This is a genomic window from Hydrogenophaga sp. GW456-12-10-14-TSB4 (genome assembly GCF_059424305.1).
On the sequence record NZ_JBWKZH010000004.1, the window covers coordinates 1 to 56,387 of the forward strand.

Consider the following 56,387-nt stretch of genomic DNA (forward strand, 5'->3'; position numbering starts at 1 on the left):
GTCTGGGACGGGTGATGCGGGTGGGTCGGGCGTGGGCCCGACAAGGTCGGTGCAGGTGGTCGGCTGCTTGCCGCTGCTCTATCGTTGCTGGCGTTGGCCGTGGGCCGCCGAGTGCCGCTCCACCATGTTATGACGGGCCTGGCGCAACACGGCCGCGCCGGACGGATCCTCTTGCTGACACAAGGCCACGCACGCCGTGGTCAGTTGGTCGAGCTGGAACTTCGGGTTGGGATGGCGGTTCGCCGGCGAGCACTGCAGATCGTGCAGCAGTTCGTACTGCGCTCGCCACAGCGATTCGCGTCGGCGCGGCGTGGTCGGTGAACGCATGACGAGCGCCGTCCCCAGGAAACCGAAGATGCGCTCGGCCGCATCATCGCGGTTGAAAACGCTGGCCACGCAGGCGCTGAGCAGGTCCGGGATGCGGAAAGTCGGCGCGACGTTGTCGCTGCTGCGCAGCAGCCCGTACAGCCAGTTGTGTTCTTCCATCCACAGCCGGGTCTCGACCACGTCGCTGGGATCGGCCGAGCCGGAGGAGGCATGCCCGGCATGGCTGGTGTTCGACATGGCAATCAGCATGGCGGTGGTCCTTGGGTCATGGTTGGCAATGACACGCTCATCAGCGCATGGACGAAGGGTAAGGGGCGGCTGCGCGGGTGTCGCGCCGCAATGCCGCTGTTCTGAGGGGGATTTCGTCATCAGCCTCGGAAGGAGCAGATCGCATTGAAAATCCGCGTGTCCACCTCTCAGTAGTCCAAGATTTCTGCCGCATCCCCGCAGGGTCAGAGATCGGCGGAATTCAACAAACGTCAGAAAACGCCGCACTTCCGGAGTTCGTCTCGCAACTGATGCACGACATCCGCCAGATTCATGGCCTCAAGCCGGTTCTTCTTCAAGAATGCCGCCCACTGCGTTTGCTTCGTCCCATCCTCAGAGAAGCCGTCGCTCAATCCGGTAGGAAGGCTGCTGGGCATCGCGAGTTTTCGGCGCTCGAAAGTCGCCGCAATGGCGCGGCGCAGTTCGGTGGGGTCCAGGGTTCCCTCGGTCATGAGTACCCAGAGATCGAAGTAGTCTTTCATCCGGGTGTTGGCCATGCCCAGCAGGCAGATCGCGTGGAACTTCTCCGCGACAACGGTGTACTTTGGGTAGCTGCGCAACTGCGGAGCGGGCAAGTCATCGAGCAGGACGGGATAGCGGATGATTTGTGCTGCTGGCGTCACCGCATCGCCAAATCCGATGTCCACCTGCAGGGCGATGCGCGCGCCGTCCAGCGTTGCTCGCAGATCGATTCGCACGCCGCCGTAGCCGGCTTCCTTGCGGATGACGGCCCCTTGCACCGACGCGACATCGAAAATGATCCCATCCTCCACAGCGATCTGGCAGATCTCTCGGAAGGCGTTCACTGCCGACTCCACATCGTCTGGGCCGAACCCTAGCAGGTCGGCGTCGCGGGTGGGCCGATGGGGCTGGTCGTACCAGAGCGAAAACAGCAGTGCACCCTTGAGCAGGTAGTTGGGGGCATGGGGTGAGGTGGACAACCGGTACAGCAGGCGCTCAAGGCCATAGTGGGTGAGCGTCAGGTTGAAGTCCTGCTTCTTGGTATCCGCATGCTGCTTCAAGCGGGCGCGGACCGAGGCTGCGATGTTGCGGCTCACGTGGTGACGCTTTCGAGGTAGGGGCGCATCACATTGGATACGCGGTCGATCATGGCGTAGTGCCAGAGAGCGTCAACCGTCACCTTGCGTTGGTCCCATCCGTCGCGCAGCGCTTCCAGCGCGACGTCCAAGCCGATCTTGTTGCGAAACTTGAAGCAATCAGCAATGGTCTTGGCTGCGTTGAAGACTGGAACGCTGACACCATCGATCTGCATGGGTTCGACGCCTTCTGACAGTGCGGAACCCGACATGCGGATGGCGCGCAGCGTGGGCTGATCGAGCCTGGGCGTTGGCGAGTTGGGTGGAATCGCGAGCCACACTTCGAACGGCGCTTGCGTGCCGATCCCATGGACGCGCAGTGCGGACAGTAGGCAGACGATGCCCTGTGGTACGCGAAGGGCTACCTCTGCCAGCGAACGGTGCTCGCTGAGTGTGCGTCCCGGCAGACTGTAGACGCCTCGGGCGACCCGCTCGAGCCTGCCTGCGGCGACCAGCCGGCTGAGCGCCATCGTCGGAAGGCCGTGCTCTGCCAGATCGCGCGCGCGCAGCAGCGGCCGCTGTCCGGCCAGCGCCAGGACGGCTTGTTCGAGTGTCGAGGCGGGGGATGCCATACCGGAGTTTGTTGCATTTATTAGTTATATGTCAATAAAGAAAGAAAAAATGCAACGCAACCGGCTTCCCTGGGCGCCGAGGGTGAGACAATTTGGGCAGGTTGAGCCGAGCGCGATCACTCGCAATTTCGCGTCTATGCGGCCTTAAATGGTCTGGTGTACCCAAAGGTGTACCCAGGAATCAGGACAACCAGGGAAAAGTGAGCGTTGGCGCGGGCTATAGAGGTTTTTCGAACCAGTCCCAGCCACCAGTTAAATCAAGCACTTAGGCCAACTCGTTGAGTTGGCCTTTTGTTTTCTAAGGGGTGTTAATGTGCTGATGGCCAAAAGTCAATAAAATCAATGACTTAGACCCGTTCTGGCAGGCCGTCTAGCAAAATTAGAGAATGTTGCGTCAACGCAACGGGTCGGGGAGCCCCCAACCCCGCGAAGCGCGGCCGCGCCTCAAGACCTCGTTCGGGCTGCTCGCCTGTCAGCTTCTCGGCAGCGCCCTTGACGGTCGTTACGCTCGGGCGGTGGGCATTGGATGCTTCAGAAAGTCGGTCGAAACCACCTCGTTCGCTAAGTGCCTGTTTGACGTAGTCACCGAGTGACATCGCACTCGGGTCGAAGCCAGTAAGAAACACGACCTTTCCGCCTTGAGTATGTGCATCTGCGACTGGCCCCTTCTTTGCGTCCAGCGTCAACACCGCGGAATGAAAGGACCGCGCCGCTAAAGCAATGTCGGCTTCTTGCTTGTACAGCTCGGTTTTGGGATTCATTTTTAGATAGCTTGGTTTTTGCAGGGCCCGCTGGGAGCCAATGAACTTCAGCTCCTCATCACTCGCAAAGCGTCCGAAGTCAAAGCCCGCCACCCGCTGCTTTCCCGAAGGTACCTGGACCAGTTGAGGCTCGGTGAAGTGGTGTCGAGGCGGAGCAAGGTGAAGCAGGCAGGACCTGCGCGTTCTCAAAGCACCTGAGTGGCGTCACCTCCTGGGTTGCTGTCGTTTAGGTGTTTTGGTGCTGCCGAGTTTTTCGATACTGTTTTCGCACGCCTAGTCCTGTCTTTTTTGCATTTTGATTGTTCGAGAGGCGATTTTGTGTAACAGTGTTCCGAATCGTTTTGGAGCTGTTGCTGGCTTCTGTTGTCGTTTTCGCACTCTAGGTATCGGTTCTACGTAACATGCATGTGGGTTTCAAGGCGCTGGAAGCGGCGCACGGTCTTCGGCTCACGCAACCCTTGCGGGTGGTGTCGAGCATCGGCACGACCCGTTTCAGCAAGCACGCGCCCGAGCTGGACCAGAACCAGTACACCCCGGGATACCGCCCGGAGGACAGCTTTGCTGGCCACTTCGGGTTCGGTCTCAAGTACGAGGAGGTGCACCTGGAGTTCTTGGCTCGGCTGTTTGCCGCCACCGGCCCCGAGCCCATTGCCGCCTGGTGCCGAAAGGAACCCACGGGCAAGTACGCCCGCCGTGCAGGGTTCTTCTACGAATGGCTGACCGGGACTCGCCTGGAGGTGCCCGACCTCACCAACGGCGCCTACATCCCCGCCGTGGATGCGACGGCCTACCTGACACGCACGGAGGCCGAGCGCGACAAGCGCTGGCGGGTCGACAACAACCTACCGGGCAACCGCAACTTCTGTCCGCTCGTGCGCAGGACGGCGGCGCTGCAAGAGGCGCTGACATTCGATCCCGCCGCGGCGCTGGCTGAACTCGACAACGAGTTTGGTGAGGACGTGCTCATGCGGGCAGCAGCCTGGTTGACGCTCAAGGAGTCAAGGGCCAGCTTTCTCATTGAAAACGAAGCAGACAAGACCGACCGCATCAAGCGTTTCGCGCACGTCATCGGGGAGCATTGCGGCAAGCTTGCAGACCCGATGTCCGACGCGAGCTTGCTGGTGCTGCAAGGGGGGATACTGGGTGAGGCGGTACTAAGCAAGGGCCTTCGCCGTTCGCCTGTCTTCGTGGGCCAGTCCAGCATCCACGGTGACATCGTCCACTACATCGCTCCCCATTTCGATGATGTGGCCGGGATGCGCGACGGACTGATCGAATTCGAGCGTGCTACCCGTGGTCAGGAGGCGCTGGCGCGTGCCGCTGCCATCGCTTTCGGTTTCGTCTACGTGCACCCCATGAGCGACGGCAATGGCCGCATCCACCGGTTCCTGATCAACGACACGCTGCAGCGCGACGGCGCGGTGCCCGAGGGCATCATCCTCCCCGTGTCGGCGGGCATCACGAACACCCGCGAGTTCGGGCACGGCTACGACCGTACGCTGGAGGTTTTTTCTCGACCATTCATGCGGCGGTATGCCGAGGCCCACTGGTTCGGCACGCTGATCACCTATGCCGACGGCGTGAAATCGAACCTTGTTTTTGACGACTATGCGGGCGCCAACCACGCGTGGCGTTACCCCGACCTGACCGAGCACGCGGTCTACACGGCCAGGCTGGTCGCGCACACGATCCGGATCGAAATGGCGGAGGAGGCGAGGATGCTGCTGATGTTCCAGCTCGCCCAGCGACGCATCAAGGATGTGATGGAGATGCCGGACCCTGATGCCGCCCGCATCATCCGTTCGATCAAGGACAACAACTGGCAGGTGTCGGGCAAGCTGGTGCGAGAGTATCCGCAGCTTGAAGACCGGCTGCTCTCATTGCGCATGGTTGAGGCCGTGCAATCGGCCTTCGAAGGACGGGAGCCTGCTCCCATCATCGGGTAAGAGCGTTCGAAGAGCTGGATTTCGGGGTGAAACCAGCAGGTACCCAACCCGAAATGGCCCCTAGAGTGGTCGACGACACCCTCGACGATCGATCATGCGCGGACTGTCTAACTTCCTTGCAAATCGCAAGACCCCAGGCCTGGAACTCGACCAGCTGAACCTGTTCGAGGACAAGCCCATACCGACGGGTCTGGCATTGCTGGTGCCTGTCGACCAGCTGGACGAAGACCCGGACAACCCGCGCAAGGAGTACCTGCTGGTGCCGCACGAGCAGGTGACCGAAGACAAGACCTTGAAGGACTTCCTCAGCTTCGCGAAGTCAGCCCGCAAGTGATGGTGCTGAGTTCTCGATGGATGGGGTCGGACTGTCCGACCCCTTTCTGTTGGGCGTCAGAAGGCAGATTGCAGGATAGGCTGACCGCGGTTGAGCTGTAGCGACCAGAGCCTTGCAGAGCATCCATCACGCGCGTCGATGGAAGTGGGTGATGGCCCGCCCCAGCAGCACAGCCACCGCGATCGGAAAACCAGCCAGTGCCATGGGGTGCATCGACACCGGCAGCACGAATGCGATCACCGTGGCGCACAGGGTGATGATGAGCAGTGAGCACCACACGGCGAACATCTCGGGATCGTGCTGCAGGAATTCCTTGGCCCGGATGACGCGCACCAGGGCGCCGTCGGTGCCCGCGACCAGCACCAGCGGCAGCAGCCACGGCAGCCATTGGAGCAGGACGGACAGCCGGTAGCTCGCGAGCATCAGCAGCGCATCGACCGAGCGGAAGTAGGCGTTGTGGAACAGCCGCTGATTGACCGAGGCCATCTCGGAGGCCACCGCGCCATGGACCCCTGATGTTCTGGGCATGTCCCGGAGTGCGGGAATGGGGCTGACCTTGGCAGCGCCGGACTGCATCTGCATGGCGCGGTCCAGCATCGCGAGGGCGGGTTCTGCGCCCCAGAATTCCAAGGCGGCCTCGTGTTCGCTTCGCAGCTGCGCCAGGAAGCGCTCGGGGGGATGGGCCGAAGGCACATAGAGCACCAGCACGAGCAGCAGAACCAGGGAGACGACCGCCACCGCCCGGATCATGCCCGCCTCTCTTCAGAACGACTCCCTTCAGGACGGCCGTCGGCATCCGGGTCGATGATCGGGAAGCGCCCTTTGACGATGCGGCCTCCGGACACCGAAGCGAAGTACTGCAGATTGGGCAGCTTGCCCAGGATGTCGGCGGGCACGACCTCCTCGAAGCTTTCGGTGAGCTGGGTGGAGTAGCTCGAAGAGAAGTCCCCCAGGTGGGCATCGGCCCCGTGACTCAGTCCCACGCGCACGGTATGGATCGCGGTCTTGCCGAAGGTCTCCACCACGAAGTCCTGCGTGGGTCGGTCCTTGGTGCGCAGGGCGATCAGGTTGTTGAGGTTGCCCAGGGCCATGCGGGCCGCGTCTTCGCTGCCAAGACGCCTCGCCAGGTCGGCGAGGGTCTGCATGGCGCAGGTCGCGAAGATGCCGCCTTCGGCCCCCTTGTTCAGGATCTCGATCAAAGGCTGATTGATGACGTTGCTGACCTCGTCCACGAACAGGGCGATGCGGCGGTAGGTGCCGAGGTTGTAGCGCATGCCCGCACGGGCGGCCTGATCGGCCAGGGCCAGCGCGCCGATGGCCGAAGCCACCGACGGGTCGGGCAGCGCATCCAGGCACATGTAGAGCACGTGGCCCCCGCGCTCGATCTTCTCGAAGTTCATGATCGGGCGCATATCGTCCGCATCGAAGGGGTCCGGCGACAGGCTGCGGCCGAGGTCGCCGGAGGTGAGCATCGAGAGGATGGGGAGCAGGTTGGCCGTGATCTTCTGGTAGTGCTCGCGGTTGTGCCTGAACACGCGGACCTGGGCGTCGAGCACCTTGTCGCGCTGGTTCTGCGCGACAAGGTGTTCGTAGTAGGCGACGAAAGCCATCAGGTCGGCACTGGCCGCCTCCGAGGGGCGTCGCATGTTGCCGCGATGAGCGTCGTGCAACAGCTTGCGCATCTCGGGCTGCTCGCGCCAGGCACTGCCCAGCAACTGCTCATAGAAGCGGCGCAACGAAGCTTCGAGCACAGGTTCGATGCCGCCTTCGATGTACTTGGTCAGCTTGATGAGGTTGGGCCGCTCCTCCAACGCGACCAGCCCTTGCACCACCACGTTGACGGCATCCCAGCCGAAAGCCGAGAAGGCACCTGCGGTGTCAGGCGGCATGATGGACTGGATGCGCGAGGCGATCTCGGTCGGCTTCTGCCAGTTGAACGTGAAGTCCAGCCTCACCCCTCGGTCCGGGAAGGCGGGATGAAACTCCATGAAGGTGTCCGCTTCCCGGTAGTCCTCGCAGGCCCGCTCGACCACGCGCTTCAGGCGCCGGCTGTTCTTGGGATCGATCACGATCACGACATCGCCGCGGCGCACCGCCTGTGTGATCAGGTTGGCCAGCGCAACGCCCTTGCCGGACTGCGTGGTGCCCACCAGCAGCGTGCCGCCCTCGAAGTTCTGCAGCGGACGGTGCAGCGGATGTTCTCGCGGTTCGACCCCGTGGATATAAGGCAGGCCGATCTCGGCATCCGGCTGTGCGGCATCGCCCTGGCCGAGCACAAGCTGGAGCCAGCGCGGGACCGTGAACTCCCGATAGTCCACCTTGGACAGTTCGTAGAGGCGCTGCGCATGCACCGGCCGCCATTCGAAGCCGAAGCCCAGGAAGACCTGGGATGGGTCGGTGCACAGGCGAGCCAGTTGGTCCGTGCCCAGGACCTGGATCCGCCGTCCCCCCAGCGACCCACGCAGGCGCAGCACACGCACCGCCTGCGCCAGCCGTCGAAGCCCCATCAGCAGGCAGGTGGCGGCGAGCACGAGGGCGGGCATGGCGGGCAGGCGGCCCGTGGCCGCGACCCCTGCGAAGTACAGCGTGGCAGCCAGCCAGACCAGGCCGGCATGGGCCTCGAAGGCGTGGCGCCACGGCATCTCATAGCGGCGCACCAGCATCTCAGCTGCTCCGAGGCGGCTTGCTGGCCGCCGCTTCGGGTGGAGCGGTTGTCGGCTCAGTTGCGCCACCGAAGGCCCGTGCATCCAGGCCTTCGACATGGGCCGGTGAGAGGACCACGCCGAGGACCACCGCGTCGCGGATCTGGCGTGCGACCGTCGGCGGCCCACTGGCCTGTTGGCGCCAGATCATCCGCGTGTCGTTGAGGGCCCGGATCGCGATGCCGGGCTGCACCCCGCGGCGCTCGAACTCGCCCAAGGGAATGAAGATGCCCTCGGCCACGGTGCAGACATCGGACGCGCGGGCGCTGTCGTGCAAGGTTGCCACGATGTCCGCGAGCACGTGGCGAACGGCGGGGTTCAAGCGCATCGGTGCCTTGAGGCCAAGGACGCTTGGTGCGGACGAACTGACGGATGCCGGAGTTTGAGCGTCTGCGGCTTTCATCGTGGATGCTTTCTTAGCGGAAGGGACTTCGGCAGGCATGTCGGGTGCAGTGTCCGTGTCGAGCAGCGACAGCTGGCCCTCCCGGGCTTCCCCTGCCGGCGCACCGAGTCCCTTCGTGGCAGCCGGGCGGGGCGTCGGGGTCGGCGCCGGAGAAGGGGCTGCGCCAGTTGCCGGCGGCGCACCGGAGGGCGGCGGCTGAGGCGCAGGCCGTGACGGGGGCGGTGCGAGCAGGCTGGCCTCAAGCACCGCGGGCGGTGGATCGAGCCCCGTCAGAAGGATCGCGGCGCTGGCGAGTTTGACGGCGTCGATCGGCGCTTTGGCGCCCGGCGGCTGGATCGCCCAGGTCTGGCTTGTGGCGTCGAGTCCCACGAACACCCCCGCCTCCAGCAGCAGGTCCAACAGGGTGTGCGGAGACTTCGGGATGCCCGCCAGCTGGTCGCTCTCCAGCAAGGCCAGGACATCCTCGGCCGCGCCGGGCCATGCGAGAAAAAGGCCCTCCGGCCCGATCCAGACCCGGCTCTTGTCCCGGTTGGCGGTCCAGGCCGAGTGGCCGGCTGCGAGCCTGCGCAGCGCGTCCACCAGGTAGCGCTCCAGATGTGAACCGTATTGGGGCTTACCATAGCGGTCGGCGCCGGCCAGCAGGTTGCGGTCGACGACGAGCGCCATCGAGCGGCGCACAAGCTCATCGAGCACGTTGTGCTCGCGGTACTGCGGGAGGCCTGCGATGCTGGCCATCAGCTGCGGAACAACGATCGCGTTGCCGCTGCCCAGCATCTGCATCACCTCGGCCGGGACGACATGGGGGAGTGCGAACAGACCCAGGCCCCGCGACTCGCGGGCATGGGTGCGCCAGCGGACAAAGTAGCGGTCAATGGTCCGTTGTTCCAACCATGGCGTGAGGCCCCCCAGAAATGATGGCCATTCCTCGCCGTCCGCCGTTGTCACGATCAGGTGGCTCAGCGTGCGGTGCAACTCGCAGCACAGGCCGCCGATGAAGGTCGCGATGCGCCAGCGTGGCTCCAGCGCGCGGCGCTCCGAGATCGTCGCGCGTCCGCCGAAGATATGTGCATCCGTACCCTGCAAACTGAAGAACGCGGTCTCGAGGCCCAGTTGCAGAAGGCCGCCTGGAGCCCGGAAATAGTTGTCCGCGGTGGCAGGAAGTAGGTGGACGAAGCGTGCATACCGATGGATCAGCGGCATGAGTTCGCGATCAAAGGTGGCCCGATCTGCACCGAAGCACAGCTTGATCCGGCCCAGCAGTCCTTGGTGGCCCGAGAGGATGGCATCCAGGGACAATGCCTCGAAACCTGGGTCCGAGGAGGCGAAGGCATGCGTGGCTGTACTGAGGGTGGGATCGGCCGAGGCCATCGATGGATCTCCGCGCCGGGTCAGACGCTTGGACGATCCATTCTTCGGAAGAGGGCCGTGCCTGGCTTGTCGAAATGGAAGCGAAGTGCCAGGGCTTTCGCCATCAGCCTCGCGACGCGCCGTCGCCGTCGGGTTTCCCGTCCTGCAGTTTGCCCACGGGATCGTGCTTGGCCGCCACGAACGCGGTCAAGCGCGGGTCCCGGCCATGCTTGTCCAGCAATTGGCAGAACGGGCAGGCGCGAACTGCCGTGCCGTGACCGCCTATGGCGTCGAGGAACTCGCTGCCGCAGCGCTGACACAGTGCGATGCGAAAACCGGGTGTCTTGGCGATCCACAGCCCCTCGGTGTGCGATGCGAGGTCAAAAGCCCTGTCGAAGCTGATCCGGCAGGGTGGGCGGTAGACCGACTGATAGTAGCGGTAGGCGGCGATGAGCGCCTCAGGGGCACCAAAGCCCATGCGATGCAGCCGCTGGAAATTGGCGACGACGATGGACGCCTCGGTGCGGTACAGCAGGTTTGCATGGTGAAACCACTCGCGCGTATCTGGAGCGCGCCCTCGCGGTGGTTGTGCACCGCCAACGAACAGAAGGTGCAGCAGTTCCTGCGGCCGCAGGCCGGTCAGGTGGTGAATGGTCCGCACGCGCGCACCGAGCAGCGCGCAATCACGCGCCAGCGCCAACGCACGCACGCGCTGGTTGACTCGGGTGCCGGGCATCACGGTTTCGCCGGGATCGCGATCGGTGTCGTGGGGTTCGGTGGGTGCGCGGCGGCGAGCGTCCCGGCCAAGGCGAGCGGCGTTTTCAGCAGCGCGACGAAGTCGGTCCGCGGCACGAAGAGCGAGATCTCGCCGATCGCGCGTACCTGAGAACACAGGTTGGCCGGATTCATGGCACGCAGCTGTTCGACTTGGGCGGCATTCATGCTGAACTTGCGGCAGGTGCCGACCTCGTCTCGCTCCGTCCCAACACGGATCACATGGAGCAGTTGCAGGTTGGTGGACTGCACATCGGATAGAAGCAGGTGGCACATGGTCGGTTCCTTGGTGTCCCCGGCGGGGGAGGGTGTTGACGATGGTTCACGACGTCCTCGAATCGGATAATGTGGCTAATGTTCTTCCAAGACAGCATATGCTGTGCGCGTTGATCGGATTCACACAAACGGCTGTGTGTTCGCGGGCTGCCTGGATTTGCCACCCGAAACGGCCGGGGATCGCGGGCGTTTCCGAAAAATCGCACATCCTGTAACAGAGCTGGGGGGTACAACACGGCCTCGCATCCGTTGAGGAGAATCGCATGCCCGTCACCAGGACTCTGTCAAACCGCACGTCCAAGCGAGACCCGGTGCGCCGCGGGTCCAAGGTACGTAACGCGCGGTACTGGGGCCGCGCCGGAACGTCGATGGCGCACCGCGAGCGTCAGACCGAGGTGGCACCGCCGGAGTTGGTCCCGGCCGTGCGCGATCGATTGCGGGCCAGACTCGCCGCCATGGGGATGGCCCACAACAAGGTGGTTTCCTTCCTGGCGGGGATGACGCGACGGGCACCCCAAAGCGTGCGGCGCTGGATCGACGCGAAGGATCCCGGGCTACCCGACCTGGAGTCCTTTGCCCGGCTGTGCGTCGGGCTTGGCTGCAGCGCCGATGCGTTGATGGGCCTGACAGGTGATGCAGCGCAAGAGCCGTATCGCTGTGCTCACCTCGTGCAGGTGGCGAACTGTGTTCATGCCATGACGGACTCGCTGACGCGAGGCGGACAGCTGGGGGTTCCGATGCGCGTGCCGGGCGATGAGATGGCTCCTCGCCTGAGGCCCGGCGACCTCGTCTTCGTGGACACGACAGTCACTCACCTCATCGGGAACGGGATCTACGCACTCCGTTGCAATGACCGCCTCATCATCCGGCGGGTTGAGCAGCGCCTGGGCAAAGGCATCGTCCTGAAGTGCGACAACAAGGCATACGCGGATCACGAATGGACAGCGGCGACATCGGGCCGGCGCCGCGGCGTGAAGGTCGTTGGCAAGGTCCATGGTGCGATCAGCGTGCACCTGTTCTAGGGACGCGCTGACGGAGCGCATTCCGCGGCCTTTTCACAGAGGAGCGGAAGAGGCGACAGCCCCTTCCGTCCACTTGCACCTACGGGCTCTTCATGCCCGCTGCGGCCAACGGCTTCCACTCGGCAGCACTGAGTTCGATCAGCTTGCCGCCCAGCGCCTCGAACTCGGTGGCCCGGTCGTAGTCCTCGACCTCCTGGCTGTAGTGGGTGACCGCATTGACCAGGCCGTAGCCCGACAGGTCCCCTCCGGCCACCAGATGGCGCAGCACGCCCGAACGCTCCATGTCGTTGAGCGTGTAGCGCTGCGCCAGCACCTCGACGCTTTGCACCGGATCGCCGATGAGCTGGATGCCCATGGTCCTCTGCATCTTCGCGGCGGCCTGTCGGAAGGTCGCCTCCGACACCGCGGCCTGCACGACGTCGCGCACCTTCAGGAAGAATGCCTTGTCGTCGGCCTGAAGGGTGTCGTCCTGGTAGACGGTCACGCCTTCGTCCTCCTGGGCCATCGAACGACCCACGTGCGTCTTGCGCAAGGCGCGGTCCGCCACGATCAGGCCGTTGCGGCACACCAGTCGGAACAGCAACGGCTGCACCGACAGCGTGCCCTGGCCGACTTCGGAGTTCGAGATCGCGATGCCAGCCTGCACGATGTCGCCAGGCGCCATCTCGTACGTCAGCTTCGACGTGACGCACTTGAGGTACATGCGCGTCTCGGTCAGTTCCACCGACTCGAACGTGAGACCGGGCAGGCCGTGCAAAATGGGCAGGACGTGGTCGGCCAAGTCGAAGTTGTCCAGTCGGCGGTAGCGGTCGGACAGCACGGCGCGCACATGGCCATCGAGCGTGCGCAGCAGCCGCCGGTCGGCCTCGCTTTGCAGCCAGGTGTTGACGTTGCGATCCAGCAATGCCGGCTGGTTCTCGCGCATGCGTTCGAAGTACGCATACGGGATGCCCAGCTTGTCGGCCAGTTGGCGACGCGCCAGCGGCGTCACGCCATAGGCCGCCGGCCCACCGGCTTCTTCGATCACGAGGCTCGTGCCGCCGCCTTCGCTGGTGCTGTGGCGCACCAGCGGGGAGGGCACGACCAGATCCTTCTTGGTGTCGAGCTGGCGTTGCAGTTCCTGCGCCAAACTCACCAGGGTACGTCCGCTTCTCATGACAATCTCCTTCGATTGAGAAAAAGCGAGGACGGCTCTCCCCACGGGGATGCGCATCCCCGCAAGGGCTGATGAAGGACCGGCTTCAGACCGGTCCCCGAGGGCGCGACCGGGGTCGCGCAGAAAGCTCCAAGGCTGCCTTCGCCACGTGCGTGGCCTGGTTTGGCAGCGACCAGGGGAGAAGCCTTTGCAGTGCAGGCTCGGTTCGCAGAACCTGCGCTGAAAAGACGGGGGCGGGCGAGATGCCCACCCCCTGCCAAAGATCACGCGGCGCGCAGCAGCACGGCTTCCTGCCGCTGGCGCCAGACGTCGGCCCAGTCCGTGCCCGCCTGCCGGGGCAGGAAGACGCGGATCGCGCGCGGGCCCCCCTGGACCTCTTCGCGCTTGAGCCGGCGGGCGGCCGCATACGCGCTCGCCTGTCCCGTGAAATCGCCGTCGGCGTCGTTGTCACCGTAGACACATACGCTGCGCACCGTGTCCGGGACCCAGAGCTTTTCCAGGTTGCCCGCACTCAGCGCGCACCACACCGGCTTGCGCGTCGCGAGAAACACCGCGATGCCGGTCTCGATGCCTTCGCACACCGCCAGTTCATCGGTCGGTTCTGCCAGCCGCACGGCGGCGCCCGAGAAGCCGCCGCTGAGCACCTTCTTCGCATCGGGTGCATCGAGCTTGCGGCCCGCCTGCAGGTAGGTGCGGTGCAGGGTGACGGCACCTTGCGCGTCTTGCACGCTGGCCAGCATCGCGGGGTACTCGGCCACCTTGCGTGCCTTGGCCACCCCTTCCTTCTGGTAGTAGCCCAGCGCCGGATGAAAGCGCAGCGATCCGGGGTAGCTGCTCAAAGCCAGGCCCCGACCCCGCAGGTAACGGTCCACCACGTCGCCGAGAGTGACCGCACGCGCTTCGTTCCAGATGCGCTGCACCAGCTTTTTCATGCGCTCGGGCGTGGCATCGTCGGGCGGCTGCGCTGGGGGCAGCATGCCCAGCACCTTCTCGACCGCGCACAGCGCCGCGTGGAAGTCCATGGCCTTGCAGGCCTGCAGCAGCTTGAAGCCGCCACCCGGGCCGCACTTGCGGCAGTGGTAGTTCCCCTCGCCGAACTTGTCGGTGTACTGGAACCGGTCCACCCCGTCCTTGCAGACAGGGCAGGGCATGGGCTTGCGCTTGAGTAGTCGTTCGTCCAGGCCCATGGCACCGAGAATCTCGGTCCATCGACCGTGGGCGCGCTGCTTGACCGCATCCACGCGGGCGGCGTATTCAGCGTTCTGCATGGCCGCCTCCGACCGGCGCCTTGAGGGCCGCGTTGCTTCCGACCAGATCCACTGTGCAGCCGGGCTTGCCGCCCACGCCAACGGTCACCTCGAACCGCCTGCCGTGCAGCAGCGGATACTTCCCGAGATGGAGTTCATCCAGCAGCGAGGTCAGCGTGTCCACCGGATTGGTGGAGCGCAGCCGGCGGATGAGGTCGGCCAGTGCTTCACGGTCCGCGTCCATCTCGTCGTCACGGTAGCGATCGCTCCCATCAATGAAGTCGGACAGCTGGCGCACCGGCTCGCCCGTGGTTTCGCCGGCGGGGACCAGGATGTCGCCGTCATGGCAGACGCCTTCGTCCACGATATCCACCTCGTGCTCGCCCACGCGGATGCGGACCGACTGGCAGACGATGACCAGGGGCCAGACCCACCGGCCTTCCAGCGTGGCGCGCGCCGTTTCCAACTGCACCTCGATCTGTGCCTCATGGTCCTCGAGGCAGTGGACATGGGGCCTGAGCCAGTGGCCCGGATCGAGCAGATGGACCTCGGCGGTCAGCCATTGTTTGTGCTTCGCGAGCATCCAGTGCCCCGTGTTATCGCCACCGGGCCAGCCCAGCGACACGATGGTCACCCGGCCTTCCTCGATGTCGCGGCGGCTGGGCGCGGTGTCGACCGGCTCGACATAGTCCCGCTGGCCGTAGGGCGCCTGGACCGGATAGCCGACGATGCGCTCGAACAGCGCCACTGGCAACACGTCCATGTCGTTGAGCAGGTCCTGGTGGCCCCACAGCTTCATCGCATCGAAATAGGTCTCGACGAACTCGCCAGCGGGGATCTGCGTCCGGGCAACTTCGAGGATCGTGCGCCAGCACAGCTTGACCTGGTGGTCTATCCGCTGGAGCTGCTGGTCGGCGTCGATCAGGATGTCGCGGTCCGGGAGCCGCGCCATGAACTGCTGAGGGTCGAGGTGAACGACGTTGACCTCGCCTGCGCTGTAGTACGTGGGCCGCTTCACGCAGAAGCCCTGGAGGAACACCAGCGTGTGACGCGAGGCCTTGCCGCTGCGGTTGCCCGTGACATGCACCGCACCGATCGGCGAGGGCATGAAGGGCAGGTGGTCCTCGGCGAACCGACGCTCAAGCTGCTTGCCGTTGAAGACCACGTCGACCGGGAAACCTTCGCAGAGTGCTTCCATGCGCTGCGCCAGGTCGGCGATGTGGACGCCGCGCAGTTCGATGACGGTGCCGCCGACCGCTTGTTCGGCGATCTCGACCTCGAAAGCCTCGCGCCGCAGCGCCGCAGCGGTGTCGATGTCCACGCGGTGCTGGCCCGAGGCGACCACGACGTGGGTCGCGGCGTACAAGCACTTGGTGAAGCCGATGCCGAAGGGGTGCTCCTGTTCAGTAGTCCCTTCGTCCCAACCGGACTCGTGGAAGCTCAGCAGTTTCTGGAAGTCCTCGATGCCATGCCCGTCGTCCTGGACGCGCAGCACACCGCCTTCGGCTTGGCGGTCGACGACGATGTGAAGCGCGCCCGCGCGGCGGGCGTTCTGCAAAAGCTCGGTGACCAGCGTGAACCGGTCGGTGAAGGCATAGCGCTGGTTGCGCAGGGCGCCCTCTTCGTTGAAGCGTACTTGGATCTTCATGGAGATCTCCTGTTGGGAGGCGGACCGCCCGCAGCGGGATGGCCCATTGAGGGTGGTGGTGATCAGGCACAGGCGCCGGTGTCGCTGGGCACCGATGCGGTGAAGAGCTGGCCGCAGGCCAGTGCGTGGGCCAGGGCGTGCTCTTTGAATTCCCAGGGCAGCAGTTGCCGGCTGTCCAGGATCTCGCCGTGGGCGCCCAGGCGCACGACCTTGAAGCCCAGCGGATGCCAATGCACCCGGTAGAGCAGCCGGTCGGCGCCGGCGATGACGAAGCCCCGCCCGGCCTGGCCGGTCAGGACCTCGCTTTCCTTCACGAGGTATTCGATGTCGCCCAGGTCCCGGACCGGAAGCAGCGCTTCCGATCGCCTGGGGTGATGTGCGGTGAGATGCATGGCTCAAGTCCTCATTCGTTGTCCGGCACGCAGGCCGGGTGAGAAACCGCTGCCGTTGCCGCAAGCCGCGGCGGCAGCGCATCGGTCGCCATAGGCAAGGCGCGCTCCGTCGGCACATCAAGGGACGCGAAGCAGGGCTGCGGCGTGTCCTCTCGCATGGTTTCTTCCATCGCGATGGCGTCCTGGTGGTCCAGGTGGCCGACGATGCCGTAGGCCATGAAGATCGCCAGCAGGCAGAGAAGGTCCTTCCAATCGGTCATGGCGGACTCCTTTCAAGGTTGAAGGGCGGGAGCGCGGCGCGCTCCCACGTTGGGGGGTGTCGGGCCGGTTGATCAGGCGAACAGGTCGCCTTCGAGGGCGACGCGCCGGACCTCTTCATTGATCCACTGGGGGTTGCGGGCCAGCCGGGTTTCGACCCAATCGGGGTGGTCCACGATGGCCTCCCGCACCCACGAGGGGTAGCGCGTCAGGGTCTGGAGCAGCCACCGGCGCACGGCACAGCGGATGAAGTCGCGGACCTCTTCGGCGTCGACCAGGCCACAGTACGGCAAGGGCGACAACGGGCTGCAGCCCACCACGCGCAAGCAGGACACGAAGCTGAAGGGCTTGTGGTCCTTGTCGCGTTCGGTGAAGACCCAGCGCAGGGTGTCGAACTTCTCTTCCAGCGGCGTCTCGGGATCCGCCAGTCGGCCGATCTCCTTGAGCAGCCGCCAGTGCAACAGCACGACGTCTTTCTCGCTCCATTCGATGGGCGATTCGTCGTCGGCCGCATCGAGCATGGCCGTGGCAGTGGCGACGGGGACGATATGTGCGTCGCCGGTTTGCAGCCGCTCAAGCAGGGCCTGAAAGACAGTCCGCTCGGCGGGCTCGTTCTCGGACACGACGCCGATTGGCGGATAGGGACGGATCTCGGGTGAGATGCTGTGGTCCAGCATGGTGGGCTCCTTGGGAGAAAGGCAGGAGCCCACGCACCGGTCTGGGGGCGGTTGGCCCCAGGGGGTGGACGGATGGACGGATCCGCGGTGCGGATCGGGGATTCCAGGGCTGGCTAGGTCACGGCGCGGTGCGTCGTGGGGCCGGTGTGCCAGCAACCGGCAGGGAGAAAGCTTTCGGCGCCAGGCAAAGGATGCCCGGCCCGGCCTCGAAAGCCGCCGGTGGAAAGGTCGGTATCAAGACGCCGATGCCGCGCAAGTGGCGCGCGGGTTCTGCGTCAGAGGAAACTCCAGGGCTTGCCAGGGAGAGCAGGGCCAGCTACTGCTTGGTTGACACAGTAGGGCCCACGGTGTTGGGTGTCAACGCCTGGAGCGGTCTGAACCATCGCCGATGCCGAAATCAGCCCGACTTCGTGCCCGTTTCGCGTGGCGAATGAAAGCAGCGCCTTCGATCATTGCGATGGAATGCGATTCCCAAGGAGCTAGCGACCATGGCCGACATCGAGTTTGTCAAGCACGACCAGGGCGGCGTCAACGCCCGCATCCTCGCGAAGGAAACCAAGGCCGACTTCCGGCGGGTCGAGGCTGCGAGCCTGAAGATCAAGGCGAGCTTCGCCAGCGCCGAAGGCAAGCGGCTGTTCATTCGTTACTTCAATACCTTCCAGTTGGCGATCCACTTCATCTCGGTGATCTCCAGAACCCGGCTCAACCACAATGACGTCGCAAAGGTCGAAGCTCTTGTGCGCGTGCAGATGGACAAGATCGCCGACGAACTCAACCATGCGATCGACGGCGCGGAGGCGCTGTTCCAGGCCAATGGCATCACGAGCACCGCTACCTATGACACCGTCCCGATGGAGCTCGATGTCGGCGTGCTCTCGTCGAGCAGCCGGCGCTACCTGGAAGTTCTTGGCAAGCTCGATCAATTGATGCCGCTGCTGCAGACCCTGGAGATTCATGAGGTCATCACCACGCAAGCCGTCGACATCGAGCGGGCCGGGCTCAAGCGCCGCGTGCGCGACGTCGCCAACGGCACCCGAAACCTGGCCGCTCGCCTGCGCCGGGAAATGAACACCCTCGATGCGCGTCGCGGCGCCGGTGATCCGCAGGCTGCGCCGGTCCCGCAGACTGAGCCGGATGAAATGGATCCAGTCGAAGACCGCTCCGATCCGCCCGTGGAGCCCTCGGCTTCTGACGCGAAGGCGCCTCCCCCGGAGGCTGCCGAGTCGACCGAGGCGGGTGAGGGCACCGCCGCGACCGCGTAGGAGCCTGCGCGGCAGTAGCGTGACGGCAGGAAGAATGCTTGATAGATGTGTATGACCGCCGCAAGTTGCCAACCTTACGAACCGCAGCAGCAAAGGCTGCTGCCTGACGCGCTGCAAGACGGGCTGCCCGAGGAGTGCGCTGGTGGTGACCACGACTACAGCTACAACGTGCAGGCCGCGGTGGACGAGGCCGAGTGGATCGTGGTGGTGGCCGAACGCTCCTGCCGCCGCCGACAGCGAGTGCCTGCCGGTGCTGCTGGCGGCGGTGAAGGCCAACCTGGGCCAGGACACCGGCCAAGTGTTGGCTGAGGCGGGGTTCCGCTCAGAGGAGTTTTCGAGCAGCTCAAGGACAGCCCGAGCGAGCTGATCGTGACGCTGGGTAGCGCGGAGGTCAGCAGGCGCTGGCGATCGATGACCAAGGGTACCCGCGCACCACGGCGATGGAGGTCAAGCTGAAGACGCCACAAGGGCAGGCGGGCTACGGCAGAGGACGTGAATGATGGAAGCGTCCAATGGGGGCCAGTGCGTGCTGGGCTTCAGGCAATCCAGCCTGCGGGGATTGGAGAAGATCGAGTCCGAGTTGAAGCTGGTGTGTCTGGCGCTCAACCTGAGTGCGATGTGCCGCTTGCGGGGCACTTGAGGGGGCGCGTAAGCCGAAGGAGGTCGCCTAGGCGGTCATCTGATCGTCCAGCGATCGCATCGTGGTCAATGCGGGCAGCCGCAGCGATCGATACGATTTTGGCCGGCAAAACTCATACCTCAAACCATCCGCTGAACGCTCTGCTGCGCAGACTCCCAACGGTGAATCGGCGGTGAGGAACCATCGTGGTCAGACATCGCCGAAAGACGAGGCAATGCGCCGCAGTTGGGCGGATTTTCGGACACGGCGGATATGACGCGATCATTCCGAGCGCCAGGCCCGCGTCAAGACAACTGGATTTCAACCACCGTGCGTCCGGGTGCGCTCTGCAGCGAGAGCACCGCGCCGATCGCGCGGGCGCGTTCCCGCATCGCCAGCAGTCCCTTGCGCCACGGCGCGGTGGCGTCGAATCCGCGGCCGTTGTCCACGATGCGCAGGCGCACGCCTTGCTCGGCCGCGACGGCTTCGATGCACAGCTCGGTCGCCTGCGCATGCTGCAGCACGTTGGACAAGGCCTCGAACACCATGAACTGCAACTGGCGCATCGCGCCGGCGTCCAGCCGCTGCAACGGTTCGATCAACTCCACCGCCCAGCGAAGCGCGATGTCGCTGGCCTGCAGGCGAGGCTCCAGGCGGTAGCGCAGGTTGGCCAGCAGCGCCGTCACGTCGCCCGGCGGCAGGTTCATGGCGTCGATCGACAGCTTGAGCTGATCCAGCGAGTCGCGCAGCGTCTGCAGCAGCTCCTGCTGGCTGGACCGGCCCGACTCGAGCTGCCGGATCGCCGAGCTGATGTGGGCTCCCACGCCGTCGTGCATGTCGCGCAGGATGCGGGTTCGCTCGGCGGTGCGCTCCTGCTCGCGGGCCAATTGCTCCACCCGCCGGTAGGTCTCGGCGAGCTCCCGCTCCTTCTCGCTCACCCGCGCGGCCAGGGTGTTCAGCAGGTCGCGCACCTGCGCCGAAACCCGCCGGAACCGCTCGATGACGATGTAGGCCAGCCCCAGGCCAAAAAACACCGAGGAATACCGCATCAGGCTGCTGTCGGCATAGGTCGGGTTGATGCGAAACACGTACAGATCGCGGAATCCCACCGCCATGTTGAGCAGCACCGCCAGCGCCACCACCCGGTGCGGCACGCTGGCGCCGCGCAGCGCCCGATCCAGGAAGGCCGCACCGAACGGCAGAAAGCTCAGGCCCAGGGCCGCGTACCAGGCCGTGAGCGCCAGCGGCTGGCCCAAGGCCAGCGCCCAGACCGCCATGGGCCCGCTGGCCAGCATCAGGGCCATCAGCCAGTTGGCCATCAGGCGGCCGGCCGGCCGGCTCTCCCAGCCCGCCACATGCAGGCAGAACAGCCCCATGCTCCAACTCCAGACCGCCAGCGCCACCACCGGCACAACGCCCCACCAGGGCCAGGCCAGCACCGGGTTCTCGATGAGCGCATCGCCGACCCGGACCGTCCAGAACAGTTCGGCCAGACCGGCATACAGGTACAGCGGGTCGCGTTGCTGGCGCACCGTGTTGGACAGGTCGGGCTGTGTCACCCACAGAGACAGTGAGATCAGCCCGACCAGGAGGCTGAAGCCGACCACGACCATCGAACCGGTCACCCGCCAGCGGTAGGCTTCGGCGTATTTCGCGCCGACCGCCTCCCGCGGCCCGATCCAGACCGTGGAGAGCCCGCCCCGGCGGCCCACGTCGGCGCGCACCCGGACCTGCAGGGTGTTGTTCAACTGCAGCAGGCCGGCCGGCAGCGGCGCCATGCGAGGCACCTGCCCGTGGTCCGCTCCGTTGGCCTGCAGCATGTCCCCCTCGTGCTGCACCAGCAGGCCGTTGAGCCAGACCTCGTAAGCGTTGCCCAGCCGGGGCAGGTAGATGCTCCAGGGCTCTTGCGGCACCTCAGGCAATGTGAATGTCAAGTCGAAGGTCGCCCGGCCGGCGCGCCCGGGATGGTGGCGGTCCCAGTGGTAGGGCAGGGTTAGCTGTCGCCGCTCGGTGTGACCGTCCACCACCACGGTGGCCTGTGCTTCGCGCAACTCCAGCGCCGGCCGATGGGGCGCTTCCTGTTCGTCGGCATGCAGCGGTCCCGACAAGCCCAGCGCCAGGCCCAGGCACAGCAGCCAGCGCCACCCCATGCCCTCAACCATGCCGAGGCAACATGCCCATGCGGGTGGCTTCAAACACCGCCTCCATCTTGGAATGCACCGCCAGCTTGCTGTACAGGCTCTTGATGTGGGTCTGTACCGTGTGCACGCTCACGCCCTGCAGGCCCGCAATTTCCTGGTACGAGAAGCCTCGAGCGATCAGGCCGAGCACCTCCTGCTCACGCCGCGACAAAGGCGGGCGATCGGCATCGGAGGGCGGGGCGGCGGCGGGCGGCGGGGCCACCGTGGCGACCTCGCTGGATGGGCGCGCGGCGTACTTGGCCAGCACACGGCGGGCGATCATGGGCGAGATCGGTGAGCCCCCGGCCTTCATCTCCAGGATGGTCTGGGCGATGTCGTCCGGCGCGGCGTCCTTGTGGATGTAACCCAGCGCGCCGGCCTCGATGCTGGCCAGCACGTTGTCCTCGTCGCCAAACATGGAGATGACCAGGGTCTCGCAGGCCGGGTGGGTCAGGCGCGCCTGCCGAATGACTTCCAGGCCGGAACCGTCGGGCAGGCCCAGATCGGTCAACAGCACGTCCACGCCCGGCCCCGGATGCGCCAGGCAGTCCTTGGCGTGCGCCACCGTGCCCACACAGCCGGCCAGCGCCAAGGCCGGCGAGCGTTCCACACAGGACTCGAAAAAACTGCGCATCTCGGGGTCGTCTTCGACGATCAGCACACGCCACATCGGGATCGGTCTCCAGCGTCCCGCAGGTTGGACAGGTTTCGCGCGGGGTGCATCGAGCATACCCAGAAAGCGGGCGCCGAACGTGCAAAGCGGCGCACCGCGCAGGCCCAGATCGCCTCGACCCCCATGTTCATGGGATGCAATTTGTCGCCGCCCGATCTCCAATACCAATGCTGGGGTCTATGGATCCCCGACGACTGTCCCACGAACACATGGAGATTGCATGCGAAACAACTACAGACGGTATGCCCTGGCGGGCTTGTTGATGCTGGCACTGGCCGGCTGCGGCGGAAGCAGCGTCAACTCCGGCGCCGGTGGCGGCGGCACCGTCGATGCCCCGGCGGGCCTCACCGTCGGCGGCGTGGCCGCCATGGGCGCGGCCTTCACGGGCGCGGTCATCACCGTGGTCGACAGCCGTGGCGTCACGGTCGGCCAGAGCCAGCCCGTCGGCACGGACGGCACCTACAGCATCACGCTGGACGCGGCGGCCGTGGCGCCTTTTGTGCTGGTGGCCAACCGTGTTGACGCCAACGGTGCCGCCCAGTCGCTGGTCAGCGTGATTGCGTCGGCCAGCGCGACCACGGCCAACATCACGCCGATCACCACGCTCATCGCCTCGCGCCTGTCGCCCTCCGGCGACCCGAGCAAGCTGGCCGGCGAACTGGCCGCGGGCAATGCGGTCATTTCGGCGCAGGCCGTGGCCGACACCGTGACCGAGGTGCAGGCCATCCTGGCCCCGCTGCTCACGGCCACCGGCTCGACCGCCTTCAACCCGCTGACGGGCACGTTCAACACCGATGGCACCGGCTACGACCGCCTGCTGGATTCGGTCAACATCACCTTCCTGCCAGCCAGCTCGACCACCACCAACATCGAGATCTCGGTCAAGCAGGAAGTGGCCGAGGGTCAGCAACCCACCAGCCTGAGCTTCAGCAGCGACACGACGACCGTCACGCCCTTGCCCGTGATCGATCCGGCCACGCTCATCGCCGACGGCACCTCGGCGAAGATCACCCAGTTCCTCCAGGCGCTGACCGCCTGCTATGCCCTGCCGGCCAACCAGCGCGCGGTGGCGCCCAGCACCGTGCTGGCGGCCGAATGCCTCGACGTGTTCCACAACAACGACCCGGCGCTCTTCAAGAACAACGGCGGCACCGTGAGCAGCACCGGCGCCTTCGCCAGCCTCTTCAACCCCAACGCGGTCGGGGCAGTGTTCAGCCAGGGCAGCTACGAGTTCACCCGCGACAACGCCGACAAAGACACCGTGATTGGCTACAAGACCACCGGCCCCGATGGCAGCGAGTCCTACGACAGCTTCGTGCTGCGCACCAGCTTGGTGGACGGCAAGCTGCGGCTGATCGGCAACCAGTACCGCTTCCCCGGCCGTGTCGCGGCCTACCAGCAGCGGCGCAACTTCCTCAGCCTGGGTCAGGACGCCTACGACTACTTCAGCACGGGCTACGTGCTGGACGTGGCCAACCGCCAGCGCCCGGGCAACCTGGGCCCGGTGTTCAACCGCGTCGTCGTCACCACGCCGACCGGTGCGGTCCTCACCCTGCAACCGAGCGGCAACTCCAGCTTCCTGGGCCTGGTCAAGCCCGGCCCGACGGTCTCCGGCACCAGCTTCGTTCGCTTGCGCAGCGAATACGTGGATGGCAGCACGTCGCGTCCCCATCCGCGCAACGTCGACCCCACGCTGTTCTTCGTGGCCGATCCGGACCGCACCGAAGCCAACCTGGCCAGCGCCAGGTCGCAGGGCAGCTGGCGCTTCGAGTACTACCTCAATTTCAACGACCCGGCCACGCCCCAGGACGACACCACGGTGCCCGAGGTGCAGTACTACAAGAACCGCGCCCGTGCCCTCACCATCGCCGAGCTGCGCACCCAGGGCCTCGCGCAGTTGACGCCGGGCCTGATCGCCGAGATCCGGTCGGGCACCGAGCCGGCCGGGGTCCCGGACGCGGGACAGATCGTGTTCGTCGACGGCGACACCGGCGACATGTCCACGGAAGGCGGCGGCAACGGTTGGAGCGTGGCCGCAGGCCAGTTGCCGCCCACGCACATCACGATGTTCGGGCGCTCACCGCGCACCGGCAGCAACGCCAACTTCACCGATTCGGTCGACGTGCGATCGACGGCGCGCCGAGCTGTCGTGGCCTGCTCGCCACAGAGCGTGACGGACGACCACTGCTTCAACGGCGGCCCGGGCTACGCCGCGGGTTCGCGCCTGAGTGGCCTGCACCTCTCGGCCCGCGACGTTGCCGGGCGCGAGTACGCCAACTTCTACGCGCTCTACCAACTCAACATCGCGCCGCCCTGAAGCACAGGGGTCTTCTTCAAAGCCCCGCCTGGTCGGGGCTTTTTCGTGGTGCGCCCAGCATGGGCGCACAGCTGTGGGTGCAAGGCCCGCCACGAGCTGGTCACAGTGAGTGAAGTGAAGCGCAACTGCGTGAGGGCGACCGAGCGTGGGATAGGCAAGCGTGGAGCGCAAATAGCGAGCCGATGAACAAGAAGTGCGATGACGGTGTGCGTTCCGACTGGGGAGATCTCGCCTTGTGGGTGAAAGCCCGACGGCTTTGCCCACGAACGTGAGCGGCTGATAGACGCCAAAGTGCATCTCGACTGTGACGATGCACGCCTGCGGCCGTGCACAAGGCGTATTCAAGCAAAGCGTTGTGTAAGCAAGCGCTTGCCCGGTCTGTCCAAATAGCCGCTGACGCCTCTTTTCCGTTGAACGGTGCGATGGTGGCTTGAATTTTCGTCGGTCAATGTCGGCCACAGCGGCGATCGAAGCAATTGTGGCTGCCACAACTCCTATCTCAAACCATCCGCTGAACGCTCTGCCGCGCAGACGCCTGGGTCCGATGCGTCGCCACTGGAGAACGGGTGCGCCTGCAGCCGCTTGCCGCTGCGGTTGGATAAGGCGCAGTGCCGCAGGGTCCCGTTGCGGTCCGCAGAGAGTACAGTGACCAACGCGGGAGTGTGATCTTCATTCCACCCTGCGGTCCCTTCCACAGCATTGGGGCGTCGCAGTCGTCACCTGCCTGGCACCAACGGTACTGCCGTTGTCGTTCGCTTCACCCCCCCGCACGCGGAGGCCGTCAGGTCCAGCGCGCGGTGTTCTATGCGATTGGAACTCCGCGCACACGTGCGCCAGATTCAGCCCCATCCCCTCTGCATGCCTGGAACGCCCGCAGAGGCGAGGAGTTCTGCGTTCCTTGGCAGCGGAAGCCGTTCAGACCATTCCCCGCTGCGACAGAGCTGGTCATGCCCTCACACCGTTGGCTATTCGCCAATGAAAGGACTGATCATGCAAATTGTCCCCGTTCCCGAATCTTCCACTCCTTATGACGCCGGTATTTCGCCACCCACCTTGCCTCGATCCGGTTTCGTGCGTCAGAGGCTGCTGTTGCAGTGCATGCCGTTCTCGAAGTCCACGCTCTGGCGCTGGGTCAAAGCTGGCCTCTTCCCAGCACCGGTCCGCCTCTCGGTGGGCATCACTGCCTGGCGAGCCGAGGACATCCATCGCTGGATCGCAGAGCGAGGCGACGCGCCGAAGTGCGTGGCTTGAGGGCCGACGGAACACGAGGGAAGTGGAGCCAGCGCTTCACCCGTGGACCGCCGCATGGTTCAACTGCGCGATCGGCGCCTGACGGCGTCCTCGTGCAGCGACTCGCTCAACGGGGCCACAACAATGGACCAGGGCGCATCCGCCTTGATCTGCTCTGCGAGGAACTGTCGCTGGCCCTCGTTCCAGTACGGGGAATCGGCAACGTTCACGTCGCCAGGCAACTGGTGCCTCCTGATGAATTCGGCGATGGCTCCCTCGCTCGCTTCGAGTCCCAACTGCAGGAGCAGGTTGGTCATCCTGACGACGGCATTGTTCATTGAGCACTCCATTGCTACTGAGATGGACCCGACGCCACCCTCTGGCGAAACTGTGTGTCCCTCATCAACCGTTGAAATGCGGGGGGTCATCATGGAAATCGCCATCCTGGGGATCGACCTTGCCAAACGTGTGTTTCAGCTTCACGGAGCAGACCGCCGAGGTCAGGCGATGCACCGATCCAAAGTATCGCGCCCTGTTCTGATGGAAACGATTCGTCAACTTCGTTCACGCACCATCGCTATGGAAGCCTGCAGTTCCGCACACGACTGGGCCAGGCAGTTCCAAGCACTGGGCATTGAGGTCCAGCTCATCAGCCCCCACTACGTCAAACCGTTCGTCAAAACGAACAAGAACGACAGGAACGATGCCGAGGCCATTGTTGAGGCTGCTTGCCGCCCAAGCATGAACTTCGTACCTGTGAAATCTGTTGAGCAACAAGACATTCAGGCAGTTCATCGTGTTCGTGAGCTGTTGGTGCACCAGCGCACAGCCCTGATCAACCAGGCAAGAGGGCTGCTCGCTGAGCGCGGGATCATCATCGCCAAGTCACCTGCGGCGTTCAAACGCTCCATTCCTGACATCCTCTCGGAGCCGGATGGGAGCTGACCACGTTCTGCCAGTCCGTGCTGACCATGCTTCTTGAGCAGTTCCGGGTGATCGAAAACCAGATAAGTAGAGCCGAGGACTGGATCACATCCTTCATGAAGAACTCGGCTTTGTGCCAACGACTCGCAACCATTCCTGGTGTGGGATCCATCACGGCAACGGCAATCGTTGCGGCGGTGGGGGACGCCAAAGCGTTCAAGAATGGACGACATCTCGCTGCGTGGATCGGGTTGGTGCCATGGCAACACTCATCAGGCGGAAAGAACCGTCTGCTCGGCATCAGCAAACGCGGTGACGGCTATCTGCGGACACTGCTTATCCACGGGGCGCGATCGGTACTGATCCGTGTTGCCTGCAAATCTGATGCGCGAAGTCGCTGGCTGCAGGAATTGATTGCCCGGCGCGGATACAACCGTGCGACGGTTGCGCTGGCAAACAAAAAAGCACGGATCATTCAGACGATGTTGAGTCACGAGACCAGCTACTGCCCCGCGATGGGTGCGGCGTAGCTGCGACCGAGTTCAAAGCCACAAAAAAGGGAGAGCACCCACACTGGTTTGCGAAACCTCTTAAACGTGATGACAGAACCGGTTAGACCAGCGTTCCGGGAGCCTGTACTTCTTGTCGGCTGAGCACTCAAGCCGAACTGCTGCTAAGGATGGAACGCGCGGATCTCATCAAGGCATGCGGGCATGCATTGGCGACTGCCCATCAGCAAGCCGTATACATGTGTGCAGACCGTTGAACATCACCAAAAGGAGCTTGCAAAAGGCGTCGGGTCCATTCATGAGAAATGAATTGCGGGTGAGCCTGGGCATGTGCACGAGACCGCTGGACCCGGACGGGTTTTCAGCAATTCGGTGCGCCCCTCTTCCAATGCACGCTGGCGCGTTCGCTCCTCGGGATCACTGATCGCCAAGTGCACATCGACATCAAGCTCCGGGTTGGCAACGGATTCGTCCGTCCCGCTCTAAGCTTGGCCCAGTAACCATGGGGTGGAGCCGGTACCGCATTGCGGCGGCAAGCTTTGGCCGAGCCGACTTCGGCAATTCCAAGCGCCGAAGCCAACTTCGGTCATGGGCAGCGACCAAACGTTTTCATACAGTTCACGGCGTTCATCGGCGTCATCCTCTCCCGTCTACTTCTCGCATTGAAACCATCCTCGGTCGAGAGCGACTTTTGGGATCAGTGGCCCGCAGCACCCATGCGCTGCTCGTAGTCCAGTCCTCCGTAGTACACGCCCAGAATCGTGACCCGATGGAGGGCTTCGTCGATCGAAAAAGCAATGATGGCGTGGCCCTTGTGATGCGTCACGCGCAGCCCGGGACAAATGCCGTCTCTCGGCACACTTCGGTGCGGGAACGGCGTCAAATCTTCGCAAGTGGCGATGATCGCGTTGGTGTACCTCTCGGCAGTGAGCACAGAGTCCTTGTCGGCGATGTGCAGAAAGAGTTCTTCCCGTTGGTCATTGGCTTCCAGAGCGAAGACGACCTCATAGTGCATTTGCACTCCTCGCCCGGGCCTTTATCGCGACTGCGGCGAGCCGCGCTTTGACGTCTTCGGCGCTCACGGCGCGCGCGGGGTCTGCCTTCATGGCGTCGAACGTGGAAGCCACGCTCCCACGCAGCCACTCTTCGACGACACAGTCACGGACCAGCAGCACACACAGGCCATCGCGGATCACTTCACTGTCGGTGGCACATTCACCAGACGCTACCTTGGCGCGCACGGCCTCGGCCATGTCGTTGGGAAGCGTGATGCTAAGTTGTTGAGTGGAACGCATCAGGCTCCTTAAGGTTGTAGGATTTAGTCCTGCTGAATATTCGTTGTTTCCGCCAGTTGAGGGGCGCTCCTGAAGCATCTTTGCCCCCGAGGAGGAGCTTGATGCCAGCCTGCTCAGCACCTAGGTCTCGATCTGGTCGTGCCACTTGCGGCGCAAATCCAGCGGTCGCCGGCGGTAGTGCTTCTCAACAATGGCGGAAGATTTTTGCCCCTGGATCTGTGCCACTACGCCGATTCGAACCTCACACCATTTGGACAAAGTGCCGAACGAGCGAAGCAGTCCGTGCAATATCACGTGAGGCCGGCCGGCCGCCTTCAACGCGGTCACATGGGCAGCCTGCGGTTCGGCGATCTTTCCATCGGCGTTGTTGGGATTGGATGGAGGCCTGACGTTGAAATCCCCCGCAATCGGCCGCGATTTCGGCTGGCGCCCAGCTCCGGCCACCTGCAGCATCTGCCAATGGACTCATTGAAATGACGTGGAGCTGGTGGCGTGCGACGGCAGGACTCACCCGACGACAGCCAGAACGGACGACCGCGCACCTTGGCGCTGTCGATCGACATGCTGCGTGCCGTGCTCGAAGGTGAGACCTACGAGTCCGTCGCTGCCGAACATGGTGTGAGCCGCACGGCGGTGGAACGCAGGATCAAAGGGGTCGCCGTGCATGTGGCGGGCACGGCCGGCATCGACGGGCTGAACGCCGACGGTGCCAGTTTCGTGCGTCGGCTCCGATTGCATCGCGTCGCGATACTTGGTGCGCTCGAGCGGCTCTCAGAGATCGAACCGGCGCCCGGGCGCAGCGTGCGTATTCTCTCGGACGAGGAGATCGCCGCTGGTGCGCTGCGCATCCGTGGGCGAAGCCAGCAGCCGCTGGAGGATCTGGCGCTGTACCTGGTGCTGCTGGCCACGGGCGCACGTCCGTTGGAGATCGCTCGCCTCGAAGTGCGGGACTACGTGAACGCCGATGGAAGCATGCGCGCCATCTCCGAATTCCGCGCGGAGGTGGCTATCACCGGCAGGGCACGTCCCTTGTACTTCCACAGCGCGCAGCTCACGCAGGCACTGGACGCCTACCTCGCGGACCGTGTCGCGGTCGGCGGGGGGCTGGGCGCGCCAGGGAAGTACCGCGGCCTCGATCCCCACAGCCGGCTGTTCCTGTCGCAAAGTGGCGCAGGCTTCGAGATCCGACCGTATGGCGAGAACGGCCAGCGGCGATTCAGATGCCGTGCGATCCAGGAAACCTATCGAAAGCTCCTCCGGTACGCGGAGCTCAAGCAGGTCACCGCCTTGACGGTGCGCCATACCGTCGCCGATCGTCTCTACTCGCGCGGGGCGGACGAGTCCCAGGTCGGCCTGCTGCTCGGCATCGCTGACCGAGGTGCGGTGCGCGAGCAGTTTCCCCGGCGGCTGCCCAGCCTTGATGCCCTGACCAGCGAACTGGTGTAGCCGTGGTGGCCGATGACCCTCATGATCCTGGGCCTGAAGCGCAGCGGTTCGCGATTCGGGGCAAGGTCTGGGACGCAACCGATCCCGCCCTGCAGGACGCCCTGGCCCAGATCCACGAGACGGCCGAGAGGCCGCGCTGCCTGTGCGTGCCACGCGGGGTCGAGATGTATGTGGCGCGTCACCACCGGTACCTGGTCAAGCGCATGCCCGAGAGCGGGAGAGAACATCACCCCTCTTGTCCTTCCTACGAGCCCGAGGGTGCCCTGTCCGGGTTGGGGGATCTTGTCGGGGAGGCGGTGCTGGAGACCCGGCCGGGCCGTGTCGAGCTGCGGGTCGATTTCCCGTGGGCCCGCGTCAACGGCCGTGCGATCGCACGCGGCGAAGCGTGCGATCCGGGCGAGATCGCGGTGCCACGGCGTCGGATGTCGCTGCGTGCCGCTCTGCACTTCCTCTTCGAGCGTGCGGGGTTCAACCGGTGGACGCCCGCGATGGCCGGGCGTCGCAATCAGGGCGTCCTGCACAAGTACCTGCTCGAGGCGGCTCAGGAGATCGAGATCAAGGGCACGCCGCTGGCCGAGCGGCTCTACGTGCCGGAGCCGTTCAACGAATCCGCGAAAGCCGAGATCGCGCGCCGCCGCCGGGACAAGCTGGCGATCCTGCAGCCGCGGGATGGGAGCGCACCGATGGCGCTGGTGATCGGCGAATTCAAGGGGAGCGAGCGAGGAGATCACGGTTGCCGGGTCTGGGTCCGCCACATGCCGGATGCGCCCCTGCTGATGGACGCTCGAAGCTGGGACCGGCTTGCTCGCTCGCATGCGGCACTGTTTGAAGCGCGCGATGCCGATTCGGGCCACCGCGTGCGCCTGATCCTGGCCGCACTGATCCACGCGCGGCGCGAGTTCACCTACGAGATCGACGTTGCCACCGTGATGCTGGTCAGCGAGCAGTGGATTCCGGTCGAAGGGGTGCATGAGATCCCGCTCATCGGGGCGCTGGTCGAGCGGCAGCGGCGCTTCGTGAAGCCGCTGCGCTACGACGCCTTGAGCGCGGCGCCCTTCCCGAATGCGCTGCTGCTCGACTGCGGCGCGGCGCCCGTCGGCTTGCACATGAGCAGCGAGTTCCTGCATCCGAAGGACCGTGCGATGAAGGAGAGGGCGCTGCATGCCGCAGGGCCTGGGGCCTGGTGCTGGCATGCCGGCGATCCGATGCCGGCCTTGCCTACGAGCACCCACGGCCCCTCTCGGTCGTAGGATCCGCTTGGCGGCTGGGCGGGTCAGGCTGCAGACCCTCGGCTTCGGAACACCGGCAGTCCGCGAATGACGGGCGCTTCGCAGTCGAACTTGAGCCAGATGATGCCGGCCTGTTCGGCGGCCTCGAAAATCGGCGCCAGGTCGGCTTCGGCCGGATGCCGGTGGCGGGGCGCCCCGACGTAGACGAAGCCTCCGAAGTCCGTCGGGTAGGCGTTCACCGACAACTCGTCTTCTTGAAGGCGTTGTCGCGTGTCCGGTGTGAGGTGCGACAGCGACAGGGCGGCGAGCGACTCGGCCTGCTCACGCAGGCCCTCAATACAGTCAGGTTCCATGTGGTACTCCTTGTGCGAAGTGCCTGGCTCCGCCACCGGTGGGATGCGGTGGGCCCGGCCTCCTGAATAACTCCCTTCGATTCAACGTCGGCAGGTCGAAATGTGGTGGTCGTCAGACCAGACCGCGCTCGGCCATCGACAGGAACTGATCCCCGGCGACCACGAAGTGGTCGATGACCCGGACATCCACCAGCATCAAGGCGCTCTTGAGCGTGGCGGTGAGCGTTTCGTCCGAGCGGCTCGGCTCCGGCACTCCACTGGGGTGGTTGTGGGCGAACGCCACGGCTGCCGCGTTGCGCGCCAGGGCGGCCTTCACGACCTCTCGAGGATAGACGGATGTCTGGGTCAGGGTTCCCCGAAACATCACCTCGGCATCCAGCAGGCGGTGATGCGCGTCGAGAAAGACGACGAGGAAGACCTCGTGGTCCAGCCCCGAGAAGCGCAGTGCCAACCAGTCGCGCAGGCTCTGCGGCCGATCCATCAGCGGTGCAAGGCTGAGATCGCGTTGAAGGTCGCGCAACAGCAACTCCTTGGCAAGGCCCAGCAACTGCCGCAGCTGGTCTTCGCGTGGCGAGCAGAGGCCCGCTGCGCCGTCGCGGGCCAGCGCTGTCGGACCTGGCGAGGTGCGCGAAGCGGTACAGAGGAACTCGTCGACCAGAGCCTCGCGGCTCAAGACGGATAGATTCATGGCGGTCTCCATGCAGAAAAAAGGTGGAGACGCCTCTTCCCTCGGGGACGGCGTCCCCGGTGGGAAATGGGTGCACAACGAGAGTCGGCACGGTTTTCAGGGCAGGTAACGCCTGCGACGCCGGCACGTGGCCGGGGAGCCTTTACGCTGAAAGGCAACACCTGCGCAAGTGTGATCCACGAATGCCAGCGCATCAAGCGGATTGCCCACATCGTCCCGGGAATGCACGCGTGGCTGGTCGCTTTGCAGTGGCGAATGGCGCGGCGATGTTGCGAGGTCGTTACGCTGCGCGAACTCATGGGCCGCTGTGGATGGGCACGTGAATCTGCAGACAGTTCCTGCTGTCACCCGGGTGACGCCATAGATATTTTTTCCGATGCATCGAGGAACTCGAACACGGCACCCGCCGCTTGCGCCAACATGGAGGCCTACGAGGTAGACACCATGATCCGCCTGGGCTCCCAGATTCGACTCACTCGCAAGGAAATCGACCAACTTCACTGGCTGACCGACATCGAGCCAGCGGGCATCCGCACACTCGCGGACCTGGATGCCTATGTGGCGAAGTGCAAAGCCCACTACTGGGGCGTGTCGCTCGACACGCAGTTTCTTCACTGGGCGATCGACGAGGAGGTCACGCGCTGCCTGTCGGCCTGAACACGGCTGCGCCGGCACGATGAGGCCGGGGTGGCGAGCATGCCGTCCGGTTGCGTGTCCGCCGCGAGGCACGCTGGTGTCGGGGACCGGATCGATTCCTGCCCCCGCTGCTCGTATGGCCCCGCACGCGATGTCGCCTGCGATGCGTGAGGATGAGGTTGTCAGAGGCGCCGCACGCATTCGGCTGCAAAGCCATCACCATCTGAAGGACACGACCCTGCTTTTTTCTTCTGCTGGCCACAGGCGTTCGGCCCGTGGAAGTCGCGCGACCCGAGATCGAGGATTGCTTGAACAGAGAGGGGACGGCGCGCCGCGCATCAAGCCTGCGTGCGGACTCCGCGCTCCTTGGGCGATCGCGTCCCCTGTATTTCAGGAGCGGCAGGCTCGACGAAGCCATGGATGCCTACCTTGATCTATGGATCCGCCGGGGCTGGGCTTGAGTAGCGTCGCAGCCTAGCGCGGCCTTGCGCCCGCAAGCCGCGTGATGACGAAGAACCCCGGCAGCGCCGCGATCAAAAGTCGCTCCTGATTGGAAACCAGCCAGCCCTGACGCCCGCTGTGCGCTTGAAGGCCTGCCGGAGAAGTTTTTAGTGGCTCGGCTATCGGAAGGTCATTCGTTAACCCTAGCCCTTGACGCCTCGTCCACGCGCGGCGGAGGCGGTCGGCCGGCTGGCTGAAGCAGGTTTCCAAACCCATCAGTATGGCCTTTGATTTGCGTCAATCTCCGGTCCATCTGAGCGGCCGGTTGTGGTGTAGCGTCTGATCATCCGTTGCGTTGCCACGGCCGCACCCCAAGCCAGGAGGTCCCAATTGAGGCGCATTCATCTGTTCTTCGCAGGAGTTTTTGTCATCACGCTGATTCTTGGGATCACGGCTGAGGCGCCACGCTGGCTGGACGCTCCCGGGACTCGCCGCGCCGGCGACGCCTTCATGCAAGGGACGGGCGTTCTCGCCATCGTCTTGATGAGTCTGTCGCTCATCCTGGCGGCGCGGCCCCGTATCGTCGAGCCGTGGATGGGTGGTCTGGACAAGATGTATCGCCTGCACAAATGGCTGGGTATCGCTAATCTGATCGTGGCCGCTATCCATTGGCAGGCCTATGGCTTCGTCGGGGGTGGCGAGGCAGAAGCGCCGTCGGCCATGCCCGCCAGAAACTGGGAAGGATTGCTGCCTGCTCAGCATGATCTGGCGGTGTTCATCGGCGATCAGGCGTGGAAATTCGTGCTGGTCCTCAGTGTTCTGGCGCTGGTCAAGCGCTTCCCCTATCGGTTGTTTTTCAAGACGCATTGGCTGTTCGTGCCGACCTACTTGGTCCTGGTCTTTCATACGGTCGTGCTCCTCGACAGCCGTTACTGGGCGACGCCACTGGGCCCGGTGCTCGCTGTCTTGGTCGTGGCGGGTGCCGCGGCCGGCATCATCTGCCTGCTGCGCAGCTTCCAGGTGGCGGACGACCGGACGATGGGCGAGATTGTCGGCCTGACCTATCACGAAGCCGTAAGAACGCTTTTGGTCGAGATGCAGCTCGACGGTCGCTGGAAGGGACATCAGGCGGGACAGTTCGCCTTCCTGACGATGGATTCCGACCGCGAGCCGCACCCCTTCACGATCACCAGCGCGTGGACCGGGGACGGGCGTATTTCCTTCCTCATCAAGGAGCTTGGCGACTACACCAACGGGCTGGCGAGCCGGCTGAAGGTCGGCGACGCGGTGAAGGTCGAGGGCCCGTGGGGCCGGTTCGACTTCAGCGGCGATGCGCCGCGCCAGGTCTGGATCGGCGGTGGCGTGGGCGTCACGCCCTTCATCGCGCGCATGCAGCAACTCGGCCATAGTCCGGACGGTCGCCCGGTGGATTTCTTCCTCTCGGTGCCGACTCCTTACCCTTTTGGTGACGATTTCCTCCGCCATCATGCGCAGGCGGCCGGAGTCAACCTGCACCTGCATTACAGTGATAGCGACGGCTTTCTGAGCGTCGAACACCTGCGGCAAAAGATCCCGCGACTGGCCGAGGCCGACATATGGTTCTGCGGACCGGCAGCGCTGGGGAGCTCACTGAAGAAGGGCCTGCAGCCATTGGGCGTGTCGAACGCGCGTTTCCATCAGGAGCTGTTCGAGATGAGATGATGGCGCCAGGGTTGCGCCTCGTGATGCTCTAACCCGTATGGGAATCCCCCCGGCCCTGCCGGGGAGGCAGTAGCAGGTTGACCTTTTCGCAAGTCCATCGTGACTTTCGCCTTCGTGAGCCACCACGCACACGAAAGGTCAAGAAACGACCTGATTGGCAAGCGGCCTCAGCATGGCTCACGCCGTGAGCCTCGTAGCTCGACTCACCGCCGATCTCGCGCGCTTGCGTCCGGTCAATGAGAAGCTCGTCGGACCCGCTGAGGTACGTTGCCAATCAGGAAGGCGCTTGAGCACGATGCTGTGCCACTTGCGCTGAGGCAGCTTCCATGTGCGTGGGCGCAACGCCCGGTTCGATCCGCATTTCGGCATCCACTGCGTCTTGACGGCGCGGCGCGCGCCATGGCCCGGTAGCCCTCGGCCACCTGCGCCAGCGGCAGAGTCAAATCGAACACCTGTCCAAGATGAATAGTACCGTCCAGCGTCAGCCCGATCAGGTGTGGCAGGTACTGGCGCACCGGTGCTGGGCCGCCGTGGGGTGCACGTGCTCGAAGAACAGTTCCTCGCCCTTGATTTCCACGCCATGGGGCACGCCCACGTAGCCCACATGGCCGCCCACGCGCGTGGCGTGGATCGCTTGCCACAGGGATTCCTGTGTGCCCCGCATTCGATGGCACCGTCCACGCCCAGGCCGTTCGTCATGTCCTGGATGCGAGCCACTCCTTCAGCGCCGCGCTCCTCCACGATGTCGATGGCGCCAAGGGTTCGTGCCAGTTGCTGGCGCGACGCATGGCGGCTCATGACGATGATGCGCTCAGCCCCCCGCTGCTTGGCGGAGAGCACGGCCAGCAAGCCCACCACACCATCGCCCACCACGGCGACGGTGGATCCGGGTGGCACCTGAGCCGCAGCCGCGCCGAACCAGCCCGTGCCCATCACGTCGGACAAGGCCAGCAGATCGGGCAGCATCTCTTGCGAAGGCATCACCGGCGTGGCAAAAAATGAGCTGCGAGCGATGGCCGGAGGGAATGCAAGGGGTTGAAGGGGCCTATTGGGGGGAGAGCATGAAGCGTCCAACCACAGACGTCTCATGAAGGAGTGTCCAATGGCAAACGCTATCGTCAAGGTCCACGGCGGCTCGCCCGTCCCACCCACGCTGTTGGGGCAGTTGGCCCCACGCATCCCCACCGGCGGCAAGATCCGGCCAGGCATCATGGTCCTGACCCGCAAGGCAGCCGAGCGGCCCGAGGCCAGGGCGATCTACGCCCGGGGCGTGGCCGAGGGGCAATCGTTCGAGCAGATCGAGCGGACGATCGCCGATGCGATTCCCCAGCTGAAGGCGCCGCTGGTCCCACGGAACGTGCCGTGGTTCACGGTGCGCGCAGCGGACTTCCCCAACCCGGAGATGGCCAGGGACATCCTGGACACCTACGGAGAAGACCGCGGCCAGGGCCACCGGCTGTACCGTTTCCCGGTGGTGTTTCCGTCCGACCACTGGCAGACCGTGATGCCGCACGAACTGGCGGCATGGGGCACGCACGAGAAGCGCTTCTGGTCTCAGTACGCGCCCGACGGCCAGGTGCGCCACTGCATGCGCCATGCACCCGTGCCGGTGGACGACACGGGCAGGCGCACGATCCGCATCTTCGGCGGGCGCAAGGCGGTGCCGCGCGAGGAGAACGGCGGCATTTGCGATCCCGAGTCCTGCCACGAATACCAGGCGCGGCAATGCAACCTCGCGGGCCGCTTCCTGTTCTTCATTCCTGGCATCCGCTCCATCAGCGCACTGGAACTGCCGACCACGAGCTTCTACGCGATGAGCGCGGCCATCCAGCGCTTCCAGGCCATCGCCATGATGCGTGGCGGACGCATCTCCGGCTTCCTGGGGCGGGACCACACCACGTTTTTCCTGACCAAGATCCTCAAGGATGTTCCGCACATCGACGAGCAAGGGCGGGCGGTGCGGGTGCCCCAATGGATCATCGAACTCGAGGCGCCTGTGGACGTGACGGCGCTGCTGCGCGATCAAGAGGACGAGGAGGCGGTGCTCCGGCAAGCGCAGCTTTCCACGCACGTGCTCGAGGATCGGCCGGTGCCAGGCGAGGACCCCATGGACGGCGCAGTTCCCTCGTTCACGGATGGCATGAGCGACGACGCTGGACCCGCGCAGCCTGGACGGTCAACCCTGAAGCAGGTGTTGGCAAGGGTCGAGGCGATGGGCATCGCAGCGGAGCGCTACGGCATCTATGCGGACCGCCGCTGGGGCCGAGGGTGGCGGATCAATCCGCACGGCCGCGGCCGCGCCTGGGACGAACTGGAGCGGTACGGCCGGGATCCGGATGGTTACGTTGACAAGATCGAGACCGAGCTCAAGCTCAGTGCATGAAGGAGGCCGCGTCATGCGCATCGCACATTTCTCCGATCTTCACTACGGGACCAAGACCTTGGCCGAAGCCGACCGCTGCTTCTGCGCCGCCATCGACCAGGCATTGGCGCTGGGTGTGCAGGCTGCCGTCATCTCCGGCGACGCGACGGACCACGCGCTCGATCTGCACGCGCCGGCCGTAGCTCGGCTGGTGGCCCAGGTTCGCCGCCTTGCCGATCGCTGCCCCGTCCTGATGCTGCAGGGCACCTACTCGCACGAGCCGCCCGGCACGCTCGACATGTTCCGGTCGGTCGGCGGGCGGCACCCGATCCATGTGGCCGACAGCATTCAACAGGTCGCGCTGACGCAGCGCTGCGGATGGATCCGGTCGCCGCAATGGCACTTCGAAGCGCTGCCGGCGGACACGGTCGCACTGTTCTCCTGCCTGCCCACGGTCAACAAGGCCACGGTCGCGGCAACGGTCGGATCGGCCCAGGCTGCGTCAGCGGTGGGCGAACATCTCGCGCGCCTGCTGCTGGGTTTTGGCCCGGCGAATCGGCTCGCGCGATCGGCGGGCCTGCCGACCATCGGTGTGTCCCACGGGACGGTGTTCGGCTCGGTCAGCGAGCACGGCGTTCCGATGGCCGGCTTCGACCACGAGTTCACGACGGGCGCCCTGTTCGCCGCTGAAGCGCAAGCCTTCATGCTCGGCCACATTCACCGTCACCAATTCTGGGACCAGGTCGGCAAGGTGGGAAGACAGCTTGTCGCCTATGCCGGGTCCATTGGTCGCTTCCACTACGGCGAGGACGGCGATAAGGGCTTCCTGCTATGGGACGTGGATGCGGCTTCCGCGAGCGCCGCCTTGGTCCCGACGCCTGCGCGGCGGACCGTCGACATCGTCTTCGAAGGTCGGCCCGATCTTGCAGCGCTGCGCGAGGCGTTGGAGCAGAAGGACGTGTCCGGTGCGAGCGTTCGCGTGCGGTGGACGGTCGGGGAAGAGGATCGCAGCGCCGTGGACCGCGATGCCATCCAACGCATGTTGGCAGGTGCCGCTGAGACGAAGCTCGAAGGGCGGATCGTCCCTGTGGTGCGAACCCGCGCAGCAGGCATCTCCCGGCTATCGAATCTCGCCGACAAACTGCGTGCGTGGGCACGGATCTCGGATGTGAATGCCGAACCCCTGCTGGCATGCTTGGCTGAACTGAGCGAAGAGTCACCGGATGACATTTCGGAGCGTTTGCTGCGCGGCGAAGGTAGCCGCACTGCAGATGCCGAATCGGCAGTTCGCGAGCGCTTGCAACCGGGGCCGCATTCGGCGGCCGATCCTCTGGAGGAGGCCGAGGCTTCGATGATGTGAGGGAGTGCACGCGTGTATCCATCCGGTCGCTGGTCGGTGCCTTTCACTCGATCCGGCAGTCGAAAGGATCCAGGCCGACAGACTCCCACCGCGCAGCGGTTGGTCCGAGCAATGCTATGCCGAGCGTTGAGGTTTTTTTCGTGTCGAACCTCAAAGAGGTGCTGCGCTTTCCAGTGCCGTTCAGAGGGGCGCGCGACCGGGGCTTATACTTGAAAATCATGACCGCGTTCGCTCTATTCCGCATGGGGGTACAGGAACCCCGCTCCCAATGAAGCTACCTGCGGCTCGGGCCGGCGAGCGGTTGCGGGTGAACAGCAAGCTGATCCCATTCAGCTTCTGGCCGACCAAGGTCGGACCCAAAGGCAATGCCAGCCTCCAGTCGCTGCTGTTCACGCTGGACCCATGGGCACTGATCGACCAAGCGGTCAAGGCGAACTGCCCGGCAAGCGCGCGCTCCGAGGCTCTTGCCTGCATTCGCCAGGCGCGCGACTTCTACGAAGGCGCCACCGACACGCAGCGCGTCTCGGCACGCCCATTGGCGCTCTACTACTGCTTCATGAACTTGGTCAAGGCGTTCTGCCTGACAAGGGGCACGCGAACAACGTTCGACAAGGCGCAGCACGGCATGTCGGAGATGCTGCGCGCTCCTGGGAATCGCGAACTCGTTGACGCATTCCTGCGTGCTTTTCCCAGTCCGAATGCACATGGGAATCTCCAGAATTTTTCGGAGTTCATGAATGCGTTGGGCGGCGCTGGATTGCCCGCGCAGCACGATTACGACGTGACGGTGCTGCTGCCACAGATCTTGCCCGGACACCGCCTCTGGTCGTTCGCCACGAACAAGAAGGAGCGTTTCGTCGCGGTGCACGACATCCATACCTTCGTGAACAAGCCGACGCGCGAACTCTGGTTGTGCTTCTACTTCGTGTCGGATGATCTGTCGCGCATCGGTGTCAGCGCGGCCAATTTCCTGACGGAGTCCGGATTGGCTCCTGCCTTCGCGCCAGTGACCTGCCAGGAGCTGGACGGTGCCGGTCGGGCGTTGATTTGCTTCCAGCAGGTGGCGCCCATCGTTTGCCCTAACACCAAGTACGCCAACTCGTTGGAGGCGCTTTTCTCCGTGGTGCGGTCGAAACTGTGGGCGACCGTGTCGACAATTCCGCCGTATCGCAGGCACTACGTGTATCTGCGGCCAGCCGCCGAGGCGGCGCACACCTTGCCACAGCTCTTGTCAATTTACGCCCTGGCCTACTACCTGGGGTCGATCACGCGCTACAGGCCCCATCACTTTCCGTCCATCACGGACGGCGCGTTTGGCCCGCGCGTGCAGGACTTCATTACGGGGCAGCCGCAGCAGTTCCTGTACTTGCTGGCCTCAGAGTTTTGCCGCAGAGAAATCGCCAAACCCTCCATCATCTAGGGGATTCAGGCACGCTGTAGTCGGCCGGTCATGGGGCGGTCATGGGCCTGGCATGGCGCAAAGTCTGTTCAACCACTCGTGGCCAGGCGGGCTTTTCGGAGCAGGAAGCGCCCGAAATGCCCCGCCAGATAGGCCTCAAGCCGACGCGCCGCGCTGGGGGAGAGTTGCGCAGCACGCAACTGCATGCCCGGCGTCAGCCCGAGTCGGGCCGCATCGGAACGGGCGATGGGTGCGATCACGCTGCGCAGCTCTCCACGCTGCAGATCGAAGCTCAGCAGGTGCCGGTCGAACAGCTTGTCGGCATGCGTGGCCAGTAGCAACCCATTGGCGGGGTCGAGACGCTCTTCATTGGATGAGTCGCGCCAAGGCTTGATGTGGGACGCAATCAGCAGTTCGGGCAGTGCAATGCCGGTGAGCGCGCAGACCTCGCCGCGTCCCCAGAGGCGTGTCACATCGGCTCGGAAGCGTCCCTGCCCGATGCGTGCCTGGATGAACGCTTCGCGTTGGGTGGCGTCGGGGACGGTCCGCTCGATCTCCGCCAGGTCATCGGCTAGCTCGTTGGCGGCCGATTGGCCAAAGCCTGCCAGCAGGGCGTCGAATCGCTCCTTGTAGTCCGGCTCGATGGGCAGCGGGTTGAAGTTCTGCCCGCTTGAGAAGAAGCGGTGGACTTCCTGGCGGTCGTACCACGGTGCTTGTTGCAGCGGAATCGGGGCATCGGGCACGCGGATCGCGGACATCGAGAGCCGGTACTGGAATGTCGCTGGTTGTCCTTTGAGGTTCATCAACTCGAAGGGGCCGTCGATGCGGCGGTGAATGCGGAACAGGCCTTCGAGCGAGTAGTCCTTACCACCACCGATGGTGTCATCGCCGGAGACGACATACACCTGGTCTCCCTCCCGAACCGTCGTGTTGTTGGTGTGGTAGCTGTGCAGGCTGAACGGACCGAAGTGGTGGGTGAGGTGGTACGCAAAGAATGTTCGGCTCAAGTCGTTGTTCTTTCATGATCATTGACTATGCAAAGCATAGCGGACTCGAATGCAGCGACCTTGAAGGTCTCAATGGGAGCGAGAGACTGGGATGCCATTGACCGATGCAATCTCCACCCCCAACACGGACCTGCCACCATGCAACTCCTGTCTCTCACCCTCAAAGGCTTTCGCGGCATCCGCGATGGACTGCGCCTCGATAGCCTGACGCTGGACTTCGAGGCTTTGTGCGATGGTGCGCAACTGGTGGCCATCACCGGCGCGAACGGGCGTGGTAAGAGCACCGTGCTCGACAACATGCACCCGTTCCTGACCATGCCCTCGAGGGTGGCGATGGCGGGCGCAGGCGGCTTCAGCTACTACGACCACGTTTTCCTTCCAGAGAGCGAGAAGGACCTGACCTGGGCCTTGGAGGGGCGCTGCTACCGAACCCAGGTGGTCATCCGTCTCAATGGCCGGCGAAGGACGGAGGCCTACCTGAGTGCGCTGGCCGACGACGGCGTGTGGCGACCGGTGGTGCTGGACGACGGCACCGTGTCCGACGGCAAGGTTGAGACCTACACCCGTTGTGTCGAGCATCTGTGCGGCAGCGCCGACACGTTTTTTACATCGGTGTTTGGTGCTCAGGGCAAACGACAGCTCTCGGACTACCGCAACGGCGAGATCAAGAGCTTGCTCGCTGATCTGCTGGCGCAGGACCAGATCCGTGAGCTTGGGGCCAAGGCGACGCAGACGGCAAAATTGTTGAAGGCGGGGCTGGTGGCGATCCGCCAGGAACTCTCGGTCATCGATGAGGACGAGGCAGAGGTTGTACGTGAGCTGGCGAAGGCAGTCGACGCGCCTGCACGTGTACAGCGGGCCCTGGCGGATGCCGCCATGGCAACGGCGAAGCTGGAGGAACTGCGCCAGTCCTGTGCTCGCTTGGTGGCGCAGCGCGATCAGAGCCGCGAGACGGATGCGAGGCGCAGCCAATTGCAGGAAGAGCGCTCCGCTGCGCAGGCCGCGGACCGCGCGGCGGTCAGTGACCTCGGGGAGCGCGAACGCCTCGACCGGCAAAGGCTCGAACGCCTCGACCAGCGGACTGCGCAGCGGGTCGCACAGGCCCGCCAACGGCGCGACAGGTCGCTGGCGGTTCAAGCGCAGTGCGGTGCTTTGCTGTCGCGCGCGTCGTTGGTTGAGCGTGCGGTCAGGCGGCTGCCACTGGCCGAGCGGGCGTTGGCTGCGCGCGCGGATCGTGTCCAGCAGGAGCGGGCGGCAGTCGCCTCGTGGGAGCAGGCGCGCAGCGCCGTGCGCCTGGGCGCGCAGCGCATCGAGGCCATCGAACGGGAGGCCGGCCAAGCCGCTCTTCGGGCGCAGTCGCTGGGTCGTCGATTCGCGCTCACCAGGGAGGTTCCGTGCAGTGGGCTGCCGATGCAGGGAGACTGCCAGTTGCTGGCCGACGCCCGTGAGGCCAAGGCGCTGATTCCGAGCGCCGAAGGAGTGCTGCGGCGTCTGGTCGACGAGAAGGCGCAGGCGGTAGTCGAACTGCAGGCAGCGCGCGGTCGGGTGGACGCTTTGTCGGCCGCCGAGGCACAGCTGAGGCTGGCCGAGCAGCGACTGGAGCGCGGCCGGGAACGGGCTTCACGATTGGCACTGTTGGCAGGCAAGGCGGAGGAAATGACCAGTGCACGCCAGCGCCTTGTGGAGGTGGACGAGGAGCTGAAAAGCGCAGCGGAGGGCTCCGGAGATTCGGCACAAGCGCGGGAAGAGTGCGAGGAGCGGGATGCGATTCTGGCCTCACTGCGCGGGATCGAGGGCCAACGCAGCGCCCAGTCCGAGAAGTTGCAGAAGACGCTGGCCGGAATTGACGCGGTCCTGCTGGCCCTGCCGATGCCGTTCGGCGCGCGCAGCCTGCATACCGCAGAGGCGGAGCGCGATCGTGCGATGGCTCAGTGCGAGGCGGCGCAGGCGTGCCACCTGGCGGCTGTCCGCCAGTCTCATGTCCTGGCAGAACTGCGCCGCAGCCAGGAGGCGCTTGCCCAACGCCGGGACACAGTCCAGTGGCAGGCGAAGCGGGTGGAGAACGCGGTCGCGGACTGGACCTTGCTCGCGCGATGCATGAGCAACGATGGCTTGATCGCGCTCGCCATCGACGATGCCGGCCCGGCGCTCTCAGGACTGGCCAATGACCTGTTGATGGCCTGCTACGGAGCGCGCTTCACGGTTTCCATCGTGACGCAAGCGGAAACGGCGAAGGGAGAGCTCCGGGAGGGCTTCGATATCGTGGTGCACGACGCCGAATCCGGCGAGAGCAAGAGTGTTCGGATGATGAGTGGCGGGGAGAGGGTTTGGATCAACGAATGCCTGTTACGGGCCGTGGCGCTGTACCTCGCCCAGACCAGCGAACGCCGCTATGGGACGCTGTTTTCGGACGAAACCGACGGTGCGCTGGATCCCGCGCGCAAGCGCATGTTCGGGGCGATGAAGCGCGAGGTTCTGCGGATCGGCGGATACACGCGGGAGTTCTTCATCTCGCAGACTCCCGAACTGGCGGGCATGGCGGACGTTGTCATCGATCTGGAGGAGCGCGTGCGTGAAGGGTAGGGGCGGCCCGATGAGGCGGGGCCGTACGCGAAAGGCGGGAACCGGACCGTTCTCCCGGCACGGGGCCGGGAGAACGCGGTAGCTGTCGCTCAGCCAGTCGCCTGGCCTCGCTGGGGCAGCGCCTGGACCGAGTCGGTGGTCGACTCGGCGGGCGGTTGCGCTTCGGTCGTTGACGCCTTGAAGGCCGTCCTCGCGGCGCGAACCTTCGGGTCCTTCGACAGACGGCGAACCTGCGCTTGCGCGGGTTCGCTGGCACTCTCGGGCAGACAAGCCACTGCGACGTCGCGGCCACGGCCCAGGGAGCGAGCAGCGGCCGATGGTAGCCTGACAAGCAACCCGTTCAACAACCAGCGAACGAAATGGCCGATGCGCTGATTGCGAACATCGCGTGCTTGCTGAACACGCAGCGACTCGCGGCAGCACAGATACAGCGCCAGGTGTTCGCGCTTCATCTCGGGGTCCGCATCGAGCTGGGTCAGTACCTCGGCCGCGATCGCCGGATCCTTGCCAGCGCGCCGATAGAACGACACCCAGGCCTTCTCTTCTTCCGTGCCGATGGCACTGCGTCGCGGCTTGGCGCGCGATGCACTCAGACTCATGGTCAATTCTCCTTGCTTGCGGGATGTGCGCGCCAGCCCCCGAAGCGGGAGGCGTCAGTCTCCCAGGGGTTGTGGCGGTGCGCTGCTTTGCTAAGCTGGCTACCCACACGCCTTGGACTACCCACACATGCTTCGTGCAGGCCACTCACTCCGGTTCACGCCCACCGAGGTCGAGGAGTTCCGAAAGCTCGGACTCGACGTCGGCGGAGCGCGAACGCAGGACGATCTCGACCAGGCACTGGCCCACTGGACCGGCACGCTGACGGAAGAACGTCCGGAACTGCTGGACAAGATCGCCGTTGCGCTCGCCAAGGCAAGAGGTGCCTCGCTACCCGCGCGGTTGACGCGCGTGCGGTGAGGCCCCTTGCCGGACGTTGGCTTCAGCGATCCCGATCCAACGATCGGCGATCCGGTCCAGGTAGACCAGATCGTCAGCTTCGATCTCGCCTGTTGCGCGCAGGCGAGCGATGACTTCCTGGACCAGGAAGGGGTCTTCCCGGGCCAGTTCGACAACGGTGGCGGCGACGCGGCGCCGGTACAGATCGACCGTCATGGTCAACCCGCGGCGCGGCAGTCTGCGCACGGACGGCCCATGCACTTGCCGAGGCAGGGCAGGGGACGCAACAGCACCGGCAATTTGCGGTGCGGGACGGGTGGATGACCGGCAAGGCCGGACCCACCCAGCAGCACCGGGATGCGGCGCGGTTCTACAGCTGCGATGACAGCGAACATGGGGTTCTCCTTCGATGAAAAAGGGGAACGCCCAACCCTGGCGGGGACTGGGGTCCCCGTTCGGGTGTGCCTCGCGCGAGCGAGGCGGCTCGGTACCGGCCTGGAAAGGCCGGCTTGGGATGAAGGCCCAACGCCTTGCGGTGTGGGCCTTCGCTCGACGGGCGGCAGCCGTGAGGCCACCATCCATGTGCAGGCGTCAGCCCGAAGGCCGACAGGATCTCAAGGCTGCGGAGGCAGCCACCCCGGACGAGGCCGGGGAACTCGAGGGCAGGTATCGACTGCGACGCCAGCGAAGCTGGACTTCAGGGCTGCCGGAGCTGCCGATGAAGGCTTGGTGAACGCGATGTCCACGGGAAGCCGTTCCAGTATGCGCGTCCTTTGTCTTTCGGCATGGCCGGCCTCGATTTGCCACCCGAAATCGCCTGGTACTGCCCGCGATGTTCAATTCAGTTTGTCCGCGCTGAAATCACGAAGGATGACCGGTCCGAAGGAGCTCGCGCTCCATCGTTCCGGATGGCGGGTCCGAACCGCCACGAGCCACGCAATCCATCTTGTTCGTCCCGAAAGCCCACAAACCATCGCCGTTCGAGCAAGAAACCTGTTGCTGACGAGCATTGCGCTCCGCCCCTCGGCATGATGGAGCTCGCTGGGAAGTGCTTGGGACCCCCGGGGTCACGACAGTTGAGGAGCGCCGACGGCTTGGCGCTGGCGCGTCTGGAGCATATCGACAACGAAGAAGACGACCGTGACGTCCGTCCCGGCCTTGCGATAGGCGCCCCGCATGGCTGCCGGGCGGGCGCCTTGGGCGGGAAGGTGTGTCTGGCCCAGGTAGTCGATGCCAGGTGGCGGCCGAGTCGCGAGTCCCTTCACCGCGTCAACCATCTCCGAAAGATCCTTTCGGAAGCTGTAAGTGATGTGGAAGTAGAGATCCGTGGTCGAGTACGCGAACAATTTGTGAAGATGCTCTTCCAATCGCGCGTCGTTCGGCTGATCCGATTTCAAGGCCTCGAAAACAGTGATGTCCACGCCACGCCGCCGCAAGACGAAATCGCGGCGGCCGGCATTGCCCGCACCGGTGAAGCCGCCGGGCGACTGTTCATGGGTCTGCCATCCGAACACGCCTTCGAGCCGGGCTTCGACGAGCTCGGCAAGGATGCCGTTGTAGTCATCCTCGTAAAACTTGTTGTCGGGCAGCCCCAGGAACGACAAGGCTCGCTGGAATCCCGCCAGCGAATCCCGGAATGACTCTGTCACGACGGTTTCAAGCGCATTCGCACCGTCAAGCATGATTTCGGCCTGTTCACTCGGTGAGAGTGCGTGGAACTGTTGCAAGGCGGCGCGAACCTGCGTTGCGCTCTCCCTGCGCGTCAGCAGGCGGGGCTGCGCGTCGACGGGCTTGGAGTGCTCGATGTGGTCTTCGGCGCCCTTGAGCAGGTCTGTATCGCCGAAGCGCTCCTTCGCCGATCGCAGCAGTGCGAGTGCGCGCGCGGTGTCGCCCAGCCGCGCGTTGGTGACGGCCTCGAAAGCCATACTCTCTACCGTCCTCTCTGCCGGGGCGAGGTCATGCAGCCTACGTAGAGCCTCCCGCGGACGGCCGGTCGCGAGCAGCAGCGCGGCGCAGTTTGGGACGTGAACGGCACGTGACTGATCGCTCAGCGAGCTTGGCGTTGGGATGGCCCGGTCCGCTTCCGTCAGGGCGTTGCGAGCTTGGACGGCTTCCCGCCCGGTCAGGATACGAAACAGATTCTCGGCCAGCAGTTTCGAGACGCGCGCTGCCAACAGGTTGATGGCGTAGACCGGGTTGTGTTGCCGCTGGTAGAGACTTCGGAAAATGGATGCAGCCTTGAGCGCGTCCGGCGGCTCCTGTTTGAGCAAAGCCAGTGCACGAAAGAAGTCTCGGGTGCGTTCGGCTTCATCCTGGTGCTCCCTGGGCAGGTTCTCGGGAATCTTGGCAGCGGAGATTGCGGCGAAATCGTTGCGCAGGAATTGAAGCTGAAGCTGTTGGCCGAAGTCCTGTACCTGGGTTGACGCGGTCTCTCTGCCCCGCAGTCGATCCTGTCCGTCTCGCAGGTAGCGTTCGGCCACTTCTGGCAAGCCGACGTCCAGGAAAACCTGAACGCGTTCCTGCAACTGCGCCGTGAGTGCGGGCCGGCTTGCTTCTGTCGGTGTCAACTGCTTCAACCGACTGAGGATTTTGTCGTGGTACCGCGGCGAAACGCGCGGCAGTAGCGCCCCAAGCACCACGGGATCTTCGATCTGCAACAGCGCTTCGATGAGCTTCGCTTGTTGTTCCGGGTTCTCCAGCCGGTTGACGGCATCAACCAGATCCGCTTCGAGGCGACGCCCCGATGGTCTATGGCGAACGGGGATGCGGAAGGTGAATGCGTCCAATTGGTCGCGGGAGGGGCGGTCTCTGGCGCCCGACTGGATCGCTTCGGCCAGGGCCGTCACCAACGGTTCGGGCGCGGACTCCGGGTAGCCGATGATGGCACGGCTCAGGACACCGATGTGCTCGCGCAGCTGGAGCCCCAGTCGAACGGTGTCGGCGTCCGCTTTGGAGAGGGCGGCGGACACATCGAGGGGGCGCAGGATCGAAGGCCGAAGCCGCTCATGGTCCAGGGCAAGCTTCGCCAGCGCGCCAGCGCCAGTCGCGTCCAGCAGGCTTACGTTGGTGCTGGTGGGGGCATTGATGGCCGCCGTGTAGGCGGCCGCCACCTTGGCAGCATCGGACTCGGGCAAATCCCCGCCGACCAGTGCGAGTGCCTTGAGAACCACTGCAAACGCGGGCGCATTCACATCGGTGCAGCCTTGGGCGACCAGTGCGTCCCGGATGGCCTGCTGGATCGGGATCGACAGACCGTGCAGATGCTCCATGACGATGGCGAGCATCTGCACGGCTTGCGGGTTTCCCGTGTCCCATTCCTGTAGAGAGATCAGAAGGCGAGCGTAATCGGCCGGACTGGCTGACTCCGCGAGCAGATAATGCCCAAGCACCTCCAGGCAGTCCTCTAGCGCGGAGGTCTGTACGGCGTCCGCGGCGGCGCTGCGCTGACTCTGGCTCGTCGGGAAGTGGGCATTCCACGTGGCCACCAGATAGCAGACCAGTGCCGTCGCCGGAGGACACAGGACCAGGTCAGCGAGCATCTGGGGCAACTCGAGGGCGCGGTCCACCAGCGTGGCGAGCAGGTCTGGATGCTGGATGGCCAGGTCAACCAGTTCCTGGGCGGTGGGCGAGGGGACTGCGCCCTCTTCGACGTGCGCCAGTTCCGTCGCCAGCAAACCCATCAGCAAGGCGAGGCCTTCCGGCTCGAACAGTGCTTCTCCCGAGGGTGTGTGGATCTGGTGGAGATAGCGGCCCAGGGCGTCCACAGGGATGTCCTCGGCGGTGGCCTGCCTGACGTCACCCGAGTACCGCAAGGCATCCGACATGTTGATCGCTTCCCATCCGGGAAGATTGCCGCTACGCAGGGTTTGCAGGACCAGTTCGCGAAACTGCTTTGCATGTTCGACGGGCCAAGCCAGTTTCGGGATGACAGAAGGGCATCCGAGCACTTGCCAGCGCATGGTCCACGCAGGCAAGTCGCGCACGGGAGGCACATCCCAGAGGCGCGCAGCGATCCAGTCGGGAGACAGCACGGGATGCGCATCCAGCGACGCCGCGGTGCCTGTGGTCAATTCGGTTTCGAACATGTCCACGCTGGCGTGCTGACCCTGCCGAACGACGTGGTACCGCGATTCGCTGAGCCACCAGACGAAGTCCCGCAGTTCCTGCGCATAGGCAGTGCCGCTGCGAAGGTAGACCTCGCGCAGGGCCAGTGCGGGGATCCACTTCCCGTTGATGCGTCGAAACCAGCCTCGGGCTTCGGCTTCTTCATGGTCTGGAAGCCCGCTGGGCGATTGCGCCTGGATGCGCCTGTACTCCGCGATGGCAGTGGCTTCGTCGCAATGCTGGGTCTGAGTCGTGTCCAACAGCAGTTGCAGCACGTCGGAATCGCGAGGTATGTCAGTTCGCTCGGGGTCGACGCGGCGGCGGGCCATCGGCCTCGACGGCAGCAGAGAGAACCTCTGGCGAAGCGTCGCGCGAGCGGCAAACAGTGAATAGCGCAACTCTGGAATTCGGTTCATGTCAACAGCCCTTGTCTTTGTCGTTCGATGAAAGTTTAGACAGGTGTCTTGGAGCACCCGGACACTCGACTGGTGCACACAGGAGAACGTGGGGGGTGCTTGTTCAAAAGAAATGCCCCACCACCTTGCGGTAGTGGGGCACAAACTCAGGCAGCCTGGCGAAGCGCTTCGCCGTCGAGTGCGGCGCTTCCGGCCTCATCCTTGCCGAGGTCGAGCTGCTTGACCAGCTCGCGCTGGCGCACCAGCAGTGCGGTGAGCCTGCCCTCGTGTTCGAACGGACGGGCCAGTTCGAGCTGCAGGTCCTCCAGCCGCTTGCGCCGCACGGCGAGCTGCTCTGCCGTGCGGGCGTGCTGCTCTGCCACCGAGGCCAGTACCGCCAGGAGCGCGGACACGAGGCCCGGTCCCGTCTGGTAGGGATCGGCGTCGTAGCGGCAGCGGCCGACCAGGTACAGCGATGGCGTTGCTTCGCCGCCGATCGTCTGTACACCCATCTCGAAACCGCCGAAGCGGCCCACGACCTGGTCCGCCACCGAGATGACGTTGCGGGCGCCCGCCTTGACGGTCTTCACCAACTCCCGCAACGCCTCTCCCACAGCGTCCGGCCCGGCGATCTTTCGCCCGCCGAGTTCCACGGCAATCTGCGCCATGGTCTGGGGCTCGACTTGACCGACATCTTCCTCGTGCAGAACCACCTTTTGCTCCAGCGACGCGATCAACATCGGCAGCCGTCCCACTTCGCTCTCATTGGCCCAGCGCTGGTTGCGCCAGACCGAGAACAAGGTGGAGAGTTTGGCCACCTCCGCATCCACGCCAGCCTTTTCGATGACCATCGGGTTGCCTGATGCCAAGGCCTTGACCTCGGCATAAGACAGCGTCGCGAGCTCCACGTCCTCGATGGCCCGAAGGCCCTTGTCGCCGCGCATGACCTGCGCGATGAACCTCGCCTTGGTCTCCAGCGTTTGCCACGAGTAGGCGTCAAAGCTCTGCTCGGTCACGTACCGGAAAATCTCCACCTCCTCGCATTCATTGCCTTGCCGCAGGATGCGGCCCTCGCGCTGCTCGACGTCACACGGGCGCCATGGCGCATCGAGGTGATGCAGCGCCACCAGGCGCGTCTGCACGTTCGTGCCCACGCCCATCTTGCCGGTTGATCCCAGCTGCACCCGCACGCGGCCCTCGCGGACCGCCTTGAACAGCTTGGCCTTCTGGACGTCGGTCTCGGCGTCGTGGATGAAGGCGATCTCCCGCTCGGGGATGCCTGCCTCCATCAGTCGGTCCTTCAGGTCCTCGTAGACGCTGAAGGCCTTGCCGCCTTTCGGGCTGGACTGGTCGCAGAACACCAGCTGCGTGCCGCGGAAGTCCGCCGTGCGCTGCCAGATCGCCAGCACCTCGCGGGTGCAGGCGGCAACCTTGCCGTCCGCATCGAAACGCGCGCTGGGCGCGACCAGCCGGAAGTCCAGCGCGGCCGCGCGGCCGTCGTTCGAGACCGCGAGCATGTTGTCCTCTTTCGGATCGACATGCCCGTTGCGGATCGCCTCGGCCCGCTTGACCAGCGTCTGCACGTAGGCCTTGAGAGCCGGGCTCGCCGGGCAGGCCACTGTGCGCGGTTTACCGCCGCGCAGCTTGGGCACCGGCAGGTCCAGCATCTCGGCGGTGCGGATGTCCGCGATCTCGCCGAAAATGGCCATCAGCTCCGGCACGTTGATGAAGCGCGCGAAGCGCGTGTGCATGCGGTAGCCGCTGCCGTCCGGCGCGATCTCCAGCGCCGTCACCGACTCCCCGAAGGTCGCGGCCCAGGCGTCGAACTGCTGCAGACCCAGTTCCTCCAGCCGCCGGGGCTGCAGGTAGCGCTGCATGGTGTGGATCTCGGCCATGGTGTTGGCCACCGGCGTCGCGGTCGCGAAGACCACGCCGCGCTGCGCGTTGCCGTGCAGCTTCATCGTGTAGCGCGTCTTCAGGTACAGATCGAACGCGCGTTCCGAATTGGAGAGCGGCAGGCCTGCGACCCGCGTCATCTTCGTGAACCTGTACAAGTTCTTGAAGAGGTGGGCCTCGTCTGTGAAGAGGCCATCTATGCCCAACTGCTCCCAGGTCAGAAGATCGTCTTTTTTCTTGTCGGCGACCAGCCGTTCCAGGCGGACCTTCCAGCTCTTCTTCTGCGCCTCGAGCTGCTTGATGATCCGGTTGCTCCGGTCACCGCTCTTCTCGGCGCGCACTGCCATCTCTATCTCATGGATCACCTCCGTGATGTAGTCCTCTGTGAATTGCGGCGACATCCTGATGCGCTCGAAGCTCGAGTGCGTGATGACCACCGCGTCCCAATCGCCCGTGGCGATGCGCGACACCAGCTCGCGCCGGCGGTCGCCTTCCAGATCCTCCTTTCCGGCCATCAGTACCGAGGCCTGCGGGTACAGGCGCACGAACTCGGCCGTGTACTGCGCCAACATGTGGTTGGGGACCACATGGCAGGGCTTCGACAGGAAACCCAGGCGCCGCATCTCCATGCTCGCGATCACGCAGACCGCCGTCTTGCCGGCGCCGACCACGTGGAACAGGCCCACGTTGCCGGTCTGCACGACGCGCCACACGGAATCCCGCTGGTGCGGGTGCAGCGCGAAGCACTGCGAGAAGCCCGGAAGCTTCAGGTGGGAGCCATCGAAGTGCCGCGGTCGCGTGGCGTTGAACAGGTCGTTGTAGACCCGGCACAGCCGTTCCCGCCGTTCGCTCTCCTCGAAGGCCCAGGCCGCGAAGCGGTCCTTCAGCGCCCCGAGCTTCTCGCGCGCCGCCAGCGTTTCTGCCGCATTCACGACATAGCGGTCCTCCGTGGGATGTGGGTCGCGCACGGTCGGTACCTGCACGTTGAGTGCGGCCTGCACCAGTTCGATCGCGTTCATGCGCGGCGTGCCCCATTCCTGGGTCACCTTCACGTTCTGCCGCGCGCTCCACTCGGGGTAGGTCACCGACCAGGCGCCAGCCTCGGCCGAGTACGCCACCTGACAATCCTTCAGTTCGAGCACGTCGTGCACGAACCCCTCGACGTCGCCCGCCGGGATCCACACCGCACCCAACCGCGGCTCGATGGCCGACGGCTGCAGGTCCTCGGGCTGCACATGCTCCAGTGCCTCCACGTTGTGGCGGAAGGCCGGGCCGGACAGCGCCGCCTGCTTGAGCTTCTCCTTGACGTTGCCCGACAGGTATTCGTCGGACGTTTTCCAGGCGTTGTCCGCCGGGTCGAGGAAGATCTGCCCGGCCTCGGACAACGCGGCCAGCACCTCGTTCTCGGGCGCCGACAGCAGCCGCGCCATGTAGGCCGGATCGACCCGGCCGCGCCATTGCACCGACGTGGCCAGCGCTTCGGCCGGTTCACTCACCGACGTCGGCGCCGAGACCCGGCGCAGCGTGCGCTGCGTGAACAGCGCTGCCTTGCGGGCGGTGTCCGACTCTTCGTCGTAGTGCTCCAGCGACAACAGCAGCGGGTAGTCCGGGTCGCGCCGGAACGCCAGCGCGTTGGCCCGGGTGCTCAGGCAGCCGTGGCGCGCCACGTAGCGGTCATAGGTGCCGTTGAGCATCGCCCGCAGGTGGGTCAACCCTTCGTCGCCATCCTGCGCCAGTTGCGCATTGAGCAGCGCCCGGGCATGGTCCCGGATCGCGCACAGGCCCGCGATGCGGGCGCGCTGCGTGGCGTTCAGGCTGTCGTGCAGGTCGACTAGCTCGGCGCCTTCGACCCGGTGCACGCGCCCGTGATGGACGCGGTAGCTGCCGGGCCGTGCGCCGGGCTCGGCCGGCACGGTGGCGCGGACGGCTGCCAGCGCCACCGGCTTGGCCGATTGGTACACGCCGCTGGGCAGCAGCGCGATGCGTTCGAACAGCGCCGGCTCAAGGTCGCCCTCGAACACGACGGTCGGCACTTCCTCGTAGCCGTTGCTCTCCTGCGTGACCCGGCCGATGCAAAACCGGGGATTGCGCGCATACCAGGCGTTGATTTGCAGGTACTTCTGCGGGCAGCGCGGGTGCCGCAGTTCATCGGGCACCATCACACGCTCCAGCCAGGCGCCGCTGACGGACTCGCCGGGGTGGCGCTTGCGCAGGAACAGAATGTCGGTCTGCACATCCGTCGACGCGAGGCCGGCGAAGGCGCCCTGCGGCAGCCGGATCGCGCTCAGCAACTCGGCCTGGGAGGCGATGAGCTCACGCACGGCGTCCGCGCGCGCTTCCATCGTGCCGGTGCTCGTGATGAAGCACACCAGGCCTCCGGGCCGTACCAGGTCCAGTGCGCGGCCGAAGAAATAGTTGTGGATCCGAAACCGGGCGTACGGCTTGGGGCTCGTGTCGGCGACCGGATAGTTGCCGAAGGGCACGTTGCCGATCACCAGGTCGAACCAGTTCTCGGGCAGCGCCAGCTTCTCGAAGGGCACGATGCGCACGTCGGCACCGTGCGGCGCGTAGAGCGTCTGCAGGATCCGGCCGGACAGCTGGTCGATCTCCACGGCCGTGACCGAACTGCGTTCGGCGAGCGCACGCGGCATCGCGCCGAGGAAGTGCCCGACACCGGCCGCGGGTTCAAGCACGCGCCCGCCAGTGAAGCCAAAGCGCTCGATGGCCTGCCACATCGCCTCGATCACATGGACTTCGGTGTAGTGGCTGTTGTTGACCGATGCCCGGGCCGAGTCGTAGTCCTCGCTCGGGAGCTGGGCCTGCAGTGCCTCGGCGCGGCGGCGCCAGGCCTGATCGTCACCCTCCAGGTTGAAGGCCGCGGGCAGGCCGCCCCAGCCAGTGAAACGCAGCAGTTGCTTGCGTTCCGTGGCGTCGGGTATCCGTTCTCCGGCTTCGAGGTCTTGCAGGATGCGGATGGCCTCCAGGTTGGCCTCGAACTTCGTGACCACGCCGCTCAGCCCGACCAAGTGTTCGCGGTGCAGCGTCGGCCACAAGGCGCGGGGCTCGTCGCGCTTGGCGCCAGCGATGACGCGCCAACTGCTGCGCGGGGTGCTCGGGATCTCGCTCGGCGCTGTGGTGTCGTCTTCATCGCCGCTCGACACAGTGGCGACCACTGCGGCAGCGCCGCCGTGGGGCTCTGTCGCGGGGAGATCAGCGAACAGATCCGTCTCGGGGGATGGATCGGGGGTCTCTGGCTCGTCCGGGTCGAAACCCGGGAGCCACAAGGAAGGCGCGGTAGTGCGTGCCATCGGTGGTTCTCCGAAGGAAGGCGGAGAACGCACCGACCCATCAGGGGAGGCGAGCTCCCCGAATGGGATGGACGAATGCACACGACCCTGAGCCGCGATGCGGGTTCAGGGATCAGGGTGTGCGGTGAACGGGCAGCTCAGGGCTGCCGTGGCGGTGGGCGGGTATCGACCGCGACGCCCGAGCGGACTCGGGAACGCCCTGGAAGGACGTGCGTTGGCCGGAGCCAGGATGCGAGGATCAGTATGGTCGAGCCACCACCTGGCAGCACGCCTGGTATGAAGATGCCTGAATGAATGCGGGCGCAGTAGGTGGTTTTTCGGTGGCGGAGCGGTGGCAGGCCAGCGTGCTGAGCCGCCTGATGGTGAGCGATCGCCCAACCGCGATACATGAACGACGACAATTCAGTTCAGAGTCAGAGTCCGCGTGGGAGCAAACGATGGAAGAACACGACATGGAGCACGAAGAACACAGGAGGGACTTGATTGATCACTCAGGCTTGAAGGTACTGCTGCCCTATCTCAAGAGCTATGCTCAAAAGGGATTGACTGAGATGAGGTCGCAAAAGAAGTCATTCACTGCTTCGGTTGTTGAGATCTACGCCGCCGGTGTCTGCGAGAGAGTCTCCGAACTGGACAATGCGCTGGCCGCTTTGCGCCTGACGCTGGGCTTCGTGATGGATCTCGGCTCGCAGTCCAGTCCCAGTCCGGATATCTATCGCTATCACTACGAGAACTTCGTGCTTCGCGTCATCGGATTCGTGGATCGGGCGCATCGCCTGGTCGGTGCGTCCCTGTTGATGGACAAGGCAAAGTTCGAGACCATCGGGGGGAACGCGCATGTGCAACGTCAGGTGCGGGCAGACCACCCCGACCTTCATGCAGCTCTGCAAGCGGTCGAGCAGGCCGTGGAGAGCTACAGAGGCCCGCGTAACGAATTGATCCATTCCTCTGCGTTCACCAGTCGGGAACTCGGGCTGTTCCAGTCCGTCCGGCAGTTCGGCCTGGACACCGAAGGCCTCGACGTGGATGAGCTCGCACGACACCACTTCTGTCAAGGAAGCACAGAGATCGCGCTGACCATCGCCCGGTTGGTGGAGACGTTGACGGCCTTGCTCGATGCCTTGGCGCCGCGCTTTGCAGTTGCAGCCGCGCACGAAGATGGCCAGCAGGAAAAATCGAACGCTTTCGGTGCTGATCTGGCGTGAGAGCAGCCCGGTGCAACAGTTGCCTTGCCAATGGCACTTCCGCCGAATTCCTGTTGTGGTCGCATCACTGACTGCCACGAGCGATGGCCATTGAAAAGGCCACGGCGCTTCATTGAACTGAAGTGCCGTGGCCCGGAATGGCCGGAGCAACGCGATGCTCCGATGCAGGTCTGGTCGATCTACAGCGGCCACGGGGCACCGGCAGAAAATCGGCCCGGATGCTGGCGGCAAGAGCGCGATCACGGAGAGGTCGAGCCCCAGTCGGCAAAGGCTTGTGACTCGCTGCGAGGCTAGGTCTGCGGCGACGGCGCCAACCCCCAGGCCTCACATGCCGAACGACCGTCGATGGTGCCGTGCGCCAGCAGCACCGCGATTGCGTTCCGCTCTAGCGACAGATTCAGATCAGCGTAGCCCTCGGGCCATTCGGCAAGGCCGGCATAGAGGTCGAATTCATCGTCCTCGATCTCATCCCTGAGAATCTGCGCGGCAACGTCAGCGTCGAACTCTCCGTTGGGAAAGCTCTCCTCGGACAAGGCCTGCTGCGGCACGGCGCGAATCGCATTGGGGTTGCAACTGATGCAACGGTAGTAGCCGCCGCCGTCGTCGTACTCCGCGGTCACTTCGAACGACAGCGTGACGGCATCAAGCCAGGCATGCATCAGGAAGAGGCGTGCAAGGCAGGCGCCGGTCCAACTGGCGTCCAGTGCTCGCTGTGTGGCCAGCGCCTCCCGGTAGCGGGCTTGGACGTCGGCGCCGGCAGGATTCAACACCAATCTGCCGTCAGCATCCACCTTGTAGGTGGCTCCTTCTTCGGGGGTTTCAGTGGACATGGTTGTTCCTTCTTCTGCGGTGGTTGCCTTCGGAGAACACCACCGCTTTGGGGTGAATGTGTGGCAGCAGCGGGTGCCACCAGGCCGGCTCGGTGCAGACCTGGTGCCAGTCGCCGTGGCCGTCGTTGGCGCTCACGTGGACCTCGATGCAGCGCTCGCAGGCGAGCATCTCGGTCACCAGCGAGGTCTCCCGCTGGCCCGTGCGGGATGCCAGAATGTGCAGGTGCGACAGATCGAGCGCATAGGGCACGCCCGATGCGAACACGGTCTGGTACTCCCGCCAGCTTGAGACC

49 protein-coding genes and 3 pseudogenes (1 of these 52 running past the window's edge) are annotated in these 56,387 nt (G+C 64.9%); 19 read left to right on the top strand and 33 right to left on the bottom strand.

Annotated elements, in window-relative coordinates; genetic code table 11:
• Positions 1-78: 78 nt before the first annotated feature.
• The 4 genes from AC07ZS_RS03020 to AC07ZS_RS03035 all read right to left on the bottom strand — a co-directional run bounded on the left by AC07ZS_RS03020 (position 79) and on the right by AC07ZS_RS03035 (position 3,117).
• On the bottom strand, positions 79-576 hold the full coding sequence (locus tag AC07ZS_RS03020; protein WP_494797156.1) for a hypothetical protein: 498 nt from the start codon (positions 574-576) through the stop codon (positions 79-81).
• Positions 577-806: 230 nt separating this feature from the next.
• Positions 807-1,652 (bottom strand): nucleotidyl transferase AbiEii/AbiGii toxin family protein, encoded by an 846-nt coding sequence (locus AC07ZS_RS03025; RefSeq protein WP_494797157.1) that lies wholly within the window; start codon positions 1,650-1,652, stop codon positions 807-809.
• Positions 1,649-2,263, bottom strand: a complete 615-nt coding sequence (locus AC07ZS_RS03030) for a type IV toxin-antitoxin system AbiEi family antitoxin domain-containing protein (protein ID WP_494797158.1) — start codon at positions 2,261-2,263, stop codon at positions 1,649-1,651. The genes AC07ZS_RS03025 and AC07ZS_RS03030 overlap by 4 nt, the downstream gene beginning before the upstream one ends.
• A gap of 347 nt (positions 2,264-2,610) precedes the next feature.
• Entirely contained in the window at positions 2,611-3,117 is a 507-nt protein-coding gene (locus tag AC07ZS_RS03035) for a hypothetical protein (protein ID WP_494797159.1), read from the bottom strand.
• A gap of 308 nt (positions 3,118-3,425) precedes the next feature.
• On the opposite strand from AC07ZS_RS03035, the gene AC07ZS_RS03040 reads away from it, so the two are divergent.
• On the top strand, positions 3,426-4,970 hold the full coding sequence (locus AC07ZS_RS03040; RefSeq protein ID WP_494797160.1) for a Fic family protein: 1,545 nt from the start codon (positions 3,426-3,428) through the stop codon (positions 4,968-4,970).
• 94 nt (positions 4,971-5,064) lie between these two features.
• The gene (locus tag AC07ZS_RS03045; protein WP_494797161.1) at positions 5,065-5,304 is read left to right on the top strand and encodes a hypothetical protein; all 240 of its coding nucleotides are present in this window, start codon (positions 5,065-5,067) and stop codon (positions 5,302-5,304) included.
• Positions 5,305-5,430: 126 nt separating this feature from the next.
• Here AC07ZS_RS03045 and AC07ZS_RS03050 read toward each other — a convergent pair whose 3' ends face one another.
• The 5 genes from AC07ZS_RS03050 to AC07ZS_RS03070 all read right to left on the bottom strand — a co-directional run bounded on the left by AC07ZS_RS03050 (position 5,431) and on the right by AC07ZS_RS03070 (position 10,806).
• Positions 5,431-6,054, bottom strand: a complete 624-nt coding sequence (locus AC07ZS_RS03050) for an IncC plasmid conjugative DNA transfer DtrJ family protein (RefSeq protein WP_494797162.1) — start codon at positions 6,052-6,054, stop codon at positions 5,431-5,433.
• On the bottom strand, positions 6,051-7,967 hold the full coding sequence (gene traD, locus AC07ZS_RS03055; RefSeq protein ID WP_494797163.1) for a conjugative transfer system coupling protein TraD: 1,917 nt from the start codon (positions 7,965-7,967) through the stop codon (positions 6,051-6,053). The genes AC07ZS_RS03050 and traD overlap by 4 nt, the downstream gene beginning before the upstream one ends.
• A gap of 1 nt (position 7,968) precedes the next feature.
• Positions 7,969-9,777 carry a MobH family relaxase gene (gene mobH, locus AC07ZS_RS03060; RefSeq protein ID WP_494797164.1) on the bottom strand — a complete coding sequence of 603 codons (1,809 nt, stop codon included), beginning with the start codon at positions 9,775-9,777 and terminating at the stop codon, positions 7,969-7,971.
• Positions 9,778-9,880: 103 nt separating this feature from the next.
• On the bottom strand, positions 9,881-10,492 hold the full coding sequence (locus AC07ZS_RS03065) for a FlhC family transcriptional regulator (protein ID WP_494797308.1): 612 nt from the start codon (positions 10,490-10,492) through the stop codon (positions 9,881-9,883).
• Positions 10,492-10,806, bottom strand: coding sequence for a hypothetical protein (locus AC07ZS_RS03070; protein WP_494797165.1), 315 nt, complete (start codon positions 10,804-10,806; stop codon positions 10,492-10,494). The genes AC07ZS_RS03065 and AC07ZS_RS03070 overlap by 1 nt, the downstream gene beginning before the upstream one ends.
• Before the next feature lie 263 nt (positions 10,807-11,069).
• On the opposite strand from AC07ZS_RS03070, the gene AC07ZS_RS03075 reads away from it, so the two are divergent.
• Positions 11,070-11,828 (top strand): S24 family peptidase, encoded by a 759-nt coding sequence (locus AC07ZS_RS03075; protein WP_494797166.1) that lies wholly within the window; start codon positions 11,070-11,072, stop codon positions 11,826-11,828.
• A 79-nt stretch (positions 11,829-11,907) separates the two neighbouring features.
• Here the strand turns inward: AC07ZS_RS03075 and AC07ZS_RS03080 are convergent, their stop codons facing one another.
• The 6 genes from AC07ZS_RS03080 to AC07ZS_RS03105 form a co-directional block, all read right to left on the bottom strand.
• Positions 11,908-12,984, bottom strand: coding sequence for a DUF932 domain-containing protein (locus AC07ZS_RS03080; RefSeq protein ID WP_494797167.1), 1,077 nt, complete (start codon positions 12,982-12,984; stop codon positions 11,908-11,910).
• Between the two features lie 263 nt (positions 12,985-13,247).
• A complete protein-coding gene (locus AC07ZS_RS03085; protein ID WP_494797168.1) occupies positions 13,248-14,252 on the bottom strand; it encodes a DUF7146 domain-containing protein in 1,005 nt (334 codons plus the stop codon).
• Positions 14,239-15,879 carry an ATP-binding protein gene (locus AC07ZS_RS03090; protein ID WP_494797169.1) on the bottom strand — a complete coding sequence of 547 codons (1,641 nt, stop codon included), beginning with the start codon at positions 15,877-15,879 and terminating at the stop codon, positions 14,239-14,241. Before AC07ZS_RS03090 ends, AC07ZS_RS03085 begins: the two co-directional genes overlap by 14 nt.
• Positions 15,880-15,941: 62 nt before the next feature.
• A complete protein-coding gene (locus AC07ZS_RS03095) occupies positions 15,942-16,271 on the bottom strand; it encodes a hypothetical protein (protein WP_494797170.1) in 330 nt (109 codons plus the stop codon).
• Positions 16,272-16,282: 11 nt separating this feature from the next.
• Complete coding sequence (locus AC07ZS_RS03100) at positions 16,283-16,531, bottom strand: hypothetical protein (RefSeq protein WP_494797171.1); 249 nt, start codon at positions 16,529-16,531, stop codon at positions 16,283-16,285.
• Between the two features lie 72 nt (positions 16,532-16,603).
• Positions 16,604-17,206, bottom strand: coding sequence for a hypothetical protein (locus AC07ZS_RS03105; RefSeq protein ID WP_494797172.1), 603 nt, complete (start codon positions 17,204-17,206; stop codon positions 16,604-16,606).
• Between the two features lie 488 nt (positions 17,207-17,694).
• Between AC07ZS_RS03105 and AC07ZS_RS03110 the strand changes: the two genes are divergently transcribed.
• The 3 genes from AC07ZS_RS03110 (at position 17,695) to AC07ZS_RS03120 (ending at position 19,108) form a co-directional block, all read left to right on the top strand.
• On the top strand, positions 17,695-18,468 hold the full coding sequence (locus AC07ZS_RS03110; protein ID WP_494797173.1) for a DUF1845 domain-containing protein: 774 nt from the start codon (positions 17,695-17,697) through the stop codon (positions 18,466-18,468).
• Positions 18,469-18,519: 51 nt separating this feature from the next.
• A complete protein-coding gene (locus AC07ZS_RS03115; protein ID WP_494797174.1) occupies positions 18,520-18,777 on the top strand; it encodes a hypothetical protein in 258 nt (85 codons plus the stop codon).
• A gap of 187 nt (positions 18,778-18,964) precedes the next feature.
• Complete coding sequence (locus AC07ZS_RS03120; RefSeq protein WP_494797316.1) at positions 18,965-19,108, top strand: hypothetical protein; 144 nt, start codon at positions 18,965-18,967, stop codon at positions 19,106-19,108.
• A gap of 284 nt (positions 19,109-19,392) precedes the next feature.
• Here AC07ZS_RS03120 and AC07ZS_RS03125 read toward each other — a convergent pair whose 3' ends face one another.
• Together AC07ZS_RS03125 and AC07ZS_RS03130 are read right to left on the bottom strand one after the other, a co-directional pair.
• Positions 19,393-21,249 (bottom strand): sensor histidine kinase, encoded by a 1,857-nt coding sequence (locus AC07ZS_RS03125; RefSeq protein WP_494797175.1) that lies wholly within the window; start codon positions 21,247-21,249, stop codon positions 19,393-19,395.
• On the bottom strand, positions 21,242-21,937 hold the full coding sequence (locus AC07ZS_RS03130; protein WP_494797176.1) for a response regulator transcription factor: 696 nt from the start codon (positions 21,935-21,937) through the stop codon (positions 21,242-21,244). The genes AC07ZS_RS03125 and AC07ZS_RS03130 overlap by 8 nt, the downstream gene beginning before the upstream one ends.
• Positions 21,938-22,160: 223 nt before the next feature.
• Between AC07ZS_RS03130 and AC07ZS_RS03135 the strand changes: the two genes are divergently transcribed.
• Both AC07ZS_RS03135 and AC07ZS_RS03140 read left to right on the top strand, forming a co-directional pair.
• Positions 22,161-24,257 carry an Ig-like domain-containing protein gene (locus AC07ZS_RS03135; RefSeq protein WP_494797177.1) on the top strand — a complete coding sequence of 699 codons (2,097 nt, stop codon included), beginning with the start codon at positions 22,161-22,163 and terminating at the stop codon, positions 24,255-24,257.
• A 990-nt stretch (positions 24,258-25,247) separates the two neighbouring features.
• Entirely contained in the window at positions 25,248-25,508 is a 261-nt protein-coding gene (locus tag AC07ZS_RS03140) for a helix-turn-helix transcriptional regulator (RefSeq protein ID WP_494797178.1), read from the top strand.
• 59 nt (positions 25,509-25,567) lie between these two features.
• Here AC07ZS_RS03140 and AC07ZS_RS03145 read toward each other — a convergent pair whose 3' ends face one another.
• Positions 25,568-25,825, bottom strand: coding sequence for a DUF2789 family protein (locus AC07ZS_RS03145; RefSeq protein WP_494797179.1), 258 nt, complete (start codon positions 25,823-25,825; stop codon positions 25,568-25,570).
• 91 nt (positions 25,826-25,916) lie between these two features.
• Here AC07ZS_RS03145 and AC07ZS_RS03150 point away from each other — a divergent pair.
• Positions 25,917-26,941, top strand: a pseudogene (locus tag AC07ZS_RS03150) (IS110 family RNA-guided transposase).
• Positions 26,942-27,617: 676 nt separating this feature from the next.
• On the opposite strand, the gene AC07ZS_RS03155 reads toward AC07ZS_RS03150, so the two are convergent.
• The 3 genes and pseudogenes from AC07ZS_RS03155 to AC07ZS_RS03165 form a co-directional block, all read right to left on the bottom strand.
• Complete coding sequence (locus tag AC07ZS_RS03155) at positions 27,618-27,935, bottom strand: type II toxin-antitoxin system RelE/ParE family toxin (protein ID WP_494797180.1); 318 nt, start codon at positions 27,933-27,935, stop codon at positions 27,618-27,620.
• Positions 27,925-28,215 carry a ribbon-helix-helix domain-containing protein gene (locus AC07ZS_RS03160; RefSeq protein WP_494797181.1) on the bottom strand — a complete coding sequence of 97 codons (291 nt, stop codon included), beginning with the start codon at positions 28,213-28,215 and terminating at the stop codon, positions 27,925-27,927. The genes AC07ZS_RS03155 and AC07ZS_RS03160 overlap by 11 nt, the downstream gene beginning before the upstream one ends.
• Before the next feature lie 120 nt (positions 28,216-28,335).
• Positions 28,336-28,590 (bottom strand): annotated as a pseudogene (locus tag AC07ZS_RS03165) (preprotein translocase); the annotation flags it as partial.
• A gap of 168 nt (positions 28,591-28,758) precedes the next feature.
• Here AC07ZS_RS03165 and AC07ZS_RS03170 point away from each other — a divergent pair.
• A complete protein-coding gene (locus tag AC07ZS_RS03170) occupies positions 28,759-29,661 on the top strand; it encodes a tyrosine-type recombinase/integrase (RefSeq protein WP_494797182.1) in 903 nt (300 codons plus the stop codon).
• 2 nt (positions 29,662-29,663) lie between these two features.
• Positions 29,664-30,911 (top strand): DUF1173 domain-containing protein, encoded by a 1,248-nt coding sequence (locus AC07ZS_RS03175; protein WP_494797183.1) that lies wholly within the window; start codon positions 29,664-29,666, stop codon positions 30,909-30,911.
• Positions 30,912-30,934: 23 nt separating this feature from the next.
• On the opposite strand, the gene AC07ZS_RS03180 is transcribed toward AC07ZS_RS03175, so the two are convergent.
• On the bottom strand, positions 30,935-31,243 hold the full coding sequence (locus tag AC07ZS_RS03180; RefSeq protein WP_494797184.1) for a DUF5983 family protein: 309 nt from the start codon (positions 31,241-31,243) through the stop codon (positions 30,935-30,937).
• Positions 31,244-31,355: 112 nt separating this feature from the next.
• Positions 31,356-31,931 carry a JAB domain-containing protein gene (locus tag AC07ZS_RS03185; RefSeq protein ID WP_494797185.1) on the bottom strand — a complete coding sequence of 192 codons (576 nt, stop codon included), beginning with the start codon at positions 31,929-31,931 and terminating at the stop codon, positions 31,356-31,358.
• Positions 31,932-32,375: 444 nt separating this feature from the next.
• Between AC07ZS_RS03185 and AC07ZS_RS03190 the strand changes: the two genes are divergently transcribed.
• Positions 32,376-32,588, top strand: coding sequence for a hypothetical protein (locus AC07ZS_RS03190; RefSeq protein WP_494797186.1), 213 nt, complete (start codon positions 32,376-32,378; stop codon positions 32,586-32,588).
• 810 nt (positions 32,589-33,398) lie between these two features.
• Positions 33,399-34,709, top strand: a complete 1,311-nt coding sequence (locus AC07ZS_RS03195; protein WP_494797187.1) for a ferredoxin reductase family protein — start codon at positions 33,399-33,401, stop codon at positions 34,707-34,709.
• A 490-nt stretch (positions 34,710-35,199) separates the two neighbouring features.
• On the opposite strand, the gene AC07ZS_RS03200 is transcribed toward AC07ZS_RS03195, so the two are convergent.
• Positions 35,200-35,373: a hypothetical protein gene (locus AC07ZS_RS03200; RefSeq protein ID WP_494797317.1), complete on the bottom strand. Its 174-nt coding sequence runs from the start codon at positions 35,371-35,373 to the stop codon at positions 35,200-35,202.
• A 50-nt stretch (positions 35,374-35,423) separates the two neighbouring features.
• Positions 35,424-35,921: pseudogene (locus tag AC07ZS_RS03205) on the bottom strand (hypothetical protein); the annotation flags it as partial.
• Between AC07ZS_RS03205 and AC07ZS_RS03210 the strand changes: the two are divergent.
• The 3 genes from AC07ZS_RS03210 to AC07ZS_RS03220 all read left to right on the top strand — a co-directional run bounded on the left by AC07ZS_RS03210 (position 35,812) and on the right by AC07ZS_RS03220 (position 39,851).
• A complete protein-coding gene (locus AC07ZS_RS03210) occupies positions 35,812-37,092 on the top strand; it encodes a recombination directionality factor (RefSeq protein ID WP_494797188.1) in 1,281 nt (426 codons plus the stop codon). The pseudogene AC07ZS_RS03205 and the gene AC07ZS_RS03210 sit on opposite strands and share 110 nt — an antisense overlap.
• Positions 37,093-37,105: 13 nt before the next feature.
• On the top strand, positions 37,106-38,431 hold the full coding sequence (locus tag AC07ZS_RS03215; RefSeq protein WP_494797189.1) for a metallophosphoesterase family protein: 1,326 nt from the start codon (positions 37,106-37,108) through the stop codon (positions 38,429-38,431).
• A gap of 268 nt (positions 38,432-38,699) precedes the next feature.
• Positions 38,700-39,851, top strand: a complete 1,152-nt coding sequence (locus AC07ZS_RS03220; RefSeq protein WP_494797190.1) for a YaaC family protein — start codon at positions 38,700-38,702, stop codon at positions 39,849-39,851.
• A 68-nt stretch (positions 39,852-39,919) separates the two neighbouring features.
• Here the strand turns inward: AC07ZS_RS03220 and AC07ZS_RS03225 are convergent, their stop codons facing one another.
• Positions 39,920-40,837 (bottom strand): HNH endonuclease, encoded by a 918-nt coding sequence (locus tag AC07ZS_RS03225; protein ID WP_494797191.1) that lies wholly within the window; start codon positions 40,835-40,837, stop codon positions 39,920-39,922.
• 138 nt (positions 40,838-40,975) lie between these two features.
• On the opposite strand from AC07ZS_RS03225, the gene AC07ZS_RS03230 reads away from it, so the two are divergent.
• Positions 40,976-43,420, top strand: coding sequence for an AAA family ATPase (locus AC07ZS_RS03230; RefSeq protein ID WP_494797192.1), 2,445 nt, complete (start codon positions 40,976-40,978; stop codon positions 43,418-43,420).
• Positions 43,421-43,509: 89 nt separating this feature from the next.
• Here AC07ZS_RS03230 and AC07ZS_RS03235 read toward each other — a convergent pair whose 3' ends face one another.
• Positions 43,510-44,019 (bottom strand): hypothetical protein, encoded by a 510-nt coding sequence (locus tag AC07ZS_RS03235; protein ID WP_494797193.1) that lies wholly within the window; start codon positions 44,017-44,019, stop codon positions 43,510-43,512.
• Between the two features lie 112 nt (positions 44,020-44,131).
• Between AC07ZS_RS03235 and AC07ZS_RS03240 the strand changes: the two genes are divergently transcribed.
• Positions 44,132-44,377 carry a hypothetical protein gene (locus AC07ZS_RS03240; protein ID WP_494797194.1) on the top strand — a complete coding sequence of 82 codons (246 nt, stop codon included), beginning with the start codon at positions 44,132-44,134 and terminating at the stop codon, positions 44,375-44,377.
• Here AC07ZS_RS03240 and AC07ZS_RS03245 read toward each other — a convergent pair.
• From AC07ZS_RS03245 to AC07ZS_RS03260, 4 genes are all read right to left on the bottom strand, one after another.
• Positions 44,348-44,572 (bottom strand): hypothetical protein, encoded by a 225-nt coding sequence (locus AC07ZS_RS03245; protein ID WP_494797195.1) that lies wholly within the window; start codon positions 44,570-44,572, stop codon positions 44,348-44,350. The two genes, AC07ZS_RS03240 and AC07ZS_RS03245, sit on opposite strands and share 30 nt — an antisense overlap.
• Before the next feature lie 2 nt (positions 44,573-44,574).
• Positions 44,575-44,751, bottom strand: a complete 177-nt coding sequence (locus AC07ZS_RS03250) for a hypothetical protein (protein ID WP_494797196.1) — start codon at positions 44,749-44,751, stop codon at positions 44,575-44,577.
• Between the two features lie 672 nt (positions 44,752-45,423).
• Positions 45,424-48,876 (bottom strand): hypothetical protein, encoded by a 3,453-nt coding sequence (locus tag AC07ZS_RS03255; protein WP_494797197.1) that lies wholly within the window; start codon positions 48,874-48,876, stop codon positions 45,424-45,426.
• A 146-nt stretch (positions 48,877-49,022) separates the two neighbouring features.
• Positions 49,023-54,059 (bottom strand): helicase-like domain-containing protein, encoded by a 5,037-nt coding sequence (locus AC07ZS_RS03260; RefSeq protein WP_494797198.1) that lies wholly within the window; start codon positions 54,057-54,059, stop codon positions 49,023-49,025.
• 290 nt (positions 54,060-54,349) lie between these two features.
• On the opposite strand from AC07ZS_RS03260, the gene AC07ZS_RS03265 reads away from it, so the two are divergent.
• Positions 54,350-55,264, top strand: coding sequence for a Cthe_2314 family HEPN domain-containing protein (locus AC07ZS_RS03265; protein ID WP_494797199.1), 915 nt, complete (start codon positions 54,350-54,352; stop codon positions 55,262-55,264).
• 290 nt (positions 55,265-55,554) lie between these two features.
• Here AC07ZS_RS03265 and AC07ZS_RS03270 read toward each other — a convergent pair whose 3' ends face one another.
• Complete coding sequence (locus AC07ZS_RS03270) at positions 55,555-56,094, bottom strand: hypothetical protein (RefSeq protein ID WP_494797200.1); 540 nt, start codon at positions 56,092-56,094, stop codon at positions 55,555-55,557.
• Positions 56,084-56,387, bottom strand: partial view of a hypothetical protein gene (locus AC07ZS_RS03275; protein ID WP_494797201.1) — the 3' end only. It continues 455 nt past the right edge of the window; 304 of the gene's 759 nt are visible here — the last part of the coding sequence; its start codon lies beyond the right edge, outside the window; it ends in the stop codon at positions 56,084-56,086. The genes AC07ZS_RS03270 and AC07ZS_RS03275 overlap by 11 nt, the downstream gene beginning before the upstream one ends.

Excerpts from the sequence above, each read along its gene's own strand:
- AC07ZS_RS03020 (WP_494797156.1), bottom strand. The coding sequence starts at position 576 with ATGCTGATTGCCATGTCGAACACCAGCCATGCCGGGCATGCCTCCTCC.
- AC07ZS_RS03030 (WP_494797158.1), bottom strand. The coding sequence starts at position 2,263 with ATGGCATCCCCCGCCTCGACACTCGAACAAGCCGTCCTGGCGCTGGCC.
- AC07ZS_RS03040 (WP_494797160.1), top strand. The coding sequence starts at position 3,426 with ATGCATGTGGGTTTCAAGGCGCTGGAAGCGGCGCACGGTCTTCGGCTC.
- AC07ZS_RS03045 (WP_494797161.1), top strand. The coding sequence starts at position 5,065 with ATGCGCGGACTGTCTAACTTCCTTGCAAATCGCAAGACCCCAGGCCTG.
- AC07ZS_RS03050 (WP_494797162.1), bottom strand. The coding sequence starts at position 6,054 with ATGATCCGGGCGGTGGCGGTCGTCTCCCTGGTTCTGCTGCTCGTGCTG.
- traD (WP_494797163.1), bottom strand. The coding sequence starts at position 7,967 with ATGCTGGTGCGCCGCTATGAGATGCCGTGGCGCCACGCCTTCGAGGCC.
- mobH (WP_494797164.1), bottom strand. The coding sequence starts at position 9,777 with ATGGCCTCGGCCGATCCCACCCTCAGTACAGCCACGCATGCCTTCGCC.
- AC07ZS_RS03065 (WP_494797308.1), bottom strand. The coding sequence starts at position 10,492 with ATGCCCGGCACCCGAGTCAACCAGCGCGTGCGTGCGTTGGCGCTGGCG.
- AC07ZS_RS03070 (WP_494797165.1), bottom strand. The coding sequence starts at position 10,806 with ATGTGCCACCTGCTTCTATCCGATGTGCAGTCCACCAACCTGCAACTG.
- AC07ZS_RS03075 (WP_494797166.1), top strand. The coding sequence starts at position 11,070 with ATGCCCGTCACCAGGACTCTGTCAAACCGCACGTCCAAGCGAGACCCG.
- AC07ZS_RS03080 (WP_494797167.1), bottom strand. The coding sequence starts at position 12,984 with ATGAGAAGCGGACGTACCCTGGTGAGTTTGGCGCAGGAACTGCAACGC.
- AC07ZS_RS03085 (WP_494797168.1), bottom strand. The coding sequence starts at position 14,252 with ATGCAGAACGCTGAATACGCCGCCCGCGTGGATGCGGTCAAGCAGCGC.
- AC07ZS_RS03090 (WP_494797169.1), bottom strand. The coding sequence starts at position 15,879 with ATGAAGATCCAAGTACGCTTCAACGAAGAGGGCGCCCTGCGCAACCAG.
- AC07ZS_RS03095 (WP_494797170.1), bottom strand. The coding sequence starts at position 16,271 with ATGCATCTCACCGCACATCACCCCAGGCGATCGGAAGCGCTGCTTCCG.
- AC07ZS_RS03100 (WP_494797171.1), bottom strand. The coding sequence starts at position 16,531 with ATGACCGATTGGAAGGACCTTCTCTGCCTGCTGGCGATCTTCATGGCC.
- AC07ZS_RS03105 (WP_494797172.1), bottom strand. The coding sequence starts at position 17,206 with ATGCTGGACCACAGCATCTCACCCGAGATCCGTCCCTATCCGCCAATC.
- AC07ZS_RS03110 (WP_494797173.1), top strand. The coding sequence starts at position 17,695 with ATGGCCGACATCGAGTTTGTCAAGCACGACCAGGGCGGCGTCAACGCC.
- AC07ZS_RS03115 (WP_494797174.1), top strand. The coding sequence starts at position 18,520 with ATGACCGCCGCAAGTTGCCAACCTTACGAACCGCAGCAGCAAAGGCTG.
- AC07ZS_RS03120 (WP_494797316.1), top strand. The coding sequence starts at position 18,965 with ATGATGGAAGCGTCCAATGGGGGCCAGTGCGTGCTGGGCTTCAGGCAA.
- AC07ZS_RS03125 (WP_494797175.1), bottom strand. The coding sequence starts at position 21,249 with ATGGTTGAGGGCATGGGGTGGCGCTGGCTGCTGTGCCTGGGCCTGGCG.
- AC07ZS_RS03130 (WP_494797176.1), bottom strand. The coding sequence starts at position 21,937 with ATGTGGCGTGTGCTGATCGTCGAAGACGACCCCGAGATGCGCAGTTTT.
- AC07ZS_RS03135 (WP_494797177.1), top strand. The coding sequence starts at position 22,161 with ATGCGAAACAACTACAGACGGTATGCCCTGGCGGGCTTGTTGATGCTG.
- AC07ZS_RS03140 (WP_494797178.1), top strand. The coding sequence starts at position 25,248 with ATGCAAATTGTCCCCGTTCCCGAATCTTCCACTCCTTATGACGCCGGT.
- AC07ZS_RS03145 (WP_494797179.1), bottom strand. The coding sequence starts at position 25,825 with ATGAACAATGCCGTCGTCAGGATGACCAACCTGCTCCTGCAGTTGGGA.
- AC07ZS_RS03155 (WP_494797180.1), bottom strand. The coding sequence starts at position 27,935 with ATGCACTATGAGGTCGTCTTCGCTCTGGAAGCCAATGACCAACGGGAA.
- AC07ZS_RS03160 (WP_494797181.1), bottom strand. The coding sequence starts at position 28,215 with ATGCGTTCCACTCAACAACTTAGCATCACGCTTCCCAACGACATGGCC.
- AC07ZS_RS03180 (WP_494797184.1), bottom strand. The coding sequence starts at position 31,243 with ATGGAACCTGACTGTATTGAGGGCCTGCGTGAGCAGGCCGAGTCGCTC.
- AC07ZS_RS03185 (WP_494797185.1), bottom strand. The coding sequence starts at position 31,931 with ATGAATCTATCCGTCTTGAGCCGCGAGGCTCTGGTCGACGAGTTCCTC.
- AC07ZS_RS03190 (WP_494797186.1), top strand. The coding sequence starts at position 32,376 with ATGATCCGCCTGGGCTCCCAGATTCGACTCACTCGCAAGGAAATCGAC.
- AC07ZS_RS03200 (WP_494797317.1), bottom strand. The coding sequence starts at position 35,373 with ATGCGGGGCACACAGGAATCCCTGTGGCAAGCGATCCACGCCACGCGC.
- AC07ZS_RS03210 (WP_494797188.1), top strand. The coding sequence starts at position 35,812 with ATGGCAAACGCTATCGTCAAGGTCCACGGCGGCTCGCCCGTCCCACCC.
- AC07ZS_RS03215 (WP_494797189.1), top strand. The coding sequence starts at position 37,106 with ATGCGCATCGCACATTTCTCCGATCTTCACTACGGGACCAAGACCTTG.
- AC07ZS_RS03220 (WP_494797190.1), top strand. The coding sequence starts at position 38,700 with ATGAAGCTACCTGCGGCTCGGGCCGGCGAGCGGTTGCGGGTGAACAGC.
- AC07ZS_RS03230 (WP_494797192.1), top strand. The coding sequence starts at position 40,976 with ATGCAACTCCTGTCTCTCACCCTCAAAGGCTTTCGCGGCATCCGCGAT.
- AC07ZS_RS03235 (WP_494797193.1), bottom strand. The coding sequence starts at position 44,019 with ATGAGTCTGAGTGCATCGCGCGCCAAGCCGCGACGCAGTGCCATCGGC.
- AC07ZS_RS03245 (WP_494797195.1), bottom strand. The coding sequence starts at position 44,572 with ATGACGGTCGATCTGTACCGGCGCCGCGTCGCCGCCACCGTTGTCGAA.
- AC07ZS_RS03250 (WP_494797196.1), bottom strand. The coding sequence starts at position 44,751 with ATGTTCGCTGTCATCGCAGCTGTAGAACCGCGCCGCATCCCGGTGCTG.
- AC07ZS_RS03255 (WP_494797197.1), bottom strand. The coding sequence starts at position 48,876 with ATGAACCGAATTCCAGAGTTGCGCTATTCACTGTTTGCCGCTCGCGCG.
- AC07ZS_RS03260 (WP_494797198.1), bottom strand. The coding sequence starts at position 54,059 with ATGGCACGCACTACCGCGCCTTCCTTGTGGCTCCCGGGTTTCGACCCG.
- AC07ZS_RS03265 (WP_494797199.1), top strand. The coding sequence starts at position 54,350 with ATGAATGCGGGCGCAGTAGGTGGTTTTTCGGTGGCGGAGCGGTGGCAG.
- AC07ZS_RS03270 (WP_494797200.1), bottom strand. The coding sequence starts at position 56,094 with ATGTCCACTGAAACCCCCGAAGAAGGAGCCACCTACAAGGTGGATGCT.